Annotated in this window: 50 protein-coding genes (2 of these 50 only partly in view); 31 read left to right on the top strand and 19 right to left on the bottom strand. The window is 69.8% G+C overall.

Annotated elements, in window-relative coordinates:
- From AC3A6G_RS01505 to AC3A6G_RS01490, 4 genes are all read left to right on the top strand, one after another.
- Positions 1-388 carry the final stretch of a sugar kinase gene (locus tag AC3A6G_RS01505; protein WP_487872870.1) on the top strand. 566 nt of this gene lie to the left of the window's left edge, so 388 of the gene's 954 nt are visible here — the last part of the coding sequence; the start codon falls outside the window, past its left edge; its stop codon occupies positions 386-388.
- Between the two features lie 5 nt (positions 389-393).
- Positions 394-1,395 carry a 2-hydroxyacid dehydrogenase gene (locus AC3A6G_RS01500; RefSeq protein WP_487872869.1) on the top strand — a complete coding sequence of 334 codons (1,002 nt, stop codon included), beginning with the start codon at positions 394-396 and terminating at the stop codon, positions 1,393-1,395.
- A 73-nt stretch (positions 1,396-1,468) separates the two neighbouring features.
- Positions 1,469-2,497: a LacI family DNA-binding transcriptional regulator gene (locus AC3A6G_RS01495; protein WP_487857932.1), complete on the top strand. Its 1,029-nt coding sequence runs from the start codon at positions 1,469-1,471 to the stop codon at positions 2,495-2,497.
- Positions 2,498-2,546: 49 nt separating this feature from the next.
- Positions 2,547-3,431, top strand: a complete 885-nt coding sequence (locus AC3A6G_RS01490; protein WP_487858614.1) for an NAD(P)-dependent oxidoreductase — start codon at positions 2,547-2,549, stop codon at positions 3,429-3,431.
- Here the strand turns inward: AC3A6G_RS01490 and AC3A6G_RS01485 are convergent.
- The 3 genes from AC3A6G_RS01485 to AC3A6G_RS01475 all read right to left on the bottom strand — a co-directional run bounded on the left by AC3A6G_RS01485 (position 3,428) and on the right by AC3A6G_RS01475 (position 6,976).
- On the bottom strand, positions 3,428-4,420 hold the full coding sequence (locus AC3A6G_RS01485; RefSeq protein ID WP_487872868.1) for a Bug family tripartite tricarboxylate transporter substrate binding protein: 993 nt from the start codon (positions 4,418-4,420) through the stop codon (positions 3,428-3,430). The two genes, AC3A6G_RS01490 and AC3A6G_RS01485, sit on opposite strands and share 4 nt — an antisense overlap.
- Before the next feature lie 61 nt (positions 4,421-4,481).
- The gene (locus AC3A6G_RS01480) at positions 4,482-5,249 is read right to left on the bottom strand and encodes a 3-oxoacyl-ACP reductase (RefSeq protein ID WP_487872867.1); all 768 of its coding nucleotides are present in this window, start codon (positions 5,247-5,249) and stop codon (positions 4,482-4,484) included.
- Complete coding sequence (locus AC3A6G_RS01475) at positions 5,246-6,976, bottom strand: acetolactate synthase catalytic subunit (RefSeq protein ID WP_487872866.1); 1,731 nt, start codon at positions 6,974-6,976, stop codon at positions 5,246-5,248. Before AC3A6G_RS01475 ends, AC3A6G_RS01480 begins: the two co-directional genes overlap by 4 nt.
- Positions 6,977-7,095: 119 nt before the next feature.
- On the opposite strand from AC3A6G_RS01475, the gene AC3A6G_RS01470 reads away from it, so the two are divergent.
- Positions 7,096-7,884 carry a GntR family transcriptional regulator gene (locus tag AC3A6G_RS01470; protein ID WP_487857928.1) on the top strand — a complete coding sequence of 263 codons (789 nt, stop codon included), beginning with the start codon at positions 7,096-7,098 and terminating at the stop codon, positions 7,882-7,884.
- A gap of 30 nt (positions 7,885-7,914) precedes the next feature.
- Here the strand turns inward: AC3A6G_RS01470 and AC3A6G_RS01465 are convergent, their stop codons facing one another.
- Positions 7,915-9,096: a mandelate racemase/muconate lactonizing enzyme family protein gene (locus AC3A6G_RS01465; protein WP_487857927.1), complete on the bottom strand. Its 1,182-nt coding sequence runs from the start codon at positions 9,094-9,096 to the stop codon at positions 7,915-7,917.
- Positions 9,093-9,827 (bottom strand): GntR family transcriptional regulator, encoded by a 735-nt coding sequence (locus AC3A6G_RS01460; RefSeq protein WP_487857926.1) that lies wholly within the window; start codon positions 9,825-9,827, stop codon positions 9,093-9,095. Before AC3A6G_RS01460 ends, AC3A6G_RS01465 begins: the two co-directional genes overlap by 4 nt.
- A gap of 110 nt (positions 9,828-9,937) precedes the next feature.
- Between AC3A6G_RS01460 and AC3A6G_RS01455 the strand changes: the two genes are divergently transcribed.
- From AC3A6G_RS01455 to AC3A6G_RS01430, 6 genes are all read left to right on the top strand, one after another.
- Complete coding sequence (locus tag AC3A6G_RS01455) at positions 9,938-10,705, top strand: ABC transporter permease (protein WP_487857925.1); 768 nt, start codon at positions 9,938-9,940, stop codon at positions 10,703-10,705.
- A complete protein-coding gene (locus AC3A6G_RS01450; RefSeq protein WP_487857924.1) occupies positions 10,702-11,523 on the top strand; it encodes an ABC transporter ATP-binding protein in 822 nt (273 codons plus the stop codon). The genes AC3A6G_RS01455 and AC3A6G_RS01450 overlap by 4 nt, the downstream gene beginning before the upstream one ends.
- Before the next feature lie 35 nt (positions 11,524-11,558).
- Positions 11,559-12,560 carry an ABC transporter substrate-binding protein gene (locus AC3A6G_RS01445; protein ID WP_487857923.1) on the top strand — a complete coding sequence of 334 codons (1,002 nt, stop codon included), beginning with the start codon at positions 11,559-11,561 and terminating at the stop codon, positions 12,558-12,560.
- Positions 12,561-12,573: 13 nt separating this feature from the next.
- Positions 12,574-14,187 (top strand): GMC family oxidoreductase, encoded by a 1,614-nt coding sequence (locus AC3A6G_RS01440; RefSeq protein WP_487857922.1) that lies wholly within the window; start codon positions 12,574-12,576, stop codon positions 14,185-14,187.
- Between the two features lie 172 nt (positions 14,188-14,359).
- Positions 14,360-14,557 carry a hypothetical protein gene (locus AC3A6G_RS01435; RefSeq protein ID WP_487857921.1) on the top strand — a complete coding sequence of 66 codons (198 nt, stop codon included), beginning with the start codon at positions 14,360-14,362 and terminating at the stop codon, positions 14,555-14,557.
- A 29-nt stretch (positions 14,558-14,586) separates the two neighbouring features.
- Positions 14,587-16,956, top strand: a complete 2,370-nt coding sequence (locus AC3A6G_RS01430) for a phosphocholine-specific phospholipase C (protein WP_487872865.1) — start codon at positions 14,587-14,589, stop codon at positions 16,954-16,956.
- Between the two features lie 29 nt (positions 16,957-16,985).
- Here the strand turns inward: AC3A6G_RS01430 and AC3A6G_RS01425 are convergent, their stop codons facing one another.
- From AC3A6G_RS01425 to AC3A6G_RS01385, 9 genes are all read right to left on the bottom strand, one after another.
- On the bottom strand, positions 16,986-17,444 hold the full coding sequence (locus AC3A6G_RS01425) for a RidA family protein (protein ID WP_487857919.1): 459 nt from the start codon (positions 17,442-17,444) through the stop codon (positions 16,986-16,988).
- A complete protein-coding gene (locus AC3A6G_RS01420; protein WP_487872864.1) occupies positions 17,441-18,436 on the bottom strand; it encodes a transglutaminase family protein in 996 nt (331 codons plus the stop codon). Before AC3A6G_RS01420 ends, AC3A6G_RS01425 begins: the two co-directional genes overlap by 4 nt.
- 19 nt (positions 18,437-18,455) lie before the next feature.
- Entirely contained in the window at positions 18,456-21,050 is a 2,595-nt protein-coding gene (locus tag AC3A6G_RS01415; protein ID WP_487857917.1) for a circularly permuted type 2 ATP-grasp protein, read from the bottom strand.
- A gap of 52 nt (positions 21,051-21,102) precedes the next feature.
- Positions 21,103-24,600, bottom strand: a complete 3,498-nt coding sequence (locus AC3A6G_RS01410) for a transglutaminase family protein (protein ID WP_487872863.1) — start codon at positions 24,598-24,600, stop codon at positions 21,103-21,105.
- Positions 24,601-24,720: 120 nt separating this feature from the next.
- The gene (locus AC3A6G_RS01405; RefSeq protein WP_487857915.1) at positions 24,721-25,701 is read right to left on the bottom strand and encodes a Bug family tripartite tricarboxylate transporter substrate binding protein; all 981 of its coding nucleotides are present in this window, start codon (positions 25,699-25,701) and stop codon (positions 24,721-24,723) included.
- A 22-nt stretch (positions 25,702-25,723) separates the two neighbouring features.
- On the bottom strand, positions 25,724-26,923 hold the full coding sequence (gene metC, locus AC3A6G_RS01400; protein WP_487872862.1) for a cystathionine beta-lyase: 1,200 nt from the start codon (positions 26,921-26,923) through the stop codon (positions 25,724-25,726).
- The gene (gene fahA, locus AC3A6G_RS01395) at positions 26,920-28,257 is read right to left on the bottom strand and encodes a fumarylacetoacetase (RefSeq protein ID WP_487872861.1); all 1,338 of its coding nucleotides are present in this window, start codon (positions 28,255-28,257) and stop codon (positions 26,920-26,922) included. The genes metC and fahA overlap by 4 nt, the downstream gene beginning before the upstream one ends.
- Positions 28,254-29,870, bottom strand: coding sequence for a rhodanese-like domain-containing protein (locus tag AC3A6G_RS01390; protein ID WP_487872860.1), 1,617 nt, complete (start codon positions 29,868-29,870; stop codon positions 28,254-28,256). Before AC3A6G_RS01390 ends, fahA begins: the two co-directional genes overlap by 4 nt.
- Complete coding sequence (locus AC3A6G_RS01385) at positions 29,867-30,457, bottom strand: cysteine dioxygenase family protein (RefSeq protein WP_487872859.1); 591 nt, start codon at positions 30,455-30,457, stop codon at positions 29,867-29,869. The genes AC3A6G_RS01390 and AC3A6G_RS01385 overlap by 4 nt, the downstream gene beginning before the upstream one ends.
- Before the next feature lie 170 nt (positions 30,458-30,627).
- On the opposite strand from AC3A6G_RS01385, the gene AC3A6G_RS01380 reads away from it, so the two are divergent.
- From AC3A6G_RS01380 to AC3A6G_RS01325, 12 genes are all read left to right on the top strand, one after another.
- Entirely contained in the window at positions 30,628-31,506 is an 879-nt protein-coding gene (locus AC3A6G_RS01380; protein WP_487857910.1) for a LysR substrate-binding domain-containing protein, read from the top strand.
- 91 nt (positions 31,507-31,597) lie between these two features.
- A complete protein-coding gene (locus AC3A6G_RS01375) occupies positions 31,598-34,024 on the top strand; it encodes a DNA internalization-related competence protein ComEC/Rec2 (RefSeq protein WP_487872858.1) in 2,427 nt (808 codons plus the stop codon).
- Positions 34,025-34,182: 158 nt separating this feature from the next.
- Positions 34,183-35,034 (top strand): IclR family transcriptional regulator, encoded by an 852-nt coding sequence (locus tag AC3A6G_RS01370; RefSeq protein ID WP_487872857.1) that lies wholly within the window; start codon positions 34,183-34,185, stop codon positions 35,032-35,034.
- A gap of 5 nt (positions 35,035-35,039) precedes the next feature.
- Positions 35,040-36,194: a thiolase family protein gene (locus AC3A6G_RS01365; RefSeq protein ID WP_487857907.1), complete on the top strand. Its 1,155-nt coding sequence runs from the start codon at positions 35,040-35,042 to the stop codon at positions 36,192-36,194.
- The gene (locus tag AC3A6G_RS01360; RefSeq protein WP_487872856.1) at positions 36,191-36,559 is read left to right on the top strand and encodes a Zn-ribbon domain-containing OB-fold protein; all 369 of its coding nucleotides are present in this window, start codon (positions 36,191-36,193) and stop codon (positions 36,557-36,559) included. The genes AC3A6G_RS01365 and AC3A6G_RS01360 overlap by 4 nt, the downstream gene beginning before the upstream one ends.
- Before the next feature lie 50 nt (positions 36,560-36,609).
- Positions 36,610-37,605, top strand: a complete 996-nt coding sequence (locus tag AC3A6G_RS01355) for a tripartite tricarboxylate transporter substrate binding protein (protein ID WP_487872855.1) — start codon at positions 36,610-36,612, stop codon at positions 37,603-37,605.
- Between the two features lie 4 nt (positions 37,606-37,609).
- Positions 37,610-38,488: a MaoC/PaaZ C-terminal domain-containing protein gene (locus tag AC3A6G_RS01350; protein WP_487872854.1), complete on the top strand. Its 879-nt coding sequence runs from the start codon at positions 37,610-37,612 to the stop codon at positions 38,486-38,488.
- 25 nt (positions 38,489-38,513) lie between these two features.
- On the top strand, positions 38,514-39,515 hold the full coding sequence (locus AC3A6G_RS01345) for a tripartite tricarboxylate transporter substrate binding protein (protein ID WP_487857903.1): 1,002 nt from the start codon (positions 38,514-38,516) through the stop codon (positions 39,513-39,515).
- 2 nt (positions 39,516-39,517) lie between these two features.
- Positions 39,518-40,315 (top strand): oxepin-CoA hydrolase, alternative type, encoded by a 798-nt coding sequence (locus AC3A6G_RS01340; protein ID WP_487872853.1) that lies wholly within the window; start codon positions 39,518-39,520, stop codon positions 40,313-40,315.
- Between the two features lie 12 nt (positions 40,316-40,327).
- Positions 40,328-42,415: an acetate--CoA ligase family protein gene (locus tag AC3A6G_RS01335; protein WP_487872852.1), complete on the top strand. Its 2,088-nt coding sequence runs from the start codon at positions 40,328-40,330 to the stop codon at positions 42,413-42,415.
- A 108-nt stretch (positions 42,416-42,523) separates the two neighbouring features.
- Positions 42,524-44,026 (top strand): circularly permuted type 2 ATP-grasp protein, encoded by a 1,503-nt coding sequence (locus tag AC3A6G_RS01330; RefSeq protein ID WP_487857900.1) that lies wholly within the window; start codon positions 42,524-42,526, stop codon positions 44,024-44,026.
- Positions 44,027-44,059: 33 nt separating this feature from the next.
- The gene (locus AC3A6G_RS01325) at positions 44,060-45,016 is read left to right on the top strand and encodes an alpha-E domain-containing protein (RefSeq protein ID WP_487857899.1); all 957 of its coding nucleotides are present in this window, start codon (positions 44,060-44,062) and stop codon (positions 45,014-45,016) included.
- Positions 45,017-45,031: 15 nt separating this feature from the next.
- Here AC3A6G_RS01325 and AC3A6G_RS01320 read toward each other — a convergent pair whose 3' ends face one another.
- On the bottom strand, positions 45,032-45,970 hold the full coding sequence (locus AC3A6G_RS01320; RefSeq protein ID WP_487857898.1) for a LysR family transcriptional regulator: 939 nt from the start codon (positions 45,968-45,970) through the stop codon (positions 45,032-45,034).
- Between the two features lie 292 nt (positions 45,971-46,262).
- Between AC3A6G_RS01320 and AC3A6G_RS01315 the strand changes: the two genes are divergently transcribed.
- From AC3A6G_RS01315 to AC3A6G_RS01290, 6 genes are read left to right on the top strand one after another with little or no spacing between them, the layout of a single operon-like run.
- Complete coding sequence (locus AC3A6G_RS01315; protein ID WP_487872851.1) at positions 46,263-46,841, top strand: cupin domain-containing protein; 579 nt, start codon at positions 46,263-46,265, stop codon at positions 46,839-46,841.
- Between the two features lie 3 nt (positions 46,842-46,844).
- Positions 46,845-47,633: an alpha/beta fold hydrolase gene (locus AC3A6G_RS01310; protein WP_487872850.1), complete on the top strand. Its 789-nt coding sequence runs from the start codon at positions 46,845-46,847 to the stop codon at positions 47,631-47,633.
- 43 nt (positions 47,634-47,676) lie between these two features.
- Positions 47,677-48,732: a TRAP transporter substrate-binding protein DctP gene (gene dctP, locus AC3A6G_RS01305; RefSeq protein ID WP_487857895.1), complete on the top strand. Its 1,056-nt coding sequence runs from the start codon at positions 47,677-47,679 to the stop codon at positions 48,730-48,732.
- Positions 48,733-48,773: 41 nt separating this feature from the next.
- Positions 48,774-49,967, top strand: a complete 1,194-nt coding sequence (locus tag AC3A6G_RS01300) for an MFS transporter (protein ID WP_487872849.1) — start codon at positions 48,774-48,776, stop codon at positions 49,965-49,967.
- On the top strand, positions 49,964-50,467 hold the full coding sequence (locus tag AC3A6G_RS01295; RefSeq protein ID WP_487872848.1) for a TRAP transporter small permease: 504 nt from the start codon (positions 49,964-49,966) through the stop codon (positions 50,465-50,467). Before AC3A6G_RS01300 ends, AC3A6G_RS01295 begins: the two co-directional genes overlap by 4 nt.
- Positions 50,468-50,477: 10 nt before the next feature.
- Positions 50,478-51,776: a TRAP transporter large permease gene (locus AC3A6G_RS01290; protein WP_487857892.1), complete on the top strand. Its 1,299-nt coding sequence runs from the start codon at positions 50,478-50,480 to the stop codon at positions 51,774-51,776.
- A gap of 34 nt (positions 51,777-51,810) precedes the next feature.
- Here the strand turns inward: AC3A6G_RS01290 and AC3A6G_RS01285 are convergent, their stop codons facing one another.
- Positions 51,811-52,779 (bottom strand): Bug family tripartite tricarboxylate transporter substrate binding protein, encoded by a 969-nt coding sequence (locus AC3A6G_RS01285; protein WP_487872847.1) that lies wholly within the window; start codon positions 52,777-52,779, stop codon positions 51,811-51,813.
- Between the two features lie 23 nt (positions 52,780-52,802).
- Complete coding sequence (locus AC3A6G_RS01280; protein ID WP_487872846.1) at positions 52,803-53,591, bottom strand: 3-hydroxybutyrate dehydrogenase; 789 nt, start codon at positions 53,589-53,591, stop codon at positions 52,803-52,805.
- Between the two features lie 121 nt (positions 53,592-53,712).
- On the opposite strand from AC3A6G_RS01280, the gene AC3A6G_RS01275 reads away from it, so the two are divergent.
- Positions 53,713-54,585: a LysR substrate-binding domain-containing protein gene (locus tag AC3A6G_RS01275; RefSeq protein WP_487857889.1), complete on the top strand. Its 873-nt coding sequence runs from the start codon at positions 53,713-53,715 to the stop codon at positions 54,583-54,585.
- 33 nt (positions 54,586-54,618) lie between these two features.
- Here the strand turns inward: AC3A6G_RS01275 and AC3A6G_RS01270 are convergent, their stop codons facing one another.
- Positions 54,619-55,083, bottom strand: a complete 465-nt coding sequence (locus tag AC3A6G_RS01270) for a hypothetical protein (protein WP_487857888.1) — start codon at positions 55,081-55,083, stop codon at positions 54,619-54,621.
- Positions 55,084-55,281: 198 nt separating this feature from the next.
- Between AC3A6G_RS01270 and AC3A6G_RS01265 the strand changes: the two genes are divergently transcribed.
- Complete coding sequence (locus AC3A6G_RS01265) at positions 55,282-55,737, top strand: SH3 domain-containing protein (protein ID WP_487857887.1); 456 nt, start codon at positions 55,282-55,284, stop codon at positions 55,735-55,737.
- Positions 55,738-55,751: 14 nt separating this feature from the next.
- Here AC3A6G_RS01265 and glpK read toward each other — a convergent pair whose 3' ends face one another.
- Positions 55,752-55,985 carry the 3' end of a glycerol kinase GlpK gene (glpK, locus tag AC3A6G_RS01260; RefSeq protein WP_487872845.1) on the bottom strand. The gene runs 1,263 nt beyond the window's last position, so 234 of the gene's 1,497 nt are visible here — the last part of the coding sequence; its start codon lies beyond the right edge, outside the window; the stop codon is at positions 55,752-55,754.

Here is a 55,985-nt window from a genome sequence, read left to right as displayed (position 1 = left end):
CGAACTCGCCGCGCGCGCCGACTGGGTGCTGCCCGGCATCGAGGAAGGGCTGCTGCTCACGGGCCACAGCGAACCCGAGGCGGTGGCACGGTTCTACCGTGAACGCGGTGCGAAGCTCGTGGTGGTGAAGCTCGGTGCCGACGGCGCCTACTACGACAGCGACTTGGCCGGCACAGGCCGCGTCGAGGGCTTTCCGGTCGACGAAGTGGTCGACACCGTGGGTGCGGGCGATGGCTTTGCGGTCGGCGTGGTGAGCGCGCTGCTCGAAGGCCGCAGCCTGCCCGAGGCGGTGCGCCGCGGCGCCTGGATCGGCGCGCGCGCGGTGCAGGTGCTGGGCGACACCGAGGGCCTGCCGACGCGGGCCGAACTCGATCAGGCAGGGCTTTGAAGAACATGATGAAAACCACCGACAACAGCAACAAGAGGAACGTGCTGGTCTTCCGGGCACTCCCTGGTGACCAGCTTGCGCGCCTTTCGGCCGCGCACCACGTGACCGTGGCCGATCCGCGCAAGGAACCCGAGGCTTTCGCGGCTGCGCTCGGCAGCGCGCACGGGCTCATCGGGTCGAGCCATCCGGTCGATGCGGCGCTGCTCGATGCGGCACCACAGCTGCAGGTGATCTCGAGCGTGTCGGTCGGAGTCGACAACTATCCGCTCGCCGAGCTGCACCGCCGCGGCATCGTGCTGTGCCACACGCCCGACGTGCTGACCGAGACGGTGGCCGACACCGTCTTCGCGATCCTGATGGCGACGCAGCGCCGCGTGGTCGAGCTCTCGAACCTCGTGCGCGAAGGCCGCTGGACGAAGAACATCGGCGAAGACCTGTTCGGCACCGACGTGCATGGCAAGACGCTCGGCATCCTCGGCTTCGGCCGCATCGGCCAGGCGGTGGCGCGCCGCGCTGCGCTGGGCTTCGGCATGCCGGTGCTCTACCACTCGCGCCGTCCGGTGGACCTGGCCGCGCAGGCGCCCGAACTGCAGGGCCGCGCCACCCACACGCCGCTCGACGACCTGCTCGCGCGCTCGGACATCGTGCTCGCGATGCTGCCGCTGACCGAGGCCACGCGCGGCATGATCGATGCGGCGTTCTTCGCGCGCATGAAGCCGCAGGCGGCCTTCATCAACGGGGGGCGCGGCGCCACGGTCGACGAGGCGGCGCTGCTGCACGCGCTCGACAACGGCACCCTGCGCGCCGCCGGCCTCGACGTGTTCGCGAAGGAGCCACTGCCGGCCGATTCGCCGCTGCGCACGCACCCGCGCGTGACGCCGCTGCCGCACATCGGCTCGGCCACGCACGAGACGCGGCATGCGATGGCCGAACTGGCAACGACCAACCTGCTGCAGGTGCTGGCCGGCGAGAAGCCGACGGCGCGCTTCGACACGGCCGCCGCATGAGCGCGACCTCGTCTTTCTCCCTCCCCCTCTGGGGGAGGGCAGGGGTGGGGGCCAGCGGCGCAGGAGCAAGACCATGAAAGCCAGCGGCCGCGCCACCATCGCCGATGTCGCCGCCGCGGCGGGCGTCTCCAAGGCCACCGTCTCGCGCTTTCTCAACCACCGCGACCGCCTGCTGAGCCGCGACATCGCCGCGCGCGTGGAAGCGGCGATCGCCGAGCTGGCGTACACGCCGAGCCCGATGGCGCAGGCGCTGAGCCACGGGCGCTCGCGCCTCATCGGCCTGATCGTGGCCGACATCACCAACCCCTACTCGGTGGCGGTGCTGCGCGGCGCCGAGAAGGCCTGCCAGGACGCGGGCTACCTCGTGATGCTGTTCAACCTCGGCAACGAGAGCGAACGCGAGCGCGAGGCCATCCATGCGCTGTCGGGCTACCAGGTCGACGGCTACATCCTCAACACGCTGGGCCGCGGCAGCAACGTGGTCGACGCGGTCACGTTGCACGGCAAGCCCGCGGTGCTGGTCGACCGGCGCCATGCCGGCATGCACACCGACTTCGTCTCGCTCGACAACGCCGACGCGATGAAGAACACCTGCGGCCATCTCGTCGAGGGCGGCTACCGCGAGCTGCTCTACGTGACGGAGCCGCAGCAGGGCGTGAGTTCGCGGCGCGAGCGCACCGCGGCCTTCGGCGCTTGCGTGGCGGCGCACGAGCCGCGTGTGGCCGGCGAGGTGTTCGAGAGCGTCGAGGGCGACAACGAAGGGCTCGACGAGGCGCTGCGTGCGCTGCACCGGCGTGCGAAGCGCGGACGCCGTGCGGCGGTGGTCGCGGGCAACGCGGTGGTCACGCTGCGCGTGGCGCAGGCCATGGCGCGCCTGGGCTGGCAGTTCGGCGAAGAGCTCGGCTTCGTCGGCTTCGACGACACCGAATGGGCGCCGTTGATCGGGCCGGGGCTTTCTACCGTGGCCCAGCCGACCGATGCCATCGGCCGCGCGGCGGCCACCTGCCTGATCGAGCGACTGCGCGGCTTCGAAGGCCCGGCGCGGCAGATGCTGCTGCCGGGGCAACTGGTCGTGCGCGGCTCGTCGGCCGGGCCTGGCTGAATGACAATCGGCGGCTGCAGCACATCAGGAATCCTCAGCAATGAATGACATGAAGAAGAAAGCCGCCATCGGCATGGTCGGCATCGGCCTCATGGGCCACGGCATCGCCAGCAACCTCGTGAAGCACGGCCATCCGCTCACCGTGCTCGAGCATCCGGGCAACCAGCCGCTCGACGCACTCCAGGCCGCGGGCGCGAAGAGCGCCGCGAGCGGCGCCGAACTGGCACGCGGCGCCGAGGTGCTGATCGTCTGCGTCACCGGTTCGCCGCAGGTCGAGGCCGTAGTGCTCGGCGACGGCGGCCTGCTGCAGGGCCTGAAGCCCGGCACCATCGTGATCGACTGCTCCACCGCCATCCCGGGTTCGACCGAGCGCGTGGCCGAGGCGGTGCAGCGCGCGGGCGGGCGCTTTCTCGATGCGCCGATGACGCGCACCCCCAAGGAGGCTGCCGAGGGCCGGCTGAACCTGCTCGTCGGTGGCGACGCCGCGCTGCTCGACGAATGTCGTCCGATCCTCTCGTGCTTTGCCGAGAACATCGTGCACACCGGCGCCGTCGGCACCGGCCACGGCATGAAGCTGCTGCACAACTACGTGTCGCTCGGCGCCGTGGCGCTGATCGCCGAAGCCGCGGCCTGCGCCCAGCGCGCGGGTGTGGACCCGGGCGTGTTCGTCGACGTGCTCGCCAAGGGCGGCGGCGGCGGCGTGGCGCTCGAGCGGCTCAGGGGCTTCATCACGGCCGGCGACCCGAGCGGGCTCAAGTTCGCGATGAGCAATGCGCAGAAGGACCTGGGCTACTACACCGAGATGGCGGGCGGCGCCAACGCGGCGCGCGCCATTGCCGATGCGGTGCTCGGCACCTATGCGGGCGCGGTGGAGCAGGGCGGGGCACAGCGCTACGTGCCGGAGCTGGTGGCGCTGCTCGCGCAGCAAAGCTAGTTCGTGCGGGGCAGCTTGGCCGCCTTGAGCGCCGCGCCCATGACCTCGCGGCCTTCCACCAGCTTCTTGCGGTAGTCGGCACCCGAGAGCGCCACCGGGTCCACGCCGGCGCTCTCGAATGCGCGCACGACCTGGGCGCTCGACGTGGCCGCCATCGCCACGGCTTCCATCTTGCTGCGGATGGCCTTGGGCGTGCCCTTGGGGTACGCCAGGCCGATCCAGGAGTCGATCTCGACGTCGTAGCCTTGTTCCTTGAGCGTGGGCACTTCGGGCAGCTCCTTCCAGCGCATCGGGCTGGCGCTCGCGAGGAAGCGCATCTTGCCGGCCTTCACATGCGGAAGGATGTCCGACGGGTTCTGCACAATCACGTCGACCTGGCCGCCGAGCAGTGCGGCGACGGTCTCCGTGCCGGACTTGTAGTTCACCTCCTCGAACTTTCCGCCGGTCTTGCGGCCGAGTTCGTGCATGGCGACGTTGTTGGGCGCGGACGGCGCACCGAAGAAGATGCCCTTGCCCTGCCTGGCGACGGCCACGAGGTCGGCCATGGTCTGGTAGGGCGAATCGGCGCGCACCGCCACGCCGTAGCGATAGCGCGCGACACCCGCGATGAAGTCGAAATCGTCCACCGTGTAGTCGACCTTCAGCAGGTGCGGCGTGATCGCGATCGTCGAGAAGGTCACCACCCCGAGCGTGTAGCCGTCGGGCTTCTGCCGCGCGAGGTTCGAGACCCCGAGGGTGCCCTGCGCGCCGGCCCGGTTGTGGATGACGACGGTCTTCTTGAGGATGAGCTCCATCGTGTTGCCCAGTGCGCGGGCCGCCACGTCGGTGTTGCCGCCCGCGCCGTAGTTGACGATCAGCGCGAGGTCTTGCGCGGGGAAGGCTTCCGCACCCTGTGCGACGGCGGCGCAGGGCGCGCCCGCCACGAGGAGCGCGGCGGCGCAGCGCGAGAGGAAAGAGCGTTTGCCGAGATGGACAGTGTGGTGTTGCATGTGGGTTCCCTGGGTTTTTTCCGAAGTGTCGAAGTGGCCCCGCGGGGCCGCTGGATGGCGCTCAGCTCATGAAGAAGCCGCCGTTGACGTCGATCACCGCGCCGTTGGTGAAGCCCGCCGCCTCGCTGCAGAGGTAGCGGATCGCCGCACCCACTTCGGCCGGTTCGCCGATGCGCTGGACCGGGATCTGCTGCGCATAGCGGCGGTTGACTTCCTCGCCGGCCTGCAGGGCCATCTGGGTCAGGATGCGGCCCGGCGCCACGCAGTTGGTGGTGATGCCGTACTGCCCCATTTCCGAGGCGATCGCGCGGCTGAGCCCGAGCACGGCCGACTTGGTCAGCATGTAGGCCGGCCCGGCGACGATCGACTTGCCGCGGCCCGCGAGCGACGAGACGTTGACGATGCGGCCCCAGCGCCGCGCCTTCATGCCCGGCAGCACGAGCTGGCAGAGCCGGACGATCGACAGCACGTTGACGTCCAGCGTCTTCTGCACCTCCGCCATGTCGACCTCGAGGATGCCGTTGGAGCGGCCTTCGGCGTTCTTCAGGCTGATGCCGGCGTTGTTGACGAGGATGTCGATGCCGCCGTGCGTGCGCACGATGTCTTCGACCACCTGCCTGCGGCCCGCCTCGTCCGACACGTCGAGCTGCACGGCCGATGCGCGTTCGCGCAGCGCCGCCGGAATGGCGTCGAGCGCGGGCAGGTGCAGGTCGGCGAGCACCACCGTGCGTCCGTCCTGCAGCAGTTCCACCGCGCTGGCCAGGCCGATGCCCTGGGCCGCGCCGGTGACCAGCGCCACGCGCGCAGGATTGTTCGAGCCCGCGCTCATGCCTCGCTCCCCGGCGTGTAGAAGGTGATCGGCGGATAGGCGTTCTCGGCGCACATCACCTCGATCAGGGTGGCGTCCTCGGCCTCTTTCGCGGCCTGGAGCGCAGCGCCGATGTCCGCAGGATCGGTCACGCGCACGCCGCGGATGCCGCAGGCGCGGGCGATGGCGACGTGGTCCACGGGCGAGAAGTCGACGGCCGAGGTGTGGTCGCCGAACTTCAGGTTCTCGGCATGCTTCTGGTAGCCGAGGATGCCGTTGTTGATGAGGATCGTGATGATCTTGATGCCCATGCGCTTGCAGGTTTCCATCTCGGACCAGACGTGGCCAAAGCCACCGTCGCCGACCAGGCAGAACACATGGCCGCCCTGTTGCGCCAGCCGCGCGCCCATGGCCATCGGCATGCCCCAGCCGAGCCCGGCGAGGCCGCGCGGGGTGATGAATCGCTGCCCCGCGCGGCGCGCCGTCAGGTAGTTGGTGACCCACAGCGTCGAGTAGCTCGCGTCGGCCACCACCGTGTCGTCGGGGCCGAGCAGCGCATCGAGCTCCTGCATGATCCGCTCGGGCCGGATCGGGGTGTCGTTGCCGAGCCGCACGGCGGCGGATTCCTGCTGGTGCTTCTGCCGGCCCTCGGCGATGCGCGCCGCGAGCGCCGCGCGCTGGCCCGTGCGGGCCGACAGGTCCATCGTGCGCGCGATGCCGAGCATCGCCTCGAGCCCGAGCCGGGCGTCGCCGACGAGGCGCAGCGCATCGTAGTTGCGGCCGATCTCCTGGCCGTCGATGTCCAGGTGGATGAGCCGCGCGCCGGGCGGATACAGCGTCCAGCTGTCGGTGCCGTTCTGGTTGGTGCGGCTGCCGACCAGGAACACCACGTCGGCCTTGGCGATGAAGTCCTTCAGGTGGCGCCCCGACCCGTTGGGGCCCAGGCAGTTGGCCATGACGCCCAGCGACAGCTCGGCCGTCTCCGCCACCGCGCCCTTGCCCATGTTGGTGGTGGCGACGGGCAGCGCGAGCGCTTCGGCGAAGGCGCTCAGCGCCTCGCAGGCATCCGAGACATGGACCCCGCCGCCCGCCACGACGACCGGCGCCCGGGCACCGGCCAGCGCCGCCACGGCTTCGCGCAGCGCCGCCGCGTCGGGCGTGCTGCGGTCGAGCGGAAAGCGGCCCAGCGACGCCGGGCGCGCCACGCTCGAGCGCACGCCGGGTTCGTTCAGCAGGTCGGCCGGCAACAGCAGCACGACCGGGCCCGGGCGGCCGCTGCAGGCGGCGATGATGGCCTGCTCGACGTAGTCCTCCACGCGCGAGGCCACGTCCACGCGGCGCACCCACTTGGTCACGGGCTTGAACAGGCCGATGTGGTCCAGGTCCTGGAAGGCGTTCTTGTCGGCCTGGTCGCGCGCGATGTCCTGCACCAGCGCGATCACCGGGATCGACACCTTCAGCGCCTCGGCGAGCGGCGCGACGAGCAGCGCCGCGGCCGGGCCGTTCTGGGCCGTGATCACCGCGGGCCGGTGGCTCATGCGCGCATGCGCGTCGGCCATGTAGCCGCCGGCGTTCTCGGTGCGGTAGGCCACCTGCGTGAGGCCGACCTCCTCGGCCGCGAGCACGAACATGCTGGGCAGGCTCTGGCCGAAGAAGCGGTCGATGCCGTGCTTCTTGAGTGTTCTGGCCACAATGTGGCCCACGGTGTCGCGCCTGTTCAGGCCGGGGTTCTGGAGAGGTTTGGACATGCTGCGATCAAAAGTCGGTCAGGAGGATGCAGTGTTTTATAAAATACTGCAGAGTCCTGGCATTAAAACGCGTTCGAACGCCCGTCGCAAACGGGGGTTAACCCTTGGATCGAGTCCTCATGAGTGCCAAGAACCTGACCGAAGTGGTCAGAGAGAAGATCGTCAACCAGCTCATCCACGCCGAGTACCGGCCGGGACACGCCTTCAAGCTGCGGGAAATGACCGAAACGGGCGACTTCGCGGGCATCAGCCAGACGCCGATCCGCGAAGCGCTGCTCCAGCTGGTGGCGAAGGACATCCTGGTGGGCCAGCGCGGGTTTTCTATCCGCGTGCCGAGCCCGACGGTGCAGGGGCTGGCCGAGGTGCGCGCGATCCGCATCCGCCTCGAGGTCATGGCCGCCACGGCGGGCCTCGGGCGGTGGGACGACGAGGGCCTCGCGCGGCTCGCGCAGATCCACGAACGGGTGATGGCGGCCAAGAAGGCGCGCAACACCGACGACATCCTGCGCAGCAACGTCGAGTTCCACTTCGCGCTCTACGCGCCGGCCGACATGCCCTACCTCAGTTCATTGCTGCGCCAGCTCTGGGCCATCACGGGGCCGAGCATCCGGTACCTGTACGAAGGCGAGCAGCCCGCGCCCGTGGAAGGCCGCCACAAGCATGAAGACATCATGGACGCGCTGCGCCTGCGCGATGCGCAGAAGCTGGAGCGCGCCATCTCCGACGACGGCGTGCTGCACGGCGAGAAGATCCTCGCGGCCGTGCGGGAGCGGCTGAACCCCGAGGCGCTGGCGATCCAGGCCTTCAAGAACATCGAGGGCACTCGCAAGCGGCAGCACATCGGCCGCCTCATGAAGAAGAACGGCGCTGGTGGACCCGGGCAGCCGGAGACGCCGCCGGTTTCGTGAGCGCGATGCCGCCCGGTGTCTCGGCGTCGTTCAGTCGACCGACACGGGCCGTGCCACGGCCGCCGCCTGCTGCAGCACATCGTCGGGCATGCCAATGCCCGACGTCTCGTCGAGCGTGACCCAGCCGTCGTCGATCCGCGAGAGCCGTGGACTCAGCGCGCTGCGCAGCGGGTTGTCGTTCGAATCGATCTCGAGCAGGCCGTCGCCGCCCGCCGCGGCGAGCAGGTGCGCCGAGGCCAGCAGGCCGAGTCCGCCGCCGAGGTAGTGCGGGCAGTAGCGCAGCCCGGCGGCACGCGCTTTGGCGATCACTGGCCAGCAGCCAGAGATGCCGCCCCATTTGGCCGCATCGGGCTGCAGCACCGAGAACACCTGCGCGGCGATGGCGCTGTCGAATCCATCCAGGCCGGCGACATTCTCGCCGCCGGCCAGGGGCACCGGCGAGCCCGCCTTCAGCTGCTGCCACTCGGGCCAGGGGCGGTCGGCGCGCAGCGGTTCCTCGAGCCAGTCGAGGCGAAAGGGTGCGAGGCGCGGCGCCATGGCCAGCGCCTCGTCGAGCGACCAGGCCTGGTTGGCATCGACCATCATCGATGCCGCATCGCCGAGCGTCTGGCGCAGGGCCTCGAGGTTGCCCACGTCGCGCTCGGCGCCGAAGCCGACCTTGAGCTTGAAGGCGTTGTGGCCCGCGGCGCGCATGCGCTCGGCGGTCTCGAGCGCGCCCTCGGGGTTGATGCCGCTCGCATAGACGGGAATGCGCGGCTGGCCGCCGAGATAGCGCCAGAGCGGCTGGGCGGCGCGGCGCGCCGCCAGGTCCCAGAGCGCGAGGTCGATGCCCGCGATGGCCTGCGCCATCGGGCCGGGCTCGCCCGACTGGATCGCGAGCACCGCGGTCTGGCGCGTGAGCGCTTCCCATGCCTGCTGCGGGCCTTCGTCGAAGCTTTGGCCTTCTAGCAGCGGTGCCATCACGGAGTGCACCAGGCGCGCGCGGTGCTCGGCGCCGCAGCCCGGAAAGTTGCACCACACCTCGCCCCAGCCGCTCGCGCCGTCCTCGTCGGTCACCTCGACGAAGACGGCGGGGCGGTCGGTCATGGTGCCGAAGGAGGTGCGCACCGGCACCTGCACTGGATAGCGGAACACATGCGCGCGCACGCGGGCAATGGCGAGCGGCGAAACGGGCAGGGCGGGCGTGGGAATGGATGCGTTGTCTTGGTTCATGGCAACAGGTTCATTTCGAGGTGGATGGCGTCGCCGCGGTAGGTGACTTCGCCGAGGTAGACCACGCAGTCGTCCGCGTCGCGGAACACGCGACGTACCTCGGCCACCGGCGAATTGACCGGCACGCCGAGCAGGCGCGCGACCTCCATGTCGGCGGCGCCGATGGTCAGCACCTGGTGCGCCTTGGCGATGCGCAGGCTCTTCAGGCCCACGAGGATCGGGATCACGGGTTCGTCGCGAAAGCGCTTCGGCGTGCGGCGGAACACGGGCTCCGCCAGGTGGATGTTGATGACGCAGTACGGTGCGCCCTCGCGCGAGTGCACGCGGCGCATGAACACGTAGCGATCGGCCGGCCGGCCTTCGCCGGGGCGCAGCGCGGGCGCGACGGTCGATTCGTCGATGTTGACGAGCTGCGGCACGGTGTCGCGGTACATGCGTGCGAGCGCCTCGAGCGAGGTCTCGACGCTGAGCCAGCGCTCGCTGGCCTGGCCAGTGACGAAGGTGCCGCGGCCCTGCTGCGGCGACAGCAGGCCGTCCCGCGCGAGCAGCTCGACCGCCTGGCGCACGGTGACCCGCGCCACGCCGAACTCCTGGCCGAGTTCGTCGAGCGACGGCAAGCGGTGGCCCTGCGGCCAGAGGCCGCGCGAAATGCGCTGGCGCATCAGGTCGGCCAGCTGCAGGTAGCGGGGAATGGGGCTGTCGCCGAAGAGGGGTAAATCCGCACTTGCCATCGAGAGTGTTCTAAAGGTATGGTCTATAGAACCTTTAAACCAATATAGCAGAGCGAAGGGCCAGCGGCCACTTCTTTCATGCTGAGCCGATGGCAGGAGACAACAAGCCCATGCGACAAGGAACGGCCGCGCGCCGAACTGCATTGATCCTCGTCCCGTGGCTGCTGCTGCTGGCCATCTGGTATGGCCTGCGCTACAGCGGCCTCGTCAATCCGGCGCTGGTGCCGGCGCCGCACGAGGTGGCCGAGCGCTTCGTCTCGCTGATGGGCGACCGGCTGCCCATGGACATCTTCATGTCGACGCAGCGCGTGTTCATCGGCGTGACGCTGGGCACAGCAGCGGCGGTTCCGGTGGGCTTCTGCCTCGGGTGGTATCGCGGCGTGCGCAGCTTCATCGACCCGGTGATCAACTTCTTTCGTGCGCTGCCGCCGATTGCGCTGATCCCGCTCGTCATCGTCTACTTCGGCATCGGCGAGGTCGCGAAGACCGTGATCCTGTTCTATGCCTCGTTCTTCGCGGGCGTGATCGTGATGTACGAAGGCATCGCGCAGATCAGCCCGATCTACGTGCGCGTGGCGCGCACGCTGGGCGCGAACGACTTCGAGATCTTCGGCCGCGTGATCGTGCCGCTCACGGTGCCGCACATCCTGACGGCGGTGCGCGTATCGCTCGGCGTGGCGTGGGCCACGCTCGTGGCCTCGGAACTGATCGCGGCGCAGCAGGGGCTCGGTGCGCTGATCCAGAACGCATCGTCCTTCTTCCAGCTCGACATCATCTACGTCGGCATCATCTCCATCGGTTTCATCGCGCTCGCGATGGATCTGCTGCTGCGCGCCGCCACACGGCGCCTGGTGGCCTGGCAGGACAGACTGGCATGAACACGCTCGCGAACGGCACCCCGCGCATCCGCTTCGACAACGTGGCGGTCGAATTTCCCACCGCGCAAGGCCCTATGCGGGTGCTCGACGGCGTGAGCCTCGACATCCACCAGGGCGAGTTCGTCTCGATCATCGGGCCCTCGGGCTGCGGCAAGACGACGCTGATGAACATGCTCGCGGGCTTCGTGCAGCCCACCGAGGGCCGCGTGCTGCTCGACGGCGAGCCGGTGACGGCGCCGGGGCCCGACCGCGGCGTGATCTTCCAGGAGTACGGCGTCTTTCCGTGGCTCACGGTGCGGCAGAACATCGCGTTCGGCCTCGGCCTGAGGTCCAACCGCGTGCCCAGGTCGGAGCATGCCGGCATCGTCGAGCGTTACATGCAGCTCATGGGGCTGGGCGACTTTGCCAACCACCATCCCAAGCACCTGTCCGGTGGCATGCGCCAGCGCCTGGCCCTGGCGCGCGCCTATGCGGTAAAGCCCGAGTTCCTGCTCATGGACGAGCCCTTCGGCGCGCTCGACGCGCAGACCCGCAGTGCCATGCAGGACCTGCTGCTCGAGGTGCTGCAGGCCGAGGGCAAGACCGTGATGCTGATCACGCACTCGGTGGACGAGGCAATCTATCTCTCGTCGCGCATCGTCGTGGTGACCGCGCGGCCGGCGCGCATCCGCACCGTGATCGACGTGCCCTTCGGCTATCCGCGCGGCGAGGCGGTGCACGAGGACCCGCGCTTCGCGCAACTGCGCGCGCAGATCCGCGAACTGGTGATGCAGGAGTACGCGGCCCAATCGAAGCAGCAGGTCCGCCTGGCCGATTGATTTTCATTTTGGTAGAGCTTGAAAGGAAGAACGACATGTCCCTCCAACGCAGAACAATCCTCGCAGGCGGCGCCGCCGTCGCGGCCTCCAGCCTCGCGCTGCCGGCCTGGGCGCAATCGCGCATCAAGGTCAACGTGGGCTACCTGCACACGCCCGCCGTCGACGGCCAGATCTGGCTCGGCCAGGAGATGGGCACGTTCGCCAAGCAGGGGCTCGACCTGCAGCTGCGCCAGTTCACCACCGGCCTGGAGATCTTCCAGGCGATGGTGGGCGGCAGCCTCGACGTGCTGGCCACCGGCGCGGTGCTGTCGAACTTTCCCGCCCGCGGCCAGGGCAAGGTGTTCCTGATCAACAACATCGAGTACGCGACTGCGCAGCTCTGGGTGCGCGAGGACGCGGGCGTGAAGACGCTGGCCGACCTGAAGGGAAAGCAGATCTCCACCACCACCGGCACCACCGCGCACGTGTTCCTCGACCGCGCGCTGCGCTCGGCGCAGCTCGACCCGGCCAAGGACGTGCGCATCGTCAACCAGCGCATGTCCGAGGCCGTGACCTCGTTCATCTCGGGTGCGGTGCCGGCGGTGGCGCTGTGGTCGCCGTTCGACACCACGGTGCGCGAGAAGGCGCCCGGCGCAAAGAAGCTGATCGATGCCTCGGCCTTCTTCCCGCAGGCGGCCATCGTCGGCGGCTGGGCCGCGCGCAACGACTACTACGAGAAGAACAAGCCGGTGCTGCAGAAGCTCATCGCCGGCTGGCTGCCCGCCAACGAGCGCATGGTCAACGACCCCGACGGCGCGGCCGCCGCGCTGCAGAAGTCGCAGTACAAGGAAGTGCCGCTCGCGCAGTTCAAGGAGCAGTTCAAGGCCAGCAAATACTACTCGTCGGCCGAGTGGCGCGCCAAGTACGCCGACGGCACGGTCGCCAACTGGCTGCAGCAGGTGACGGATTTCTTCGTCTCGAACGCCAACATCCAGAATGCGCTGAGCGCAAAGCAGTACTTCGATCCGGCGCTGTTCGCCGCGCTGGTCAAGGCGTGAGGGCGCGGCGCGGATGAGCGGATCGACCCAGGGCTTCGACCACATCGTCGTGGGTGCCGGTTCCGCCGGCTGCGTGCTTGCCAACCGGCTCAGCGCCGATGCGCGCCGGCGCGTGCTGCTGCTCGAGGCGGGCACCGACAGCCGGCACTTCTGGCTGAGGTTGCCGGTGGGCTACTTCCGCTCGATCTACGACACGCGCTTCTCGTGGCAGTTCGAGACCGAGCCGCAGCACGAGACCGGCAACCGCCGCATCGTCTGGCCGCGCGGCAAGGTGGTGGGTGGATCGAGCGCAATCAACGGGCTGATCTACATCCGCGGCCAGCGCGCCGACTTCGATGACTGGGCCGCGGCCGGAGCCACCGGCTGGAGCTACCGCGAGCTGCTGCCGTTCTTCAAGAAATCCGAGCGCTACGACGGCGGCGAGACGACGTACCACGGCGGCGCGGGCGAGCTGCGCGTGTCGAACCTGCGCAACGACCATCCCTACTGCGCCGCTTGGCTTGCGGCTGGCGCGCAGGCCGGCTTTGCACAGAGCGACGACTTCAACGGCGAACGCGACGAGGGCCTGGGCACCTACCAGCTCACTCTCGGCGGGCGCTGGCGCTGCGATGCGGCCACGGCCTTTCTCGCGCCGGTGCGGCAGCGGCCCAACCTGCAGCTGCGCAGCGGCGTGCGCGTGACGCGCCTGCTCGTCGAGCAGGGCCGCGCCGTCGGCGTGGAGTGGCTCGACGCGCACGGCCAATTGCAGAGTGCGCGCGCCGACGCCGAGGTGATCCTTGCGGCCGGTGCGCTGCAGACGCCGCAGCTGCTGCAGCTCTCGGGCATCGGCCCGGCCGATGCGCTGCGCGCCCACGGTATCGCGGTCGAGGCCGATGCGCCCGAGGTCGGCGCCAACCTGCAAGACCACTACCAGGCGCGCGTCATCGTCAAGCTGCGCGAGCGCATGTCACTCAACGACCAGGTGCGAAGCCCCTTCGGCCTGGCAAAGATGGGCGCGCAGTGGCTGTTCTCGCAGAGCGGCCCGCTGACCGTGGGCGCGGGGCAGGTGGGCGGCATGGTGCGCACGCCGGTCGCCAAGGACGCGCGCGCCGACGTGCTGTTCAACGTGATGCCGCTGTCGGTCGACAAGCCCGGCGATCCGCTGCACGGCTTCTCGGGCTTCTCGGCTTCGGCCGCGCAGTGCCGGCCCGAGTCGCGCGGCCGCGTCGCGCTGCAGAGCGCCGATCCACTCGCGCCGCCGCGCATCACGACCAACTACCTGGTCGAGCCGCACGACGTGAAGGTGCTCGTCGAGGGCCTGAAGATGCTGCGCGACATTTATGCGCAGCCCGCGTTCCGCGATCTCGTGACCGGCGAGGAATACCTGCCCGGCAACGGCGTGCAGGACGATGCGCAGCTGGCGCGCTTCGCGCGCGAGAAGGGAGGCACGGTGTTCCATCCCGTCGGCACCTGCCGCATGGGCGGCGACGCACGCTCGGTGGTCGATGCGCAACTGCGCGTGCGCGGCATCGAGCGCCTGCGCGTGATCGATGCCTCGGTGATGCCGACGATGACCTCGGCCAACACCAACGCGGCAGCGATCGTGATCGGCGAGAAGGGCGCCGACCTCGTGCTCGCGCAGCCTTGAATTCCTAAGTTCGCACGCCGCGTTGCAACTCGCAACGCTTCGTGTGCTGCACGCATCAACCGCGCACGAACTGCTGCGCGTTCGTTGACCTGTCACCTCGAAATCCTAGTCTTGCGGCTGCCTTGCCGAGGCGGCAGGGATTTCTTCGGTTCGGACAACGGAGTCGTCATCCATGAGCAAGTTCACTTCCTGGCGCGCGTGCATCGCGCTTTCGTTCATCGCCAGCCTTGGCGCCTGTGGCGGTGGCGATGGTGGCGGCGGCGCGGCGGGCTTCGCCGCCCCCCTGTCGAGCAAGACCGAGGCCCCGGCCGTGGCCGATGCGCAAGCCCAGCAGGAACAGGCGCAGCCCAACGTCAGCTTCGCGCCCTGAGCCCCATCAAACGACAAGCACAACACCCCATGACCTCACGCCGCAATTTCCTTCAGAGCGCCGCGGGAACCGGCATTGCCGCCGCCACGCTGGCCACTTTTCCGCCGAGCATCCGCCGCGCGCTCGCGATTCCCGCACACCGCGAGACCGGCACCATCAAGGACGTCAAGCACGTCGTGCTGCTGATGCAGGAGAACCGTTCGTTCGACAGCTACTTCGGCACCTTCAAGGGCGTGCGCGGTTTCGGCGACCGCTTTGCCGTGCCCACGCCGAACGGCAAGAACGTCTTCCACCAGACCTATACCAAGACCTCGCCGCCCACCACCTACGTGCCCTACCACCTCGACGAAAGCAAGGGCAACGCGCAGCGCGCCGGCAGCACGCCGCACAGCTGGGCCGACTCGCAGGCTGCGTGGGACCACGGCCGCATGTACAAGTGGCCCGATGCGAAGAACCCGCTGTCGATGGGCTACTACGAAGCGGCCGAGGTCGCATTCCAGCGCTCGCTCGCCGATGCCTTCACGCTCTGCGACCACTACCACTGCGGCATGCACACCGGCACCATCGCCAACCGCCTGTTCTACTGGAGCGGCACCAACGGCCCGAACGGCATCAGCCCGGTCGACGGCGGCAAGGTCCGCATCGCAGCGCTGAACAACCAGTTCAACGGCGGCAACGACATCGGTGCCTCGACCGAAGGCTGGACCTGGACCACCTACGCCGACCGCCTCGAGCAGGCCGGCGTGAAGTGGAAGGTCTACCAGAGCCTGGTCGACAACTTCGGCTGCAACGAGATGATGGGTTTTCGCCACTGGCGCGCGGCCATCGAGCAGATGCCGCCCGCGCGCCGGCCGGTGTACGTGCCCGCAACCGACATCACGCAGCCGGTGACCGCGGCCGGCCCGTTCTACGACCCCGTGGTCGACGACACCCTGAGCCCGCTCGCCAAGGGTTTCCACAACACCATGCCGCACGGCTTCCTAGAGACCTTCCGCGAGGACATCCAGAACGGCCGGCTGCCCGCGGTGTCGTGGATCATCGCGCCCTCGGTCTACAGCGAGCATCCCGGCCCGTCGAGCCCGGCCAAGGGCGGCTGGTATGTGCAAGAAGTGCTGGACGCGCTGACCGCCAACCCCGAGGTCTGGAGCAAGACGGTGCTGCTCGTGAACTACGACGAGAACGACGGTTTCTTCGACCATGTGCCCACGCCGTCGGCACCCTCGCGCAACCCCGACGGGACGCTGGCCGGCGGCACCACCATGGCGGCCGACGACGTGGCGGTGGAGTACCACGACTGGACGCCGGCAACGCCCAAGCAGCCCGCGCAGGACGGCCGCCCCTACGGCCCCGGTCCGCGCGTGCCGCTGTGGGTGGTGTCGCCGTGGAGCCGCGGCGGCTGGGTCAACTCGCAGGTCTGCGACCACACCTCCACGCTGATGTTCCTCGAGAAGGTCACGGGCGTGGCCGAGCCGCAGATCAGCCCGTTCCGCCGCGCGGTCTGCGGCGACCTCACGAGCGCGTTCAACTTCGACCGTCCCAACGACGAGCCGCTGCCGACCCTGTCCGGGCGCAGCACCAAGGCCGAGGTCGATGCGCGCACCGCCGCGCAGCAGGCCATGCCGAAGATCGAACCGCCCCTGGATGCCGCGCTTCCGCAGCAGGCCACCGGCGTGCGGCCCTCGCGCGCCCTGCCGTACGAACTGCACACCAGCGCGCGCAGCGACGCGACCAACGGCCGCATCCAGCTGCTCTTCGCCAACAGCGGGCGCGCCGCGGCGGTGTTCCATGTCTATGACAAGCTGCACCTCGCCGACCAGCTGCCGCGCCGCTACATGGTGGAGCCCGGCAAGCGGCTCGACGGCCATTGGAACGCGATGACCGACAACGCCGGGCGCTACGACCTTTGGGTGCTGGGCCCGAACGGCTACCACCGGCAGTTCAAGGGCGACCTCAACGCACTGCGCGCGGGCGGCGCGGCATCGCCCGAGATCCGCGTGGGCTACGACGCACGCCGCGGCGACCTGTACCTGCAGCTGCGCAACGACGGGCGCCGCGACTGCGTCTTCACCGTGCAGTCGAACAAGGCCTATGCGCGGCCACGGGTGCTCGGCGGCGGACGCTGGGTGCACGGCGACCGCGACCGTGACGGCGGGCCGGGCAAGGGCCACGGCCACGGGCATGGCCATGGTGGCGGTCGGCCGGACGACGACTGGACGGTGCGTGTGGAAGGTGGCGGCGAGACCCTGCTGAGCTGGAGCCTCGAGGCATCGGGCCAGTGGTACGACCTGGCCGTGCGCTGCGATGCCGACAAGGCGTTCTACCGCCGCCTTGCGGGCCGGATCGAGACCGGCCGCCATGCAGTGAGCGATCCGGCGATGGGCATGGCCGACCGCTTCTGAGCGAGCGGTGCGGCCTTGGCCGAAGTTGTTTATTCCACTTCGGCGATCAGCTCGATCTCGACGCAGGCGCCCATCGGCACCTGCGCCACGCCGAACGCGCTGCGCGCATGCGCGCCCTTCTCGGGACCGAAGACCTCAGCGAAGAATTCGCTCGCGCCGTTGGTCACGAGGTGCTGCTCGGTGAAGGTGCCGACCGAGTTGACGAGGCTCATCAGCTTGACGATGCGCTTGACCTTGTTCAGGTCGCCGACGGCCGCATGCAGCGTGCCGAGCAGGTCGATGGCAATGGCACGCGCGGCCTTCCTGCCTTCGTCGGTGTTGACATCGGCGCCGAGCTGGCCAACCCAGGGCTTGCCGTCCTTGCGTGCGATGTGGCCCGAGAGAAACACGAGGTTGCCGGTGCGCACGAAAGGCACGTAGGCCGCGGCGGGCGTGGCCACCGGGGGCAGGGTGATGCCGAGGCTGGAAAGCTTGTCGTAAACGCTCATGATGGGTCCTTGTCCTGGGGTTGCGAAAACTGAGTCTGTGATTGTGACGGCGCTGCCTGCGCGGCCGCGTCGCCCTGCAGTTCGTCGAGCGGGCGCACCGTCACGCCCACGTCGAGCGTGTGGCGCGCGCCGCCGTGCAGCACGCCGCGCATCGGCGACACGTCGGCATAGTCGCGGCCGATGGCGAGTGCCACGTAGTCCTCGCCGGGCTGGCGGCCGTTGGTGGGATCGAATTCGGCCCAGCCGCCGGCGTCTTCGCTGTTGCCGTCGCCCCTGCTGCCGCCCGGCAGGTAGAGCGCGACCCACGCGTGCGACGCATCGGCGCCCACGAGCCGCGGCTGGCCGGGCGGCGGCTGGGTCAGCAGGTAGCCGCTCACGTAGCGCGCGGGCAGCCCCAATGCGCGCAGGCACGCGATCATGATGTGGGCGAAATCCTGGCACACGCCCCTGCGCTGCGCGAGCGCCTCGACCGCGGGCGTGTTGATCTCGGTGCTGTCGGCGTCGTACTCGAAGTCGCGGTACATGCGCTCGGTCAGGTCCATCGCGGCCTCGAAGGCGGGGCGCTCGGGCGTGAAGCTGGCGCGCGCATAGGCCGCGAAATCGTCGTGGCGCGGCACGTAGGGCGAGGGAAAGACGAACTCCGAGGCCGCATCGAACACCGCGCCCTTGCGGTAGCGGAAGCGCTCGCGCACGGCCTCCCAGGGCAGCGCGCGCGCCACGCCGGGCGCGAGTTGCGGCACCGAGGTCTCGACCACGCTCTCGGCCGTGACCACCAGGCTCTCGTGCGTGGCATCGAGTGCGAAGAAGGCGCGCGTGTTGCCGTAGACGTCGGGCACCTCGTTGCGCTGCGCGGGTGCCGGGTCGATCGTGAGCCGGTGGCTCACGAGGCGCTGCGACGCGGTGTCGAGCGGCTTCAGGTGGGCCAGGTGCTGCGCGGTTTCGACCGGGGGCGAATAGGCGTAGCGGGTTTCGTGCGTGACGTGGAGAAGCATGGGTGTCGCGGCCTCGACGTCAGGCGCCCACCGAGCGCAGCGACTCCGAGGTGAGCGTGAAATAGCGGATGCCGATCGCGTCGGACACATGATAGGCCGCGCTCTCGCAGCCGGCGAGCAGCTCCATCAGCGCAGCATGGCTCGCGTCGGCGCCGGGGGCGCACAGCGCCTCGAGCGACCACGTAGCGGGGTCGGGCAGCTCGTGCGACAGCGCGGTGAGCTTGCCTGGCGCGCTGCCCGCGAGCCGCGCGATGCGCCCGCGCAGCGTCTGCGTCACCCAGGCGAGCGAGCGCGGGTTCTCGGTATCGAGCACGAGCAGGTCGACCAACGTGGCGACGTCGCGCCGCTGCTGGTAGCGCGCATGAAAGGTGATGGTGCTGTCGAACAGCGCCACCATCGCCTCGAAGCCACTCGCCTCGTGCACCGCGCCGCCCTCGAAGCCGGCTGCGAGCGCGCTCGAGAGAAAGCCCAGGCGCTCGATGTGGCGGCCGATGGACAAGAGCCGCCAGGCGTCGTCGCGCGTCATGCGGTCGGTCTGCGCACCCGTCATCGCGGCCAGCGCGGTGCTGGCCGATTCAAGCGTGCGCAGTGCGACGGGGGTCGCGAAGCTACCTTCGCCAGCCTGCTCGGCCGCGCGGCGCAGGAACTCGGCCTCGGTGCGCACGATCTGGTTCCAGTTGTCCTGCGAGAGCCGTTCGCGCACGGCCGCCGCCGACTGGCGGATGCAGCGCAGGCTGTACCCGACGCTGCCGCCGCGCGCCACGTCGCCGAGTTCGGCCACCAGCGCGCGCTCGAACACGCGGCGCGACTGCGGCGCGCTCGGCACGCCCGCCGGCACCAGCGAATTGCGCAGCGCCATGCGATGCAGCCATTCGAGCAGCGGGCGCGACGACTGGTCCTCGCCGCCCAGCAGGTCGAGCACGAGCCGCGCGAGCCGTACCGCGTTCTCGGCGCGCTCGGTGTAGCGGCCGAGCCAGAACATGTTCTCGGCCGCGCGGCTGGTGACGGGTGCGCGGTGCCGCGCGAGCGAGGCGGTGGTGGCATGCGGCTGCAGCAGCGTGGTGCGGTCGACCTCGTCATGGGTCTGGACCCACACGTCGGCACTGCTGCCGCCGCGCTGCATCGAGGCGATCTGCGCGTCGCGTCCCGCGAGTCGCGCGAGCCCGCCGGGCAGCACGCGCCACGACTGTGCGCCGTCGCTGACCGCGAACACGCGCAGCAGCACCGCGCGCGGCGCGATGTGGCCCGGCCCCATGTCACCGGCCCAGGTGGGCATCTGCGACAGCGGCATGTAGCTCTGCACCGTGTGGGCGTCGCCGTCGCGCAGGATGCGCCCGGCCCATTCGTCGAGCTGGCGCCGCCGGAGCTGGCTGCCGAGCACCGCATCGAAGCTGGTCTGCCCGTCGATGCCGGGATAGGTCGGCTTGATGGCAGAGGCGCCGAGCTGCGGCAGCACCGCGTCGAGCGCGGCACGCTCGCCGCACCACCAGGTCGGCAGCGCGGGCAGGCTGAGTTTTTCGCCGATCAGGCGCCGCGCAAGCCCGGGCAGAAAGCCCAGCAGCGCCGGCGATTCGAGGAATGCCGAGCCCGGCATGTTGGCCACCAGCACGTTGCCGGCGCGGATCGCCTGCAACAGGCCCGGCACGCCCAGCGTGGAGTCGGGGCGCAGCTCGAGCGGATCGAGGAACTGGTCGTCGAGCCGCTTGATGAGGCCGTGCACCGGCCGCAGACCCTGCAGCGTCTTGAGGTAGAGCCGCTGGTCGCGCACCGTGAGGTCGTTGCCCTCGACCAGCGTCAGGCCCAGGTAGCGCGCCAGGTAGGCGTGCTCGAAGTAGGTCTCGTTGTAGGGGCCGGGCGTCAGCAGCGCGATATGCGGCGGCGCGCCGGCCGGGCACATGCGCTGCAGGCCGTCCATCATCGCGCTGTAGGTGGCGGCCAGGCGCTGCACGTGCAGGGCCTCGAAGGCCTGCGGAAACTGTCGCGTGATCGCGAGCCGGTTCTCGAGCAGGTAGCCCAGCCCCGACGGCGCCTGCGTGCGCTGCGACACCACCCACCAGTTGCCGTCGGGCCCGCGCGCGAGATCGAAGGCCGCGATGTGCAGCCAGGTGTCGCCCGGCGGCTTCACGCCGTGCATCGCGCGCAGGTAGCCCGGATGGCCGCGCACCAGCGCATCGGGCAGCAGGCCCTCGGCCAGCAGCTGCTGCGGGCCGTAGACGTCGGCCATCACGCGGTCGAGCACGCGCATGCGCTGCAGCACGCCGGCCTCGATCTGGCGCCAGCTCTCGGGCGAGACGATCAGCGGGAACAGGTCGAGCGACCAGGGCCGCTGCGGTCCGTCGGCGTCGGCATAGACGTTGTAGGTGACGCCGTTGTCCCGGATCTGCCGCGCCAGGCTCACCGCGCGCCGCGGCAGGTCGGCGAAGCCGCCCGGGCCGAGCTGCTCGAAGAAGGCGCTCCAGCCGGTCGTGAGCGGTGGCTTGTCGCCCGCGCCGGCGGCCCGGCCGCGCAGCTCGTCGAAGTGGCCGGGCAGGGCCGCGGGCGCGAGCGCCGACGCCAGCGCAGCTGGATGGTCCAGCGCGGCGGCGTCGAACAGGGATTCGTTCAGGGGTTCCACAGTGCGTGGATTGTCACACCGTCGTCATCAGGGCCTTGCGACCCCGCCTTCTTCAACGCCGCAGATCCAGCGTGAAAGGAAACTCCCGGCTCCCCGCGATCTCGATCGTGGCCGGCGGCGTCTGCAGTGGCCCCGGCGTGTGGCCCGTGCGCGTGAAGCGCGACAGGCGGCGGCTTTCGGCCTCGTAGGCGTTGACCGGGAAGGTCTCGTAGTTGCGCCCGCCCGGATGGGCGACGAAATACTGGCAGCCGCCGAGCGAGCGCTTCATCCAGGTGTCGACGATGTCGAAGGTCAGCGGCGCATGGGCGCCGATGGTCGGATGCAGCGCCGAGGGCGGGTTCCAGGCCTTGTAGCGCACGCCCGCAACGAACTCGCCGGCCGTGCCGGTGGGCTGCAGCGGCAGCACCTGGCCGTTGACGGTGACCGTGTGGCGGCTTTCGTTGAGCCCGGTGACGCGCACCTCGATGCGCTCGAGCGACGAATCGACATACCGCACCGTGCCGCCGGGCGCGCCTTCCTCGCCCATCACATGCCAGGGTTCGAGCGCGTTGCGCAGCGACAGCTCAACGCCCATCGCCTGCACCTGGCCCACCAGCGGAAAGCGGAACTCGAAGTGCGGCGCGAACCATTCGGCCTCGAAGGCGAAGCCGGCCTGCCGCATCTCGGCGATCACGTCGTCGAAGTCCATCTTCACGAATGTCGGCAGCAGGAAGCGGTCGTGCAGCTCGGTGCCCCAGCGCGTGACCGGCGCCCGATATGGCGCGTTCCAGAAGCGCGCGACCAGCGCGCGGATCAGCAGCTGCTGCACGATGCTCATGCGCGCATGCGGCGGCATCTCGAAGGCGCGCAGCTCGAGCAGCCCGAGCCGGCCGGTGCTCGAATCCGGCGAGTAGAGCTTGTCGATGCAGAACTCGCTGCGGTGCGTGTTGCCGCTGACGTCGATCAGGATGTTGCGCAGCGTGCGGTCGACCAGCCATGCCGGCATGCCCTCGCCATGCAGCTCGCGGCTCCTGGCGATCTGCGCGAGCGCGATCTCGAGTTCGTAGACCTGGTCGTTGCGGGCCTCGTCCACGCGCGGCGCCTGGCTGGTCGGGCCGATGAACATGCCCGAGAAAAGATAGCTCAGCGAGGGATGGTTGTGCCAGTAGAGCAACAGGCTTGCGAGCAGCTCGGGCCGGCGCAGGAAGGGGCTGTCGGCGGGCGTGGCCCCGCCCAGCACGAAATGGTTGCCGCCGCCGGTGCCGGTGTGGCGACCGTCGGTCATGAACTTCTCGGCCGACAGGCGCGTTTCGAAGGCCGCGTCGTACAGAAACTCGGTGTGCGCGACCAGTTCCTTCCAGTTGTGCGCGGGATGGATGTTGACCTCGATCACGCCAGGGTCGGGCGTGACCTGCAGCATCTTCAGGCGCGGATCGCGCGGCGGCGGATAGCCTTCCATCACGATGCGCACGCCGAGTTCGCGCGCGGTGGCTTCCACTGCCGCGACGAGGTCGAGGTAGTCCTCGAGCCGCGCGAGCGGCGGCATGAAGACGTACAGCACGCCAGAGGCGCTGCCCTGCTTCTCGGCGGCGGGGCCGTTGGCACGCCGCGGATCGCGCACCTCGACGCACAGCGCCGTGCGCGTGACCCAGTGCGCCGATTCGCCGCGGCGCGGCTGGCGGGTGGTCTGCTGCCGCGCGAAGTGGCTGGCCGCGTCGCCGGCGGCGGCCGGATCGCCGGGCGACTGCATGCGCAGCGCGGCGGGCACCGCGGGCGGCGCGCCGAAGGCGTACGGCACCGCATCGCGATCGGCGCCGGCGCCGTCAACGACGTCATAGCGCGCACGGTAGTCGGTGGCGCTCGGCAGCGCAGCGCGCGGTGCCGTCGGATCGCGCTCGACCAGGTAAGGGTAGTCGCCCTTGCTGGCCCAGGGCTGCGAATCGAGCGGCAGGCGGTAGCCCATCGGCGAATCGCCAGGAATCAGGTAGAGCCGGTCGTCGCGCAGGAACCACGGGCCGGTCTGCCAGCCCGGGCCTTCGAGCGCGGGCGCATCGCGGTCGGCATTGGCGGGCGCGAGCGGCAGCATGTAGCCGATGGCCGCATCGAGCTTCTGCGTGAACACGCGGCGCAGGCGCACGCGTTCGAGTTCGTCCTCGAGCTTCGAGTCGAAGGGATCGACGTTGACGGGCAGGCGGCGCTCGCGCCAGAGGTAGTAGTAGACGTCCTCGTAACCCGGCAGGACGTAGCGCTCGGTGATGCCGAGCTTGCGTGCGAGCAGCGTGGTGAAGCGCTGCGCATCGTCGCTCGTGTAGTGCGTGGGCACGCGCTCGTCGGCAAAGAGCGCGGGATCGTGCCAGAGCGTCTGGCCGTCGCCACGCCAGAAAATCGACAGCGCCCAGCGTGGCAGCTGCTCGCCGGGGTACCACTTGCCCTGGCCGAAATGCAGGAAGCCGCCGTGCCCGTATTCGGCCCGCAGCCGGTGCACGAGCTCGGTGGCGTAGCCGCGCTTGGTGGGGCCGAGCGCATCGGTGTTCCACTCAGGCGCATCGCGGTCGCTCGTGGCCACATAGGTCGGCTCGCCGCCCATCGTGAGGCGCACGTCGCCGGCCTGCAGTTGCGCGTCGACCGCCTCGCCGAGCGCGAGCACCTCGCTCCACTGGTCGTCGCTGTAGGGCTTGGTGACGCGCGGCGATTCGTAGATGCGCGTGACCTTCATCTCGTGGCCGAACTCGACCTCGGATTCATCCACGCCGCCCTCGATCGGCGCGGCGCTCGACGGCGTGGGCGTGCAGGCGAGCGGAATGTGGCCTTCACCGGCCAGGAGGCCGGAGGTGGCGTCCAGGCCGATCCACCCTGCGCCGGGCAGGAATACCTCGCACCAGGCATGCAGGTCGGTGAAGTCGACGGTGGTGCCGCTCGGGCCGTCGAGCGCCTTCACGTCGGGCGTGAGTTGGATCAGGTAGCCCGAAACGAAGCGCGCCGCGAGGCCGCAGTGGCGCAGCAGCTGAACCAGCAGCCAGCCCGAGTCGCGGCACGAGCCGCTGCCGCTGGCGAGCGTCTCTTCGGGCGTCTGCACGCCCGGCTCCATGCGGATCAGGTAGTTGACGTCCTGCTGGACCTGCTGGTTGATGCCGACCAGGAAGTCGATGGTGCGCTGCACCTTGCGGTCGACCTTGTCGAGGTAGGCCGCCAGCAGCGGCGTGGGGGTTTCGGTGACGAGGTAGGGCGCGAGCTCCTCGGCCTGCGACGGCGTGTACTTGAACGGGAAATTCTCGGCTTGCGGCTCGAGGAAGAAGTCGAAGGGGTTGTAGACCGCCATCTCGACCACCAGGTCGACCGTGACCTTGAACTCGCGCGTCTTCTCGGGAAACACGAGCCGCGCCTGGTAGTTGGCGAACGGGTCCTGCATCCAGTTGACGAAATGGTCCGCGGGCTCGACGCGCAGCGAATACGAGACCACGGTGCTGCGGCAATGCGGCGCCGGGCGCAGGCGCACCACCTGTGGTCCCAGTTGCACCGGCCGGTCGTACTTGTAGTGCGTGACGTGGTGGAGCGCGGCGTGGATGGACATGTTTCTCCCGTCAGGACGATATTGCGCGCCGACAGCTGCTGCCGGGCTTCGACGCATGATAGGGCCTGCGGACAGGCCTTCGCCCTGGCGGACGCAAGGAATGCGCCAGCCGCGTCCCGGTCAGCCGACCGGCTTGATCTTCGCGTCCTTGGCGAGCTGCCGCCACTTGCGGGCATCGCCTTCGACGCGGTCGCCGAAGGTCTTCGCATCGGCCTCGAAGGGGTCCAGCGTCAGCGCCTTGAGGCGCTCCTTCATCGCCGGCTGGGCCAGCGCGAAGCTGATCGAGCGGCTGATGCGCTCGGACACCGGCGCGGGCAGTCCGGCCGGGCCCATCAGGCCGAACCACTGCTCGTACACCACGCCCGGCAGGCCGCCTTCAGCGAAGGTCGGCACGTCGGGATAGTCGGGGTGGCGCTCGGGGGCGGTGGTCGCGAGCATGCGCACCTGGCCGTTCTTCACGAAGCTCGCGCCCGAGGCGATGGAGATCACCATCAAATCGATCTGGCCGGCCACGAGGTCGATCATGGCAGGCGCGGTGCCCTTGTACGGCACCACGGTCACCCTGGCCTTGCTCAGGTGGCGGATCATCTCGAACACGATGCTGCCGTTGCCGGGGATGCCGATGTTCAGCTTGCCGGGGTGCTTGTGCGCGTAGGCAACCATCTCGGCCACCGATTTGGCAGGAAAGTCGGGCCGGCACACCAGGAACAGCGGCGTTTTGGCGATGCCGCCGATGGCGGTGAAATCCTTCGTGGGGTCGAACGGGATGTTGCGCGTGAACACCGGGTTCACGGTGTGAAGCGCGTCCACGAGCAGCAGCGTGTAGCCGTCGGGTTCGGCCTTGGCGACGTAATGGCTGCCGATGGCGCCGGCCGCGCCCGTCTTGTTCTCGATCAGCACGGTCTGGTCGAGATCCTTCGCCATCCAGTCGCCGATGGTGCGGCCGACGACGTCGGAGCTGCCCCCCGCGGAGAACGGCACGATCAGCCGCACGGGCTTGCGCGACGGATATTCGTCGCCCGCGGCGCCGGCGAGCGGGTGCAGACCCAGTGCGGCAGCGGACAGCAGCAGGTTGCGGCGGTTGAGTGGAAATGGGTTCATGGTTTGCCTCCTTGGTAGTTGGTTAGTTGTTGGTGCGTTGGACGAGCTCGAACGCGTTGGCCAGGTCGGCCAGCAGGTCTTGCACGTCTTCGAGCCCGATGTGCAGGCGATTCACGAGGCCGCAGCCGGCCCAGTTCGATTCGCCGCGCGTGCGGGCCATGTCGTACAGGCCCACCATGCTTTCGTAGCCGCCCCACGAGGCGCCGATGCCGAACAGCGCCAGTGCATCCACCCAGCGCCGCGCGGTGGCGGCGTCCCAGGCGGGGTCGAGCTCGAACGACAGCAGCCCGTTGCTGCCGCGGCAGTCGCGCTGCCACAGCGCATGGCCAGGGTCCTCGGGCAGGGCGGGATGGAACACGCGCACCACTTCGCGGCGGCGCTGCAGCCAGCGCGCGACCTCGAAGGCCTGGCGCTCGTGGCGGGCGAGCCGCACGCCCATCGTGCGCACGCCGCGCAGCACGAGGTAGGCGTCGTCGGGGCTCACCGTCATGCCGAAGGTGTCGCAGGTGGCGTTCAGCGGCGCCCAGGCCGCCTCGGTGGCGCAGGCGGTGCCCATCACCACGTCGGAATGGCCGCCCAGGTACTTGGTCGCGGCCATCACCGAAACGTCGGCGCCCAGTGCCAGCGGGCGGTACTGCATGCCCGAGCCCCAGGTGTTGTCGGCCACCAGCAGCGCGCCGGCTTCGTGCGCCAGCGCGGCCATCGCGGGCAGGTCGCACATCTCGTAGAGCAGTGAACCGGGGCATTCGGCGTAGACCATGCGCGTGTTGGGCCGCAGGCGCTCCGCGAGGTCGCGGCCGTCGGCCGGAAAGAAGTCGCAGGCGATGCCGTGCGGCATGAGGTGGCTGCGCACCAGGTGTTGCGCGGGCTCGTAGACGCCCTCGCTCATCAGCAGGTGATCGCCCGGCTTCAGGTAGGCGAGCAGCACCATGCCGATCGCGGCGAGGCCGGTGGGGAGCAGGCGCGTGCGATGGCCGCCCTCGAGTTCGGTGACCAGGTCCTCGAGTGCGAAGTTGGTGGGATTGCCGCGCGCGCCGTAGATGAAATTGCGCTCGTGGTCGCGCCGCGCGCGCAGGTCGAGCTGCTGGGCGGTGCTGTCGAACAGCACGGTGCTCGCGCGCACCACCGGCGGGTTGACCGGCTGGCCACCCTCGAAGTGCGGATGCTTGCCGCCATGCACCAGCCGGGTGGCGCCCGGCGCGGAAGGGGATGTGTTCTTCATGCGGTCCTCGCCGGCCGCACGACGGCCCGGTTGCAGCCAAAGCCGATGCGCCGCGCGCCGGGCTGCTCGCACCAGCCGTGCAGTTCGACCGCGTCGCCGTCGGCCAGAAAGGCGCGCTCCTGGGGCGCTTCGCCCGCCACCGGCAGAAGCAGCGGCTCGCGCCCGCTGCGCGTCATTTCGAGCAGGCAGCCGGCCTCTTCGGGCGTGGGGCCGGAGATGGTGCCGGTGCCGATCAGGTCGCCCGGTGCGAGGTTGCAGCCGCCGCTCGTGTGGTGCGCCACCATCTGGGCCAGCGTCCAGTACTGGTGGACGAAACTGGTGCGCGATACCTGCACCGCGCGTGCGCCGACGCGGCGATGCGCCTCGGTCTCGATGCCCACGCTGAGCTGGATGTCGAGCGCACCGGCCGCGGCCACGCGCGGATGCGCGAGGTGCGGCAGCGGCTGCGGTTCGTCCGCTGCGCGCTGCCAGGGCCGGCGAAACGGCCGCAGCGCCTCCATCGTCACGATCCACGGTGACACCGTGGTGCAGAAGTTCTTGCCGAGAAAGGGACCGAGCGGTGCCATTTCCCAGAACTGGATGTCCCGCGCAGACCAGTCGTTGAGCAGGCACAGCCCGAAGAGTTGCTCCTCCGCGTCGCCCACGGCGATGGGTTCGCCGAGCGCGTTGCCCGGGCCGATGTAGGCGCCGAGCTCAAGTTCGTAGTCGAGGCGCGTGCTCGGCCCGAATTCGGGCGCCGTGGCACCGGGCGCCATGCGCTGCCCATGCGGCCGGCGCACGCCTTCGCCGAGCACGCCGACGCACACGCTCGAGGCGCGGCCGTGATAGGCCACCGGCAGCCAGCGGAAGTTCGGCGCGAGCGGATCGTTCGGGCGCACCAGCAGGCCCGCGTTGTAGGCGTGGTGCACCGAGGTGTAGAAGTCGGTGTAGTCGCCGATGCGCGCCGGCAGGCGGTAGTAGGCCTGCGCCTGCGGCAGCAGGCAGGCGCTGACCCCGATGCGTTCGGTTTCGCTGGCGTCGGTCGAGAGCAGCGCGAACACCGCGCGGCGCAGCGCACGCCATGCGGGCGCGCCGAGCGCCATGAAGTCGTTCAGCACCGGGGCGCAGCAGGCCGCGGCCGCGTCCTGCGCACCGCCTTCGAGCAGGCCGCTCGCATGCAGCGCCACCAGGTCGACGATCTGGTCGCCGACCGCGATGCCGCCGCGCGCGGGGGCGCCGGCATCGGGCGCGAAGCAGGCGAACGGCAGGTTCTGAATGGGGAAGTCGCAACTCGGCGCATTGGCCGATCCGATCCACGACGTCGCGTCGGGATCATGGGTCGTATCGAGGGTCATGAGGCGAGATGGCCGCCGTCGCCAGGCAGGCGGAACATGGCGCGTTCCTCGTCGTCGAGCTGCGCGACCAGCCCGATTTCCCAGGCCAGGTAGCGGCGCGCGGCTTCCTTGTTGCCGTCGTGGCGGTCATGCACGAAGAACACGAAGTCGATGTGTTCCTCCTGCGAGGCCGCGATCGGCGTGGTGTCCACGGGCAGGCCCGCCGCGGCCCAGGCTTCGAAGCCGCCGCGGAGCAGTGAAACGCGCTGGGCGGTGGGCTCGAGTTCGGAGGCGGCGAGCGCGGCGATCGACGGATGCTCGGCCACGAGCACGATCGGGCGGTCGTCGGACGCGTCGGCGAGTGCCCGCATGTGCGGCCGGATCGACCAGGCGGCACCGGGGATGCGCGACTGGCGGAAGAGTGCGCTGGAACGCAGGTCGACCACGCGCACCTTGCCTTCGCGCAGTGCCTCGGCCACTTCCGATGGTTCGACCTCGGGCGGCGCGGGCGGCAGGACAGCCGCCCGCGCGGTCTCGAGCGCCAGTCCGCTGCGCAGCCCGCCGTCGAGCACATGCGCATCGTGGCCCAGCTGGCGCAGCCAGCTCGCGACGGTGGGTGCGCGCACGCCGTCGTCGTCGAACAGCACCAGCCGCGCATTGCGCACGCCGATGTACTCGTCGGTCGACTGGATCAGCTGCCCGCCGGGCGTGTGCTGCGCCCCCGGCAAGCTGGCCGCCGCGAATTCTTCGGGCGAGCGCACGTCGCACAGGTACAGCGTGCGCGCACCGTCGCGCGCCCACTCACGCACCGTGTCGGGCGCCACCATGCGCACGCCGTGCGCGGTGGCCAGCCGGACCGCGGCGTCGCGCAGTGCGGTGCTGCCCGAGCCGGGCGGATAGCCGTTGTCGCGCCCGTGGTCGAGCGCGAGGTCGTTCAGCGCCCAGCCCTGGGTGCCGTTCTCGAGCGCCAGCACGGGGTTCGGCAGGCCGAGATTGATCAGCGTCTGCGCGCCGATGATGCTGCGCGTGCGCCCGGCGCAGTTGATGACCACCGTGGTGCGCGGATTGGGCACCAGGCTGGTCACGCGGTAGGGTAGTTCGCCGTTCGGGCAGCAGGTTCCGCCCGGGATGCTCATCTTGCGGAACTCGGTCATCGGGCGGCCGTCGAGGACCGTCAGCGGCTCGCCCGCAGCGACGCGGCGCGCCAGCTCGGTGGCGCTGATGTGCGGCGTGCCGTAGGCCAGCTCCGCGAGCTCTCCGAATGTCTTGGAGGGCACGTTCACGCCGGCGAACAGGCCGTAGCCCGCCGCGGCCCATGCCGCGGTGCCGCCTTCGAGCAGGTAGACGTCGCGGTAGCCGAGCGCCTCGAGGCGGCGCGCCGCATGCACCGCGGCGCCCTTGCCGTCCGCGTCGCAGACGACCGTGCGGACCACGCGCCGCGGCGCGAGGCGCGGCGCATCGAGTTCGAGGCGGCTGTAGGGCAGCGGTATTGCGAACAGCGGATGCGATTCGGCGAACGGGCCGCGCTCGCGCACGTCGAACAGCGCCAGTTCCTGGCCGTCGTGCAGCCAGCGCTTGAGGGTCTGCGCGCCGATCGACGGTGGCGGCGTCTTCTGGAGCACGGCTGCGGTCATGCGTTCACCGTGGTCTTCACGCCCATCGTCATGCGCGCGCAGGTGCCGCGCTCCATGTCGTAGGCCAGCCGTTCGGACAGCGATTCGAGCGGGCGCCCGTACATGTGCAGGTGGCGGATTTCCTGGCCGGGCGGGATCTCGACCGAATGGATGTCGTCGGGCATCAGTGCGATGCCGTTGCCTGGCGCGACGATGACTTCGCCCGCCGGGTGCAGCGTCGCCGGGCCGGCCTCGCGGCCGCCGTCGGTGCGCTCGTAGAGGCGGTTGACCTCCGAGCCCTCGACAGCGGCGATGCAGGCCCAGGTGGTGTGGTTGTGCGGCAGGATGCGCTTGCCCGGGCGCATGACGTTCAGGTAGAGCGAATGGCCCAGCGCCTTGTCTTCGCCCACCAGGTAGCGCGCCTGCAGCTCGCCGTCGGCAGGCGCCGGGAAATGCTCGGCCGACCACAGCGAAACCTGCGCGGCCAGCGCCATCAGGTCCTGCTTGACCCGCTCCAGCGCGTCACGCGTGAGCCCGAGTTCCAGGCGGCCCTGAACCTTGGCCAGGGTGTGCGCCACCGCGCGGGAAGTGTGGTCGTAAATGCTCATCGCCAATCCTTTTCAATTGTCAGCAAAGCTGATGTGTTGCTGGCAAAGTGGAGGCGGCGACGTTCGCGGTCGTCTGCCATCCTTGCCCTGCCAGCAATGGCGATATTGCCCGGTGTAGGTCGAAAGAATCAATCGAGTCGAGGTGCAAGAATCATTAGAATCCGTGAACTATGAGAGCTTTGGACCTGGATCAGTTGAGGACCCTCGTGGCCATCGAGGAATGCGGCTCCTTCGCAGCGGCTGCGGCGAGGCTCGACCTCACCCAGTCGGCGGTGACGCAGCAGATGCAGCGGCTGGAGCTGCGCATCGGCTTTCCGCTGTTCGAGAAGGCGGGCCGCAACAAGCGCATGAGCAGCCATGCGCTGCGGCTCCTGGTGTATGCGCGGCAATTGCTCGCGGTGCACGACGAGGCGCTGCGCGGGCTGGCGGATTCGGGCGAGCAGGGGCGCGTGCGCATCGGCGCGCCGCACGACATGGCCGACCTGCTGCTGCCGCGCGTGCTGGCGCAGATCGCGCAGACCATGCCGCGCATGCAGATCGATATCGAGATCTCCCGCAGTCCGTACCTGATGGAGTCTCTGGCGCAGGGGCGGCTCGACATCATCATTGCCAACCGGGCCGAGCCCGAGGCCGAAGGGGTGCTGCTGCGGATGCATCCGACCGTGTGGCTTTGCGCCGCGGGCTACAAGCACGATGCCTCCAAGCCGGTGCCGCTGATCGTGATCGACGGGCCCAGCCTGTTCCATCGCATGGCGGCAGAAGCGCTGCAGGGCGTGGGCCTGACCTGGACCGCGAGCTACACCACCTCGAACGTGCTGGGCGTGAAGGCCGCGCTGCGCGCCGGCCTCGGCGTGGCGGCGCGCGGCATCGAGTTCGTGGATTCGTACACCCGCGTGCTCGGTGCGCGCGAGGGGCTGCCGCCGCTGCCCGACGTGCCCTATTTCCTGTACATGCGCAAGAACGCCGTGAGCCCGGTGACGCGGCGCGTGTTCGAGATGATCGGCGGCAATCTCGGGCTCGTCGAGCCGGGGCGCAGGCGGCCGAAGTAGCACCGCGTTCGCGCATACTCCCGCGCAGAACGACAGCAACAAGACAACGCAATGCGCCCGCTCGAGGCGCTGCAAGGGAAGGCAGGGAGGCATGGCACACACGCAGGCCGCGCGCGCGGCATGGCCCTTCGCGGCAATGGGCGGAGTGGTGCTGGGCAGTGCGCTGCAGTTGCAGCAGGCCGCGCTCTGGCCTTGGCCGGCGTACTTGGCACTTTGCATCGCGGGGGGCGCGGTTGTTGCTGCCCTGACCGCGCGCACCCTCCGCGCCAGGCGCCCTGCGATGCTCGCGGCAGCGCTGCTCGCGGGCGCCTGCTGCGGCGCGGGGCTCGCGGGCGTGCGCGCCTGCGCTTTCCTGGCCGGCGCGCTGGAACCTGCACTCGAAGGGCGCGACCTGGAGGTGGTCGGCGTCGTCGCGCAGATGCCGCGCCGCGACGAGGGGGGCACGCGGTTTCGGCTCGATGTGGAATCGGCGCAGTGGCGCGATGCGGACGCCACGCGCCTGCAGGTGCCGCCGCGCGTACCGGCGCGCATTGCGCTGGGCTGGTACCGCGACCGCGACGGCGACGGCGACGCCGGGGGCCACGCGGTGGCGCTGCATGCGGGCGAGCGTTGGCGCTTCACGGTGCGGCTGAAGGCACCGCACGGCCATCTCAACCCACATGGCTTCGATCATGAGCTGAGGCTCTGGGAGCAGGGCGTCCAGGCCACCGGCTACGTGCGCACGGGCGGGCGCGACACCGCGCCGCAACGGCTGGCGTCCACCTGGCGCCACCCCATCGAGCGGGCCCGCGAGGCGGTGCGCGACGCGGTCTTCGAACGCGTGGCCGATGCGCGGCCGGCCGGCGTCATCGCGGCGCTCGTGACGGGCGACCAGGCGGCCATCGATCGTGCCGGCTGGGACATCTTTCGCGCCACCGGCGTGGCGCACCTGATGTCGATCTCGGGGCTGCACATCACCATGTTCGCCTGGCTCGCCGCGCACGCGGTCGGTGCGCTGTGGCGCCGCAGCCTGCGGCTGATGCTGCGTCATCCTGCGCCGCAGGCTGCGCTGGTCGGCGGCGTGCTGCTGGCCGGGCTCTATGCACTCTTCAGCGGCTGGGGCGTGCCCTCGCAGCGCACGGTCTGGATGCTGGCGGCCGCGGCGCTGCTGCGCCTGTCGGGGCGGCGCTGGCCGTGGCCCCATGTCTGGCTGCTGATCGCCGCGGTGGTGGTGCTGCTCGACCCGTGGGCGCTGATGCAGGCCGGCTTCTGGCTCAGCTTCGCGGCGGTCGGCATTCTCTTCACGACCGGCTTCATGCAGCCGGCCGGCGAAGCGATCGGCCCGGCGGCGCGGCTCGCGGGCTTTCTTCGCGAGCAATGGGTGGTCACGCTCGCGCTGGCGCCGCTCGGCCTGCTGTTCTTCCAGCAGGTCTCGTTGGTCAGCCTGGTCGCGAATGCGGTGGCGATCCCGTGGGTCACGCTCGTGGTCACGCCGCTCGCGATGCTCGGCACGGTGGTGCCGCCGCTGTGGAGCGTTGCCGCCGCGGCCGTGCAGGTGCTCGGCGCGCTGCTCGCCTGGCTGGCCGGCTTGCCGTGGGCCACGTTCTCGGTGGCCGCGGCGCCGGCCTGGATGGCCGCCGGCGGCGTGGTGGGCGGGGTACTGCTTGCGATGCGGCTTCCCTGGGCGCTGCGCGTGGCCGGCGTGCCGCTGCTGCTGCCGGTGCTGCTCTGGCAGGCGCCGCGACCGGCGCACGGCGAGTTCGAGTTGCTCGCGGCGGACATCGGCCAGGGCAATGCCGTGTTGGTGCGCACCGCCACGCACAGCCTGCTGTTCGACGCGGGGCCGCGCTACGGCCTGGGGAGCGACGCGGGGCAGCGCGTGCTGGTGCCGCTGCTGCGCGCCTTCGACGAGCGGCTCGACATGCTGGTGTTGAGCCACCGCGACAGCGACCACACCGGGGGCGCCGCCGCGGTGCTCGCGATGCAGCCCCAGGCCGCGCTGCTGAGTTCGATCGAGGCCGGGCACCCGCTGCAGTCGCTGCGGCCGGTGCGGCGCTGCGAGGCGGGCCAGCGCTGGACCTGGGACGGTGTGGATTTCGAGGTGCTGCACCCGGTGCCGGCCGACTACCTCTCGTTCACCAAGCCGAATGCGGTGTCGTGCGTGCTGCACCTCACCAACGCGCGGGCGGCGGCGCTGCTGGCGGGCGACATCGAACGCCTGCAGGAAGCGGCGCTGGTGGCACGCACGCCGCAGCAACTGCGCGCCGACGTGCTGTTGGTGCCCCACCATGGCAGCAAGACTTCGTCGAGCGCAGCACTGCTCGAGGCCGTTCGCCCGCGCATCGCGCTGGTGCAGGCGGGCTACCGCAACCGCTTCGGGCATCCCGCCGCCGAGGTGGTCGCGCGCTATGCCGGCGCGGGTGTGCCGCTCTTCGAGAGCGCGCGCTGCGGCGCGGCGCTGTGGCGCAGCACGACGCCCGCCCAGGTGGACTGCGAACGCGAGCGCCACGCGCGCTACTGGCACCACCGCGTGCCCTGACGCGTTCCGCGTGCGCGTGCATCCCGTGGGCACGCGGGTTTTCCCTTGAAAAGTTTCGCTGGCAGCAACTATTTCGGGTTTTCTTGACCGGCCCCCGCACGCGACCTCCAATGGCGCTGCAATCGCGGTTCCGCTAAGCGAAACAAAGAGAAAAGCCGATGGCCGTCCGACCCCGTTCCGTTGCATCCGTCCTGGCGAACAGCGCCACCGAACCTACCTCGTCGGTCGAGCGGGCCTGCCGCATCCTGCGGGCGCTCTCCGACCCCGGCGTCGCCCGCCTGACCGACATTGCCCTGGCCACCGGCCTCGACAAGACCACCGTGCTGCGCCTCGTCGAAGTGCTGATGCGCGACGGCTTCGTGGTGCGCGATGCGAAGACCAAGCGCTACAGCCTGGGCGCCGAACTGTTGGTGCTCGGCGCCGCGGCCCTCGCGCGCTTCGACCCGCGCCCGCTGGTGCGCCCGAGCCTCCTTCGCCTCACCGGCACCTTCGAGGACAGCGTGATCCTGTCGATCCCGAGCGGCATCGAGTCGCTGTGTGTCGACGTGGAAGAAGGGCGCTTCCCGATCCGCGCCAACTACCTTTCGGTGGGCAGTCGCCGGCCGCTCGGCGTGGGCGCGGGCAGCCTCGCGCTGCTGGCATGGATGCCCGAAGCCGAGCGGAAGGCCGCGCTCGCGGTGATCGCGCCGCAGCTCAAGCGCTATCCGCGCATCACGCCCAAGCTGCTCGAAGCCCGCGCCCTCGAAGCGCGCGAGCGCGGCCATGCGGTGCTGCTCGACGTGGTGGTCGAGCGCATGGGCGGCATCGCCGCGCCGATCCTCGGGGCCGATGGCCGGCCCGTCGCGGCCATCAGCATCGCGGCGCTGAACGACCGCATCACCTCGCGCGAGGCCGAACTGGCCAAGGCGCTCAAGCGCGAATGCGCCACCTGCGAAGTGCTGTGGAGCGGCGCAGCGCAGCAGAGCGCGCTCGCCACGCGCGGCGTCGGGCATCGGGTGCGGGTGCATTGACCGACATGACTTCTCCCAACGCTTTTCTCGTCGGTGCCGGCGGCACCGCCTTCGGCCGCCACGAAGGCCAGGGCGCCATCGACCTCATGGCCCAGGCCGCGCAGCAGGCGCTCGACGCGGCCGGGCTGCGGCGCGCCGACATCGACGGCGTGCTCTGCGGCTACGCGACCACGCTCCCGCACCTGATGATGTCGACGCTCTTTTGCGAGCGCTTCGCACTGCGGCCCGCCTATGCGCACAGCCTGCAGCTTGGCGGCGCCAGTGGCTCGGCGATGCTGATGCTGGCGCGCGAGCTGGTGCGCGCCGGCCGCTGCCGCAACGTGCTGGTGGTGGGCGGCGAGAACCGGCTCAGCGGCCAGTCGCGCGACAGCGCCATCCAGACCCTGGCGCAGGTGGGCGATGCCGATTTCGAAGTGCCCAACGGCGCCTCGGTGCCGGCCTACTACGGCCTGCTCGCATCGCGCTACATGCACGAGACCGGCACGCGCGAAGCCGATCTGGCCGAACTCGCGGTGCTCATGCGCACGCACGCCATGGGTCACCCCGGCGCGCACCTGCGCTCGCCCATGTCGGTGCCCGACGTGCTGGCATCGAAGCCCATCGCCGCGCCGCTCAAGCTGATGGACTGCTGCCCCATTTCGGATGGCGCGATGGCGCTGGTGGTGTCGTCGGCCGCGCGCGGCGACGAGGGCGTGGCGATTGCGGGCGCGGGCCAGGCGCACCGGCACCAGCACCTGAGCGCGATGGCCGACGTCATGCAGTGCGGCGCGGCCGAAGCGGCCGGGCGCGCGTTCGGCGAAGCGGGCCTGGGCGTGGACGACATCGACTGCCTCGGCATCTACGACTCCTTCACCATCACGCTGGCGATGCTGCTCGAGGAGATCGGGTTCGCGCCGCGCGGCGGTGCGGCCGAGCGCGTGCGCAACGGCGATTTCCGCGCCAGCGGACCGCTGCCGCTCAATACCCACGGCGGCCTGCTGTCGTTCGGCCACTGTGGGGTCGCGGGCGGCATGGCCCACACCGTTGAAGTGTTCCGCCAGATGACGGGGCAAGCCGGCGAGCGGCAATTGCGGCGCCCCCGCCACGCGTTCGTGCATGCGGACGGCGGCGTGATGTCGTCGCATGTGAGCCTGGTGCTTTCTCGCGGGGGTGGGTCATGAGCAGTCTTGCCGCTCCATTCACCGAAGGCCTCGCGCGGCACCAACTGCGCTACCAGTCGTGCGCCGCCTGCGGCCACGCGCAGACGTTGGCGCGCTACGCCTGCGCGGCCTGCGGCGGCACGCAGCTCGAATGGAAGACTGCGAGCGGCCGCGCGACCGTGCACGCCGTCACCGTCGTCTCGCGCGCGCCCTCCGACGCCTTCCGCGCGCTGGCGCCCTACACGCTGGTGCTCGCCACGCTCGACGAGGGGCCGCGCCTCATGGCGCATGCCGCGCCCGGCGTGCGCATCGGCGACGCGGTGCGGGCCGGCTTCTTCACGCACGCGGGCCAGGTGCTCGTGCGCTTCGCGCCCGCGCCCGACTGAGCCGCAGCGCGCACCCGTCGTCCCAACAACCACAAGCAGGAGACAACCGCATGCATTCGATCCGATCCTTCGCCCGCCGCCAATGGCTGGCGGGTGCGCTGGCAGCCACCGCCTGCGTCGCGGCGATGCCGCTGGCCGCCCAGGCGCAGGGCTATCCGAGCAAACCGGTCAAGCTGGTCGTGCCGTACCCGCCGGGCGGGCCGACCGACATCGTGGCGCGCGTGGTCGCGCAAAAGCTCTCGGAGCAGACCGGCCAGCAATTCATCATCGACAACCGCCCCGGTGCAGGCGGCAACACCGGCGCCGAGCTGGTGGCGCGCAGCACACCCGATGGCTACACGCTGGTGGTGGCCACCACCGCGCATGCGATCAACCCCTCGCTCTTCAAGAACCTCGGCTACAAGCTCACGAAGGACCTGATGCCGGTGTCGCAGCTCACCAGCGGTCCGCTCGTGATCGTGGCCAACCCCGAGCTGCCCGCGAAGAACGTGGCGGAGCTCATCGCGCTCGCCAAGGCCCGGCCCGGCGGGCTCAACTTCGCGTCGTCGGGCAACGGGCAATCGACGCACCTCGCGGCCGAGCTGTTCGCCGCGACGGCCGGCGTGAAGATGACGCACGTACCGTACAAGGGCAGTGCGCCGGCGCTCACCGACGTGATGGGCAACCAGGCGCAGCTGATGTTCGACACCATGCTCTCGGCCATGCCGCAGGTGAAGGGCGGCAAGCTCAAGGCGCTGGCCGTGACGAGCGCAAAGCGTTCGCCCGCGGCGCCCGAGCTGCCGACGGTGGCCGAGTCGGGCCTGCCGGGCTACGAGGCGATCGCATGGAATGGCCTGCTCGCCCCCGCGGGAACGCCGGGCGAGGTGATCGCGCGACTCAACGCCGAGTTGAAGAAAGCGCTGTCGCAGCCCGACGTGAAAGACAGGTTCGAGGCCCAGGGCTTTGCCGCGACATGGAACACGCCCGAGGACTTCGGCGTCTTCATGAACGCCGAGGTCGGCAAGTGGGCGCAGGTGGTGAAGGTCTCGGGCGCCACGCTGGACTGAGGTCATGATCGATCCCGTTCGACTGAAGGCCTGGCGCTTCGACGACATCGTCCACCGCTACACGGCGGACGACACGATGCGCTACGCGCTCGCACTGGGCCTGGGCCGTGACCCGATGGATGCAGCGCAGCTGCAGTTCGTCAACGACACCGCGCCCGGCATGCCGCTCGCGCTGCCGACGATGGCGGTGGTGCTCGGCTTTCCGGGCTCGTGGATGCAGGACCCGGCCACCGGCATCGACTTCGCGCAGATCGTGCACGGCGAAGAACGCGTGGTGTGGCACCGGCCGCTGCCGGCGGCCGGCACCGTGGTGGCGCGCCACCGCGTGACGCGCGTGGTCGACAAGGGGCCGGGGCGCGGCGCCTTGGTCACCTACGACAAGACGCTGTCCGATGCCGCGAGCGACGAACTGCTCGCCACCGTCACGCACACGACCTTCGCGCGCGGCAACGGCGGCTTCGCGACCGCGGCGCAACCGGGCGATGCCGCGCCCGAAGTGCCCGCGCCCGTGCCGCAGCGCGCGCCCGACACCGTGGTCGACATTCCGACGCTGCCGCAGCAGGCGCTGCTCTACCGCCTCTGCGCCGACCGCAACCCGCTGCATTCCGATCCGGATGCCGCGCGGGCCGCGGGCTTCGACCGGCCGATCCTGCACGGGCTGTGCACCTGGGGCATCGCGGGCCACACGGTGCTCGCGCATGCCTGCGGCAATGCGCCGGCGCGGCTGCAGAGCCTGTTCGCGCGCTTCTCGGCACCGGCGGTCCCGGGCGACACGCTGCGCATCGAGATGTACCGCGAGGGCGCGGACCTGTACTTCCGGGCCCGCGTGCCCGCGCGCGACCGCACCGTGCTCGACCACGGGCATGCGCGCATCAGCGACTGAAGACCGAATCCAACCGGAGGCATCCATGACCAAGCAAGTGTCCGAACTGCGGCGGGTCACGCGCCGCGCATGCATCACCGGCGGCGCTGTCGCGGCGGCCGCGCTGGCCTTTCCTGCGCTCGCGCAGCAGCCGTACCCAGGCCGGCCGGTGCGCTTCATCGTGCCGTTTCCCGCGGGCGGTCCGGTCGACACCACGGCGCGCGCCGTGGCGCAGAAACTCTCCGAACTCTGGGGCCAGCAGGCCATCATCGACAACCGCGCGGGCGCGGGCGGCATCGTGGGCGCGGACATCGCGTCCAAGTCGCTCGCCGATGGCTACAACCTTTTCGTGTGCAGCATCCACCATGCGGTGCTGCCGAGCCTGAAGCCCAAGCTGCCGTACGACATCGAACGCGACTTCGTGCCGCTGAGCTTCGGCGCGACCTTTCCGGTGGTGCTGGTGGCGCACCCGTCGGTGCCGGCGCGCACCGTGGCGGAACTCATCGCGCTCGACCGCAAGTCGCCCGGCAAGCTGAGCTTCGGCTCGGCCGGCAACGGCGGCGGCACGCACCTCGCGGGCGAGCTGTTCAACATCCAGGCCGGCACCAAGCTGCTGCATGTGCCGTACAAGGGCAGCGCGCCCGCCATGGCCGACTTGCTGGGCGGGCAGGTGCAGCTGATGTTCGCCGACGCGCCCACTGCGCTGCCGCAGGTCAGGGGCGGCAAGGTGCGCGCCATCGCAGTGGCGAGCGCGCGCCGCTCGGCGCTGCTGCCCGATGTGCCGACGGTGGCCGAGTCGGGCCTGCCCGGCTACGAAGCCTATTCGTGGGCCGCCTTCATGGCACCCGCGGGCACGCCGAAGGACATCGCGCAGCGCCTGGCCGCCGACATCGCCCGTGCGCTGAACGATCCAGTCGTCAACCGGCGGCTGCACGAGGCCGGTGCCGAGGCCGCGCCGAGCACACCCGAGGCCTTCGCGAAGACGCTGCGCACTGAGATCGTGAAGTGGACGCAGGTGGTGCGCACCGCCAACATCCAGGTGGATTGAGCATGGGCATCGAAACATCCGTGGGCGCACGCCTGCTGTCGCACCGCGAGGGGCCGGTGCTGGTGCTGACCCTGAGCCATCCCGCTGCGCGCAACGCGATGCATCCGTCGCTCTACCGCACCGCCACCGCGCTGCTGCGCGAGACGGCCACCGACCGCACGGTGCGCGCCATCGTGCTGACGGGCGAGGGCGGGCACTTCTGCGGCGGCGGCGACGTCAAGCGGCTGGCCGACCAGCGCCATCGCCCCCGCGAAGAACAGCTTGGCCACCTCGATGCGCTGCACGACTGGGTGATGGCCATGCACGACGCGCCGCAGCCGGTGATCGCCGCGGTGGAGGGCGCGGCGGCCGGCGGCGGCTTCTCGTTGTGCCTGGGCTGCGACCTCATCGTGGCGGCCGAGGACGCGAAGTTCGTGATGTCCTATGTGAAGCTGGCGCTCTCGCCCGACGGCGGCGGCTCCGATTCGCTGGCGCGCGCCTTGCCGGCGCAGGCCGCACTCGAACTGCTGCTCGACGGCGGCGTCTGCAGCGCCCAGCGCCTGCATGCCTGGGGCGTGGTGAACCGGGTGGTTCCGCACGGCGAAGCCTTCGCCACGGCGCTCGATTGGGCCGGGCGGCTGTCCGCCGGGCCCTTCGATGCGCAGGCGCGCATCAAGCAACTGGTGCATGCCGCACGCGGGCGCACCCGGCGCGCGCAACTCGACGCCGAGCGCGATGCCTTCGCCGACAACCTCTACGGCGACGAGGCCGGCAGCGCCATCGAAGCCTTCCTGTCGGCCCGCCGGCCGTCGAAAACCTGAATGAAAGCGTCCATGTCAGACCTGCTCGAATCCGCGCTCAACCCCAAGTCCGTCGCCGTCATCGGCGCCTCGGAAAACATCCACAAGATCGGCGGGCGGCCGATCTACTACATGCAGAAATACGGCTTCGCCGGCACGATCTATCCGATCAATCCGGCGCGCGAGGAGGTGCAGGGGCGGAAGAGCTACGCCTCGCTCGCCGCGCTGCCCGAGGCGCCCGAGCTGGCGCTGGTGATCGTGGGCGGCGAGAAGGCCGTGGCCGCGGTGGACGAATGCGCCGCGCGCGGGGTGAAGTCGGCGGTGGTCATCGCATCGGGCTTCGGCGAAGCGGGCGAGGAGGGCCGAGCGGTGCAGAAGGCCATGGCCGACCGTGCGCGCGCTGCCGGCATGCGGCTCTACGGGCCCAACACGCAAGGCCTCGCGAACTTCGGCAACGGCGCCATCGCGGGGTTCTCGACCATGTTCATCGAGGTGCCGCCGGCCGACGGGCCCATCGGCGTGGTGAGCCAGAGCGGCGGCATGAGCGCCATGGCCTACGGCCTGCTGCGCGGGCGCGGCCTGGGCGTGCGCCATGTGCATGCCACGGGCAACGAGGCCGACGTGACGGTGTCCGACCTGGCCTGGGCCGTGGCGCACGATCCCGAGGTGAAGCTGCTGCTGCTGTACCTCGAGAACATCGCGAACCCCGAGATGCTGGCGCGCACGGCCGCCTACGCACGCGCGCGCGACCTGCCGATCATCGCGGTGAAGGCGGGGCGTTCCGAGAGCGGGCAGAAGGCCGCGTCATCGCACACGGGTTCGCTGGCCAACGAAGACCGCGCGGTCGATGCCTTCTTTCGGCACCACGGCATCTGGCGGGTGCGCGATCCGCATGCGCAGGCACTGGCGGCCGAGGCTTACCTGAAGGGCTGGCGGCCCGAGGGGCGGCGGCTGGTGGTCATCAGCAACTCGGGGGCGAGCTGCGTGATGGGCGCCGATGCGTCCGAAGAATTCGGCCTGCCGCTGGCCGCGCTGTCGGAAGGCACGCGAAAGGACGTGGCCGCGCGGCTGCCAGGTTTCGCTACCGCGACGAACCCGATCGACATCACGGCGGCGCTGCTGTCGAACAGCGGCCTCTTCGGCGATGTGCTGCCCGCGGTGGCCCAGGACCCGGCCGCCGATCTCTTCTTCATCAACATCCCGGTGGCGGGCGCGGGCTACGACGTCGAGGCCTTCGCCGCCGACACCGCGAAGTTCGAGGCCGCGACCGGCAAGCCGGTGGTGGTCGCGGCCTGGCAGGCTTCGGTGGCCGCCCCGTTCCAGGCCCGCGGCATTCCGACCTATGCCAACGAAACCGAGGCGCTCGGCGTGCTCGCGCAGTTGGCGTCGCATACAGCCCTGATGCGCGAGACGCATGCGCCGTGGCCCCCGGCGCCGGCGCCCTCGCTGCCCGCGGGCACGGGCCGCTTCCTCAACGAGGCGCAGAGCCTGGCCTTGCTGGCGGCGCATGGCGTTCCGGTGGTGGCACATCGGCTCTGCCGCAGCGCCGCCGAGGCGCGCGACGCCTGGGGCGCCGTGGGTGGCTCGGCGGTGGTCAAGGCCTGTTCGGCCGACCTGCCGCACAAGTCCGAGCACGGGCTGGTCGCGCTGCACGTCGACAGTGCCGCGCAGGCCGAGGCGCTGTTCGATGCCCAGTGGGCGAAGCTCGCGGCGCTGGGCGCGGCGCAGGAGGGCGTGCTCGTCGCGGCGATGCACAAGGCACGGCACGAATTCATGGTGGGCGCGCGGCACGACCCGGTCTTCGGGCCGGTCGTGGTGGTGGGCGACGGCGGCAAGTACGTCGAGGCGCTGCAGGACGTGGCGGTGCTGATTCCCCCGTTTGACGCGGCCGCCGTGCAGGTGGCCTTGAAGGGCCTGCGCATCGCGCCGCTGCTCGACGGTGTGCGCGGCGAGCCGCCGCTCGACGTGGCGGCGCTCTGCGCGGTGGCTCTGGCGGTCGGACGGCTGATCGTCTCCGCACCGGGGCGTATTGCCTCGATCGACGCGAATCCCGTCATGGTCGGCGCTGTGGGCGAGGGCGCGATGGTGGTCGATGCGCTGGTCGAGCGCGCCGCCGGGTGACTGCGATGTGATCTGTAAATCGCCGAACGGCCCGTCTCCGGCTGGCAGATAAGGGGTTCTACTGGCCTCGAACTTGCTAAGCTATGGCGCAAGGAGATCGGTCGTTCAATGAAAAAATTCGACGAAATGTACGAGCAGCTGCCCTATGCGGGCGCTGCGATCCGGCAGCACTACAAACGGTACGACCAATGGCTCGCCAAGCAACCTCCCGAGGTGATGCTGTCGCGGCGCGAAGAGGCGGAGATGATCTTCCGCCGGGTCGGCATCACCTTTGCGGTGTATGGCGCGAAGGACGAGGACGGCTCGGGCACCGAGCGGCTCATTCCGTTCGATCTGCTGCCGCGCATCATCCCGACCCATGAGTGGGAGCATATGGAGAAGGGCCTGGTGCAGCGCGTGACGGCGCTCAACCGCTTCCTGCATGACGTCTACCACGACCAGGAGATCATCAAGGCCGGCATCATCCCGGCCGAGCAGATCCTCCACAACGCGCAGTTCCGCCCCGAGATGATGGGCGTCACGGTGCCGCACGAGGTGTACTCCAACATCTCGGGCGTCGACATCGTGCGAGCGGCCGATGTCGACGGCAACGGCGAGTACTACGTGCTCGAGGACAACCTGCGCGTGCCGAGCGGCGTGAGCTACATGCTCGAGAACCGCAAGATGATGATGCGGCTCTTCCCCGACCTGTTCAATCAGAACCGCATCGCGCCCGTGGCGCACTACCCCGACCTGCTGCTCGAGACGCTGCGCGCCAGCGCGCCGCCCGCCACGGCCGATCCTTCCGTGGTGGTGCTCACGCCCGGCATGTACAACAGCGCCTACTTCGAGCATGCCTTCCTCGCGCAGCAGATGGGCATCGACCTCGTCGAGGGGCAGGATCTCTTCGTCAAGGACGACTTCGTCTACAAGCGCACCACGCGCGGGCCGAAGCGCGTCGACGTCATCTACCGCCGCGTGGACGACGACTTCCTCGATCCCGAGGTGTTCCGCCCCGACTCCACGCTCGGATGCGCGGGCCTGATGCGCGCCTACCGCGCGGGCAACGTCGTTATCTGCAATGCCGTGGGCACCGGCGTGGCCGACGACAAGTCGATCTACCCCTATGTGCCGAAGATGATCGAGTTCTACCTTGGCGAGCAGCCGATCCTGAAGAACGTGCCGACCTACATGTGCCGCAACAAGGACGAACTGCAGTACACGCTCGACAACATGAAGGATCTCGTGGTCAAGGAAGTGCACGGCGCGGGGGGCTACGGCATGCTGATCGGCCCGGCCTCGACGCAGGCCGAGATCGAGGACTTCAAGCGCGCCGTGATCGCCAAGCCCGACGGCTACATCGCGCAGCCGACGCTGAGCCTGTCGACCTCGCCGACCTTCGTCGATGCGGGCATCGCGCCGCGCCACATCGACCTGCGGCCCTTCGTGCTGTCGGGCAGCGAAGTGCAGATGGTGCCCGGCGGGCTCACGCGCGTGGCGCTCAAGGAAGGCTCGCTGGTCGTCAACTCGTCGCAGGGCGGCGGCACCAAGGACACCTGGGTGCTCGAAGCCGAGCGCGCGCCCCGCGTCAAGCCCGGGTCGCAGTCGCAGAGCCAGTCGTCGTCGGCCTGAGTGCAGGCAAGCAAAAATTAGGAGAAACAACCGATGCTGTCACGCACCGCCGACCACCTCTACTGGATGTCGCGCTACACCGAGCGCGCCGAGAACACCGCGCGCATGCTCGACGTCAACTACCAGACCTCGCTGCTGCCCCAGTCGGCCGAAGTGGCCAAGTACGGTTGGCAGGGCGTGCTCTCGATCAGCGAGCTGCTGCCCTCGTACAACGACAAGTACGAGCAGATCGCGCCCAACGAGGTGATGGAGTTCATGGTCAAGGACGAGAGCAATCCGTCGTCGATCGTCTCGTGCCTCAAGGCCGCACGCGAGAACGCCCGCGCGGTGCGGGGCGCGCTCACCACCGAGGCTTGGGAAACCCAGAACACCACCTGGCTCGAAGTCAACCGCATGCTGCGCGCCGGCGGCTTCGAGCGCGATCCGGCGCAATTCTTCGAGTGGGTCAAGTTCCGCTCGCATCTGTCGCGCGGCGTCACGCTTGGCACCATGCTGCAGGACGAGGCCTTCTATTTCTCGCGCCTGGGCACCTTCCTCGAACGCGCCGACAACACGGCGCGGCTGGTCGACGTCAAATTTCATGCGCTCAACAGCGAGTTCTTCGGCACCGCCACCGAGGAAGACCAGGAATACGACTTCTATCACTGGAGTGCGATCCTGCGCAGCGTGTCGGCCTTCGAGGTGTACCGCAAGGTGTACCGCGACGTGATCAAGCCCGAGCGCGTGGCCGAACTGCTGATCCTGCGCGCCGACATGCCGCGCTCGCTGCACGCGAGCCTTGCCGAGGTGGTTTCCAATCTCGCGAAGGTGCAGAACGACCAGAGCGCCGAAACCCAGCGCCGCGCCGGCAAGCTGCTGGCCGACCTGCAGTACGGTCGCGTCGACGAGATCCTGGCGACCGGGCTGCATGCCTACCTCACGCAGTTTCTCGACCGGGTGAACGAGCTCGGCATGCGCATCAGCCAGGACTTCCTGGTTCCGGCGCACTGACGCACGCAGCGGCCTTCAGGGGGCCGCGGGCGGCGCCGGCACCTCGTCGCCCGAACACAGCTCGATCACGAGTTCGCGAAACCAGCGGTGCAGCGGATTCGTGTGCGTTCGGTCGTGCCACAGCAGCACGACGTTGAACGGCTCGAGCGCGAGCGGCGGGTCGAACATCACGACGTCGGTGAACCTGGCGAAGCCGCGTGCCACGCGCTCGGGCAAGGTGGCCAGCAGGTCTGAATCCTCGACGATGAAGGGCACGCCGAGGAAGGTGGGCTTGGTCAGCTGCGCATGGCGCTGGCGCCCGTGCAGCGTGAGCTGCTGGTCGACCTGGGTGTTGTACCAGGTGGCCGTGCCGGGCTCGACGGTGACGTGCCCGTGGCTGCAGTAAGCGTCGAGGTTGCCCGTGTCCTGCAAGAACGGATGGCCGCGGCGCGCGATGCCCACGAGCCGGTCGGTGAAGAGCGGGCGCACGCGCAGGCTTGCCGGCGGATTGGGAAAGTACGACACCGACACATCGACCTCGCCGCTGCTGAAAATCTCGCCGAGCCGCTCGGGGTTGGGGCCGACCACGCGCAGCATCACGCCGGGCGCGCGGCGCGCCATCGCCTTGACGATCGCGGGCACCAGCAGGAAGTCGATGTAGTCGGTGACGATCAGCGTGATCGTGTCGCGCGCCTGCGCGGGATCGAAGCCCTGCTGCACGTGCAGCAGTCCCTCGATGTGATGGAGCGCGTCGCTGACGCGCGGCGCGAGGTCGACGGCCTTCGCGGTCAGCACCAGCCCGCCGCCGCCCTTCACGAGCAGCGGGTCGTTGAACAGCGTGCGCAGCTTCGAGAGCGCGAGGCTCATCGACGACTGGCTCATCTCGAGCCGGGCGGCCGCGCGCGAGACATGGGCTTCCCGGAGCAGGGCATCCAGGGCTACGAGCAGGTTGAGGTCGAGATCGCGAAGACGCACGTGACGTGAAATTTAGATAGCGGACATCGGCGCAGCGAATTGCGTGCGCACGGCGTTGTGAATGTAATGGATGCACTCAAAAAAATACGCGAGACAAACCATGACCCACGACCCCCTGCCTGCTCACCGCCGCCGCCAGCGCCGCGCTTGAGCGGCTGCCCCGTCCGGGCGGCACCACCTTTTCTAGAACCGCTTCCACGGCCTTGCCGTGGCGGAACCGGCACGCCCGTGCGCGCCGGGCCTCGCATCACGCAAGCACTTCAGCACGCAATCCATCGAAGGAGAAACAACCATGCAACCGAAGATCCCCACCATCCGCGTCACCCGTGAGGAGATGCGCAAGCGCGTGGCCCTGTTCAAGGAAGTCAAGGGCTTCGACGGCGGACTGCCCGACAGCCGCCACCCGAGCGCGCAGCGCAAGCTCTACAACATCATCGGCTTCCAGCCGCCGGCGCGCAGCGATGGCGGCGCCGCGCCGATCGTCTCGCCCGTGGGCGACGATGCGGCAGAGCACGCCCACATCAAGATCAGCGAAGGCTTCAACCTCGGCTTCTGCGAAACGACGCCGGGCAAGGGGCCGATGATGCACAACCACGACACCAACGAGACCTTCATGCCGATGACCGGCAAGTGGCGCTGCTCGTGGGAGGTCGACGGCAAGGTCGAGGCCTTCGACCTCGAGCCCTTCGACGTGATCGCGTTCCCCGCGGGCGTACAGCGCCGCTTCGAGAACATCACCTTCGACGAACCCGACAAGACGCACTGGCTCATGTTCGTGATCGGCGGCGACACGCCCGAGGCCGAGTTCTCTCCCGAGGCGCATGCGCAGCTGATCGCCGAAGGCTTCATGACGCCCGACGGAAAGTACTGAGCGATGCGCGAGCTGATCCACAGGCTAGAGAGCCGCTACGCCTGGTCGTCGCTGGCGGACGCCAACGGCCACACCTGGCGCTGGCTCGACACGGCGGGGCACGGCCCGGCCGTCGTCTTGCTGCCGGGCTCGGTCGGCGACGCTGCGATGTTCGTGCGCACCCTGCTGTCGCTCGGCGAGCGGCTGCGGCTGCTCGCCGTGACTTACCCGGCGGTAGCGAGCGCCGAGGAGCTCAGCGACGGGCTCAAGGCCGTCTGCGAACACCTGGGCCTGCCGCCGGCGGTGGTGGTGGGTTCCTCGTTCGCCGCCTGGTGGGCGCAGTACTTTGCGCTGCGCCATCCCGAGCATGTGCGCAAGCTCGTTATCGGCAACGGCTTCACCGATTCGAGCGACCTGGCGGCCAACCCGATGTTCGCGCCCGCCTGGGTGCGCGACGTCGCGCCGCAGGACCTGCATGCCACTTGGGTGGAGCGCGTGCGTGCCATGCCGGTGTCGCCGCTGCAGCAGTTGCAGCTGCAGATGCTGACCGAGCGCCAGTCGCCGGAGAACCTGCATGCGCGCTTTCTCGGCGTGACGCAGGCACGCGCCTGCCCGCCGCTGCCGTTGGCCGAGTCGGAGGTGACGATCCTCGACTGCGAGGACGACCCGCTGATCCCGGCCGCCGCGCGCGACCGGCTGCGCGCGCGCTACCCGAAGGCCCACCATGTGCGCCTGCCCACCGGCGGCCACTATCCCCACGTGCTGAACCCCGAACGCTACGAGAGCCTGCTGCTCGACCTGGCGTTCGAATGAGCGGGCGCGCGGACGATTCCAGCAAAAATACAGGAGACGACAAATGAAAATGACGACATCACTTCTTGCCGCTGCGGCTTTCGCAGCCATCGCCGGCACGGCCAGCGCCGACAACTACACGCTGCGCATGGGCGGCGGCCACACCACCGGCACCACCTACGTCAAGGTGTTCGACACCTTCTTCGCCGACGAGGTCGCCAAGCGCGTGAAGGAGAAGACCGGCCACCGCATCCGCTTCATCAAGGCCTGGGGCGGCAGCGTCGCCAAGGTCGACGGCGGCATCGAGGCGGTGCAGAAGGGCTCGCTCGACATTGCGCTGTCGCCGATCGGCTTCGAGCAGTCGCGCGCGGGCCTCATGAACTACAGCGCCTACATGCCGTTCACCTCCGACGATCCGGTGCTGCAGCAGAAGGTCGCGAGCCGCATGCTGAAGGAAGTGCCCGCGCTGCAGGCCAGCATGAAGCCCTACAACGCGCACATCCTCGCGCAGATGGTGACCGAGGCCTACAGCGTCGCCACCACCTTCGAGGTCCAGCGCCACGAAGACCTGCGCGGCAAGCGCATCGCGATGTCGGGAACCAATGCGCCGCTGTTCATTCCGACCGGCGCGGTGCCGGTGACGCTGGGCATCGGCGACCACTACCAGGCGATCCAGAACGGCCTGGCCGAGGGCAGCCTTTTCTGGATCTCGGGCATGGAGGCGTTCAAGCTGCGCGAGGTGGCCAAGGTCTGGACCAAGACCGGCTTCGGCTCGTACAGCACGCTCGCCGCGTTCATGAACCTGGACACGCGGACCAAGCTGCCGAAGGAGGTGGTGGCGATCATCGACCAGGTGGCGGACGAAGCGACGGTGCGCGTTGCCGAGCAGAGCAAGCAGCGCGACCTCGACACGGAGGCACGCATCGTGAAGGAGGGCGTGAAGGTCAACACGCTCAGCGTGGCGGAGCGCGCGCGCTGGGCCCAGCTCGTGAAGGACATGCCCGCCAGCGCCGCGAAGGAACTCGACGCCAAGGGGCAGCCCGCCACCGAGGTGATGAAGACCTACGTGCGCTTCCTCGGTGAGGCCGGCTACACGCTGCCGTTCGCGTATCCGCTCTGACGCTTCGACACCTCGAACCCACGCGCGCCGTTGCCCTTCGCATGACCACCCCGGCCCGTCTTGCCGCTGACAGCGCACTCCCGGTGCCGCCAGCGCTCGCCTACCTGGTGGGTATCGCGAGCCTGTCGCCTTTCGGGCTCAACGTCGCGGTGGGGCTACAGCCGGCTTTCGCGTCCGCGGGGCCGATGGACGACGGCGGCCGGGCGGCGGTCGTGGCGCTCTATACGCTGGGGCTGGGCCTCGGGCAGCCAGCGGCGGGCTATGCCGCGGATCGCTGGGGCCGCCGTGCCGCCATGCTGGCCGGCCTTGCGCTGGCCGGCGCCGGGGCGCTTCTGGCTGCGGCGGCGGGCGATGGCGGCATGCTGCTGGTGGGCCGTTTCATCACGGGGCTGGGGCTCGCCGCCTGCCTCGTGGTGCCGCGCACCTGCCTGCGCGACCTGTACCAGGGCGCCGAACTGCAGCGCAGCATGGCGGTGCTGGCAATGGTGTTCGCCATGGCGCCCGCCGTGACGCCGCCGCTGGCCTGGCTGCTGGCCGATGCCTGGTCGTGGCGCGCCCCGATGGTGCTGCTGGCGCTGCTGGTGCTGTGCGCGCTGGCTGTGGCCTGGCGGCTGCACCGGGAGACGCGGCCCGCCATCACGGGCGCGCCCGACTTCGCGGCCTGGAGTGGGCTTGTGCGGCAGCCCATCGTGCGGCGCACCAGCCTTGCGCTGGCCGGTGCCGCGGCGCCGTTCTTCATCGTCGCGGCCGCGGGCCCGGCGGCGCTGCACGCCGCAACCGGTGCCGGGCCGGGGCTGATCGCGGTCGTGCTGGGCGGAACCTACCTCGGCTTCGCGCTCGGCAACCAGTGGGTGCGCCGCCGCGCTGCGGTGCCGGGCGACGTGCACATGGCGCACGGGCTCGGCATCGTGGCCGCGGGCATCGCGCTGCTGGTTGCCACGCTGTGGTGGCCGGCGCTGTGGCTCTGGGCCGCGGCGCTCACGCTGTGCGCCATCGGCCATGGCGTGGTGTTTCCCGCGGCCTTCGCACTGGTGCTGCAGAAGATGCCGCAACAGGCAGGGCTCGCCACGGCGGGGATCGGCACGGTGCACATGTGCACCGGTGCCCTCAGCGCATGGATCGCCGGCGCGCTGCCGCTGTCGGCGCACCCCTCGGTGGTCCTCATGGCCGCGGTGCTGGTGGCGGCAGGATGCGCGGCCTGGTTTCTCCTTCCCTCCGAAAAGGATCACACATGAAGACTTGGTTCGACCGGGCCCTGCTCGGCTTTCACGCCCTGGGCGCGGCGCTGCTCGTGGCCATGGTCGCGGTCATCTGCTACGACGTGCTCGGGCGCTTGCTGTTCAACCGGCCCTTTGCCGGCACCGCCGAACTCACCGGCGCGGGGTTGGTGTTGCTGACCTTCCTGCAGGCGCCGCACGCCATGCGCGAAGGCAAGCTGCTGCGCGTGACCTTCTTCCTGGACCGGGTGCCGCCGGCCGTGCGCAGCGCGATGTCGGCGCTGGCCTGGGCCGTGGGCGCCGCGGTGTTCGCGGTGTTCGTGCTGGCGGGCTGGGAGCCTGCGGTCGAGGGTTGGCACAGCGCCGAGTTCTACGGCAACGACGCATTCCGCCTGCCGGCATCGCCGCTTCGCTTTGCCACGCTGGTGCTGTGGATCGTCGGCGCCGCGGTGTGCATCGGGTTCGTGGTGGAGGCATTGCGTGGACGCGATGACCGCCCGAGCGCCTCCAACCACTAGGAATCTCCACATGTTTCTCGAAACCTGGGCGGCCGTGCTGGTGCTCGCCGTGCTCGTGCTGGCCGGCGTGCCGGTGGTGTTTGCCTTCGCGGGCAGCGCGCTCTTCGGCCTGTGCATTGCGCTGGGCGGCCTGTGGCCCGCCATGGACCTGGTCGGACAGACCGCCATCGGCGGCATCAAGGACTACAACTTCGTGGTCATTCCCTGCTTCACCGTGATGGGCATGCTGATCGCGCATTCGGGCGCGGCGCACGACCTGTTCAACGTGGTCAACCGGCGCCTTCGTGGCGTGCCCGGCCGGTTGGCCGTGGCCACGGTCGGCGGCAACGCGGTGTTCGCGGCGGTCACCGGCGTGGGCGTGGCTGCCGCTGCGGCGTTCAGCCATGTGGCCTATCCGGTCATGCGCGCCAACCGCTACAGCCGCAGCTTCGCTACCGGCTGTATCGCGGGTAGCTCGGTGCTGGGCCTGCTGATTCCGCCGTCGGTGTTCATGATCGTCTGGGCCATCCTGACCGAGCAGTCGGTCGGCAAGCTGTTCGCCGCGGGCGTGCTGCCGGGGCTGGTGCTCGCAAGCATGTACGCGCTGTACTGCGCCGTGTTCGCATGGCTCAGGCCTGCGTCGGCGCCCGAAGCCGAGGGCGCCGCCGAGGCGCCGCTGCGCAGCGAATCGCTCGGCGCGCTCTACGTCGGCCTGCTGATCCTGCTGACGCTGGGCGGCATCTGGTTCGGTTTCTTCACACCCACCGAGGGCAGCGCCGTCGGCATGGTGGGCGCGCTCGTCGTGGCCTGGGCCAAGGGCATGCGTTGGCAGGGCATACGCGATGCGTTCATGGAGGCGGGCCGCACGGTGACGCCGATCATGCTGCTGCTGCTCACCGCCATGATGTTCAGCAAGCTGGTGGCGCTCAACGGCCTGCCGCAGGAGGTCGAGGCGTTGCTGCAGTCGTGGGGCCTCGGGCCGGTCGGCACGATGCTCTTCATCGTGGCCGTGTGGTTCATCCTCGGCAGCTTCATCGACAGCATCTCGATCATGCTGCTGACGGTACCGATCTTCTGGCCGATCGGCATGGCACTGGGCTTCGATCCGATCGTGTTCGCGCTGATCGGCATCCTCGTGATCGAGGCCGGCGTGCTGACCCCGCCGTTCGGCATGAGTGTGTTCGTGGTGAAGGCCGCGGTGCCCGACAAGGAGGTCACGGTGCGCGAGATATTCATGGGCGTCGCGCCCTACTGGGTGATGATCCTCGTGCTGGCCTGGGTGATCTACATGTGGCCGGCGCTCGCGACCTGGCTGCCGTCGAAGCTGTAGTGGCCGCGCAGCTGCGCGGGCCGCGGCGGGCGGGTTACTTGACCTTCGTCACCATCGCCTTCAGCGCGTCCTTGTCGCCCACGAAGGTTTCGCGCGCATAGCGCGTGTAGGCCTTGTGGTCCATGTAGATCGGCGACATGCCGAGGCGCGCGAGCGTCGCCTGGAATGAAGGGTCGTCGTAGACGGCCTTGAAGACCGCGTCGAGCTTGGCCACCACTGCCGGGTCCATGCCCTTGGGGCCGGCGATGCCCACGGGCGAGGCATGCACGATGGGGTAGCCCAGCTCCTTCAGCGTGGGTGCGTCGGGCAGGTCCTTGGAGCGCGTTTCGCCGAGCGTGGCCAGCACGCGGATGCGCCCGGACTGCACGTAGGGCAGCAGCGTGCTCGAGCTCACGATGACCTGCACATGGCCGCCCAAGAGCGCCGAGATGGTGCCCGCGTCGCCCTTGTACGGCACGTGCACCCAGCGTGCGCCGCTCTTGTCGCCGAGCTGCGCCATGCCGATGTGCTGGCTGCTGTAGTTGCCCGGCGAACCATAGGAAACCTTGGAATCGGGCCGCTTGGCCTGCGCCACCATGTCGGCCACCGACTTCCACGGCGAGTCGGCCGCGACCGCGATGTAGTAGTTGAACCCGCCGAGCACCGCGAGGTAGGTCAGGTCCTTGAGCGGGTCGTAGGGCGCACCGGTGATGTGCGGCATCCGGAACACGCCCACGGGCACCGCCGTGAGCGTGTAGCCCGCGGGATCGATGGAGAGCATCTGCACCGCGCCCAGCGTGCCGTTGGCGCCCGGGCGGTTCTCGATCACCATCGGCTGGCCGAGCCGCGGGCCCGCGAGCTCGGCCAGCGCGCGGCCCATCTGGTCGGTCACGCCGCCGGCCGAGTAGGGCACGATGAGCTTCACCGGCTGCTTCGGATAGTCGGCCTGCGCATGGGCCGTGAGGGTGAAGGCTGCCGCACAGGCGGCGATGAGCGTTGAAATGCGTGTCGCGATGGTCGTCATGGTTGTGTCCCTTGTTTTTCGGTTCAGGCGGCCGTGGTGCCGCCGTCGATGGTCCAGGCTGCGCCGCGCACTTCCTGTGCATCGTCCGAGCACAAGTAGGCCGCGAGCGAGGCGATCTGGTCGATGGTCACGAAACGACCCGAGGGCTGGCGCAGCCCGAGCAGCTTGCGTGCGGCGGTCTCGTCGTCGAGGTGCTCGCGCTCGGCCAGTGCATCGACCTGGCGCTGCACCAGCGCGGTGAGCGCCCAGCCCGGGCAGATCGCGTTGCAGGTGATCGGCGTGTCGGCGGTCTCCAATGCCACTGCCTTGCTCAGCCCGATGAGGCCGTGCTTGGTGGCGTTGTAGGCCGACTTGCCGGCCCGGCCGCGCAGACCGCTGATCGACGCGATGTTCACGATGCGGCCCCAGCCGCGCTCGCGCATGCCGGGCAGCGCCAGCCGGATGGTGTGGAAACTGGCCGACAGGTTGATGGCCAGCATGTCGTTCCAGGCCGAGACCGGAAACTGCTCGATCGGCGACACATGCTGCATGCCGGCGTTGTTGACCAGGATGTCGATCGCGCCGCCGCCGAGCTCGCTGGCGGCCGCCATCAGCCGTTCGATCTGCGCCGCGTCGCGCAGGTCGGCATGCAGGTAGTCGGCGCGCACGCCGAATTCCGCCGCGAGCGCCTTGCAGATGTCCTGCCCTTCGGCCTCGGGCGCGATGCCGTTCACGACCAGGTGCGCACCGCCGCGCGCCAGGCGCCGTGCGATGCCGAGGCCGATGCCGCTGTTGCCGCCGGTCACCAGTGCGGTGCGTTGTTCGAGTTCCACGTGCTGATCCTTTTGCTCGTCTGTAGTACTTTCATGCTAGGAATTCGCCATTCAGATGTCCAATACCGAATACACCGGCTATTGATATCGTGTGGGTCTGAATACGGAGAAGGGCTTCTCGATGGAACTTCGGCATCTGCGCGGCTTCATGGCCGTGGCACAGGAACAGAGCTTCACGCGCGCGGCCGAGCGACTGCACATGGCGCAGCCGCCACTGAGCCAGCGCATCCTCGAACTCGAGCGCGAACTGGGCGTGCGGCTGTTCGACCGCCACACGCGGCAGGTGTCGCTGAGCGCCGCCGGCCGCGCATTCCTCGAAGGCATCGAGCCCGTGTTCGCGCAGCTCGAGCAGGCCGCCGAGGCGAGCCGCCGGGCGCACCGCGGCGAAACCGGGCGCCTGCGCCTGGGTTTCACCGGCCGCGCCAGCCACCATCTGCTGCCCCGGCTGGTGCAGGCCTTCCATGCACGCCATCCCGGCGTGGCGCTCGATATCGAGGGCCCGCTCGCCACCGGCCCACTCAAGGCGGCGCTGCTGAACGGATCACTGGATGCGGCGCTGTGCTTCCTGCCGCTCGGCGGCGACGGGATCGCGACGCGCGCCTTCGCGCGCAGCGAACTCGCCCTGTTCCTGCCCGCAGCGCATCCGCTGGCCGGGCGCCGCAGTGTCTCGCTCGCGGCATTGGCCGGCGAGCCCTTCGTGGGCTATCCGGCCAACCGCGGCTTCCACCTGCGCGAAGCCATGGACGCGGAATGCCTGCGTGCCGGCTTCACACCGCGCGTGGTGCGCGAATCCGAGGCGTCGCAGGTGCTGCTGTGCCTGATCGCGGCGGGCGCGGGCGTGTCGGTGCTTCCGCGCGAACTGGAAGCGCTGGAGGAGTTCGGCGGCGTGGTGCTCAGGCCGCTGCGGCCGAAGGTGCGTGCCTTGCAGCACGGGCTGGCGTGGATGGCGGGCAACCGGAATCCGGCGTTGGCGAACCTGCTGGCGATCGCTTGAGGTCCGCGGTCCGATGCGGCGCGGCGGCCGATGTCAGTGGGACTCCGCATTCCCCAGCACGTCCCGGCAATGCAACTGCAACTGCTGGAAATGCGAACGCCAAGCGACTGCATCGACCCAGTGCTCCAGGTCCAGCCGCAACCACACCTGGCGCTGGCCTTCGGCCTGCTGCGTGAGCTTGACGCGCAGCCCCTGGCCGCTCGGGCGGGTGGCGAGCTCGACGCTGGTCTCGAGCAGCGGGATGACGATGCGCTGCATTGCCGCGGCGCTGTCGAGCGTCTTCTTGAGTACGAGGTGGCATTCGTCGCGGCTCGCGAGCCGGCGTGGCCTGCCGCCGTGTGCGAGATAGCCGTTGAGCACGTTCAGGTGCTCGGCCATTGTCATCTGGCGCACGCTGGGCGCGTCCTGGTTCGGATAACGACTGCAGCCGGCCGCGAAGGCCACGGCCAGCACCAGCGCGGAGGCGGCCGGCAGCGATGGCGTGCGGATACGGTTCATGGGCGAGACAATCGTCGAATGCGGGGTAGCTGCCGAAGGCCGCGCCATGATAGCGGCACCCCGCGCATCCCTGATGAAGTCCGGCGGCGTGGCCACTCAGGGATATCCCCGCGGAACTTATTCGGCTTGGCGCGCCCAGACGGGCTCGCCCGGCATCCGCCGGACATTTCAACCCCATAGAAAAGGAACCCGTTCTCCATGAGATTCACCCGACTTCCCGCCTTGCTGCTGGCCTTCGCACTGTCGTGCATGTTGCTGCCGGCCGCGTTCGCCGCCCCGCAGATGGTCAGCGTCGCGGTCAAGACGCTGAACATGCGCACCGGCCCCGGCCAGCGCCACGAGGCCCACTGGACCGTCGGCAAAGGCTATCCGTTCCGGGTGATCGGCAGGAAGGGGTCGTGGCTCCATGTGCGCGACTTCGAGGGCGACAAAGCCTGGGTATTCCGCTCGATGACCAACAAGACGCCGCACCACGTGGTGAAGGTCGCGATCGCGAACCTGCGCCGCTCGCCCAGCACCACGAGCGCGATCAAGATGAAGGCCGCCTACGGCGACGTGCTGCGCACGCTGGCGCGGCGCGGCAACTGGATCAAGGTGAAGCACGAAAGCGGCGCCACCGGGTGGATCTCGCGCAAGCTGCTCTGGGGCTGGTAGCCGCCGCGCAGCGGCTACGCCTGCGTGGCCTGCCGCACGGCGCGCTCCCAGCGCGCCATCGATTCCTCGGCCTGGGCACGGCCCATGGTCGGCATGAAGCGCCGTTCGATCTTCCAGAGCTTCGACAGCGCGCGCACGTCGCTGTAGAAGCCGGTCGACAGGCCGGCCAGGTACGCCGCGCCGAGCGCGGTGGTTTCGATCACTTCGGGCCGCACCACCGGAATGCCCAGCAGGTCGGCCTGGAACTG

The sequence above is a fragment of the Variovorax sp. Soil_C_26 genome (assembly GCF_057657075.1).
This window is presented reverse-complemented; position numbering and strand designations above follow the sequence as displayed.

What these genes read in the sequence shown, in the direction of transcription:
- AC3A6G_RS01285 (WP_487872847.1), bottom strand. Translation starts at nt 52,779, where the DNA reads ATGACGACCATCGCGACACGCATTTCAACGCTCATCGCCGCCTGTGCG.
- AC3A6G_RS01375 (WP_487872858.1), top strand. Translation starts at nt 31,598, where the DNA reads ATGGCACACACGCAGGCCGCGCGCGCGGCATGGCCCTTCGCGGCAATG.
- fahA (WP_487872861.1), bottom strand. Translation starts at nt 28,257, where the DNA reads ATGACCCTCGATACGACCCATGATCCCGACGCGACGTCGTGGATCGGA.
- AC3A6G_RS01335 (WP_487872852.1), top strand. Translation starts at nt 40,328, where the DNA reads ATGTCAGACCTGCTCGAATCCGCGCTCAACCCCAAGTCCGTCGCCGTC.
- AC3A6G_RS01475 (WP_487872866.1), bottom strand. Translation starts at nt 6,976, where the DNA reads ATGTCCAAACCTCTCCAGAACCCCGGCCTGAACAGGCGCGACACCGTG.
- AC3A6G_RS01440 (WP_487857922.1), top strand. Translation starts at nt 12,574, where the DNA reads ATGAGCGGATCGACCCAGGGCTTCGACCACATCGTCGTGGGTGCCGGT.
- AC3A6G_RS01385 (WP_487872859.1), bottom strand. Translation starts at nt 30,457, where the DNA reads ATGAGCATTTACGACCACACTTCCCGCGCGGTGGCGCACACCCTGGCC.
- AC3A6G_RS01460 (WP_487857926.1), bottom strand. Translation starts at nt 9,827, where the DNA reads ATGGCAAGTGCGGATTTACCCCTCTTCGGCGACAGCCCCATTCCCCGC.
- AC3A6G_RS01500 (WP_487872869.1), top strand. Translation starts at nt 394, where the DNA reads ATGATGAAAACCACCGACAACAGCAACAAGAGGAACGTGCTGGTCTTC.
- AC3A6G_RS01300 (WP_487872849.1), top strand. Translation starts at nt 48,774, where the DNA reads ATGACCACCCCGGCCCGTCTTGCCGCTGACAGCGCACTCCCGGTGCCG.
- AC3A6G_RS01455 (WP_487857925.1), top strand. Translation starts at nt 9,938, where the DNA reads ATGCGACAAGGAACGGCCGCGCGCCGAACTGCATTGATCCTCGTCCCG.
- AC3A6G_RS01345 (WP_487857903.1), top strand. Translation starts at nt 38,514, where the DNA reads ATGACCAAGCAAGTGTCCGAACTGCGGCGGGTCACGCGCCGCGCATGC.
- AC3A6G_RS01450 (WP_487857924.1), top strand. Translation starts at nt 10,702, where the DNA reads ATGAACACGCTCGCGAACGGCACCCCGCGCATCCGCTTCGACAACGTG.
- AC3A6G_RS01330 (WP_487857900.1), top strand. Translation starts at nt 42,524, where the DNA reads ATGAAAAAATTCGACGAAATGTACGAGCAGCTGCCCTATGCGGGCGCT.
- AC3A6G_RS01380 (WP_487857910.1), top strand. Translation starts at nt 30,628, where the DNA reads ATGAGAGCTTTGGACCTGGATCAGTTGAGGACCCTCGTGGCCATCGAG.
- AC3A6G_RS01480 (WP_487872867.1), bottom strand. Translation starts at nt 5,249, where the DNA reads ATGAGCGCGGGCTCGAACAATCCTGCGCGCGTGGCGCTGGTCACCGGC.
- AC3A6G_RS01310 (WP_487872850.1), top strand. Translation starts at nt 46,845, where the DNA reads ATGCGCGAGCTGATCCACAGGCTAGAGAGCCGCTACGCCTGGTCGTCG.
- AC3A6G_RS01270 (WP_487857888.1), bottom strand. Translation starts at nt 55,083, where the DNA reads ATGAACCGTATCCGCACGCCATCGCTGCCGGCCGCCTCCGCGCTGGTG.
- AC3A6G_RS01340 (WP_487872853.1), top strand. Translation starts at nt 39,518, where the DNA reads ATGGGCATCGAAACATCCGTGGGCGCACGCCTGCTGTCGCACCGCGAG.
- AC3A6G_RS01425 (WP_487857919.1), bottom strand. Translation starts at nt 17,444, where the DNA reads ATGAGCGTTTACGACAAGCTTTCCAGCCTCGGCATCACCCTGCCCCCG.
- metC (WP_487872862.1), bottom strand. Translation starts at nt 26,923, where the DNA reads ATGAAGAACACATCCCCTTCCGCGCCGGGCGCCACCCGGCTGGTGCAT.
- AC3A6G_RS01350 (WP_487872854.1), top strand. Translation starts at nt 37,610, where the DNA reads ATGATCGATCCCGTTCGACTGAAGGCCTGGCGCTTCGACGACATCGTC.
- AC3A6G_RS01295 (WP_487872848.1), top strand. Translation starts at nt 49,964, where the DNA reads ATGAAGACTTGGTTCGACCGGGCCCTGCTCGGCTTTCACGCCCTGGGC.
- AC3A6G_RS01485 (WP_487872868.1), bottom strand. Translation starts at nt 4,420, where the DNA reads ATGCAACACCACACTGTCCATCTCGGCAAACGCTCTTTCCTCTCGCGC.
- AC3A6G_RS01290 (WP_487857892.1), top strand. Translation starts at nt 50,478, where the DNA reads ATGTTTCTCGAAACCTGGGCGGCCGTGCTGGTGCTCGCCGTGCTCGTG.
- AC3A6G_RS01265 (WP_487857887.1), top strand. Translation starts at nt 55,282, where the DNA reads ATGAGATTCACCCGACTTCCCGCCTTGCTGCTGGCCTTCGCACTGTCG.
- AC3A6G_RS01325 (WP_487857899.1), top strand. Translation starts at nt 44,060, where the DNA reads ATGCTGTCACGCACCGCCGACCACCTCTACTGGATGTCGCGCTACACC.
- AC3A6G_RS01315 (WP_487872851.1), top strand. Translation starts at nt 46,263, where the DNA reads ATGCAACCGAAGATCCCCACCATCCGCGTCACCCGTGAGGAGATGCGC.
- AC3A6G_RS01360 (WP_487872856.1), top strand. Translation starts at nt 36,191, where the DNA reads ATGAGCAGTCTTGCCGCTCCATTCACCGAAGGCCTCGCGCGGCACCAA.
- AC3A6G_RS01420 (WP_487872864.1), bottom strand. Translation starts at nt 18,436, where the DNA reads ATGCTTCTCCACGTCACGCACGAAACCCGCTACGCCTATTCGCCCCCG.
- AC3A6G_RS01445 (WP_487857923.1), top strand. Translation starts at nt 11,559, where the DNA reads ATGTCCCTCCAACGCAGAACAATCCTCGCAGGCGGCGCCGCCGTCGCG.
- AC3A6G_RS01495 (WP_487857932.1), top strand. Translation starts at nt 1,469, where the DNA reads ATGAAAGCCAGCGGCCGCGCCACCATCGCCGATGTCGCCGCCGCGGCG.
- AC3A6G_RS01405 (WP_487857915.1), bottom strand. Translation starts at nt 25,701, where the DNA reads ATGAACCCATTTCCACTCAACCGCCGCAACCTGCTGCTGTCCGCTGCC.
- dctP (WP_487857895.1), top strand. Translation starts at nt 47,677, where the DNA reads ATGAAAATGACGACATCACTTCTTGCCGCTGCGGCTTTCGCAGCCATC.
- AC3A6G_RS01370 (WP_487872857.1), top strand. Translation starts at nt 34,183, where the DNA reads ATGGCCGTCCGACCCCGTTCCGTTGCATCCGTCCTGGCGAACAGCGCC.
- AC3A6G_RS01410 (WP_487872863.1), bottom strand. Translation starts at nt 24,600, where the DNA reads ATGTCCATCCACGCCGCGCTCCACCACGTCACGCACTACAAGTACGAC.
- AC3A6G_RS01275 (WP_487857889.1), top strand. Translation starts at nt 53,713, where the DNA reads ATGGAACTTCGGCATCTGCGCGGCTTCATGGCCGTGGCACAGGAACAG.
- AC3A6G_RS01355 (WP_487872855.1), top strand. Translation starts at nt 36,610, where the DNA reads ATGCATTCGATCCGATCCTTCGCCCGCCGCCAATGGCTGGCGGGTGCG.
- AC3A6G_RS01470 (WP_487857928.1), top strand. Translation starts at nt 7,096, where the DNA reads ATGAGTGCCAAGAACCTGACCGAAGTGGTCAGAGAGAAGATCGTCAAC.
- AC3A6G_RS01430 (WP_487872865.1), top strand. Translation starts at nt 14,587, where the DNA reads ATGACCTCACGCCGCAATTTCCTTCAGAGCGCCGCGGGAACCGGCATT.
- AC3A6G_RS01490 (WP_487858614.1), top strand. Translation starts at nt 2,547, where the DNA reads ATGAAGAAGAAAGCCGCCATCGGCATGGTCGGCATCGGCCTCATGGGC.
- AC3A6G_RS01435 (WP_487857921.1), top strand. Translation starts at nt 14,360, where the DNA reads ATGAGCAAGTTCACTTCCTGGCGCGCGTGCATCGCGCTTTCGTTCATC.
- AC3A6G_RS01465 (WP_487857927.1), bottom strand. Translation starts at nt 9,096, where the DNA reads ATGAACCAAGACAACGCATCCATTCCCACGCCCGCCCTGCCCGTTTCG.
- AC3A6G_RS01365 (WP_487857907.1), top strand. Translation starts at nt 35,040, where the DNA reads ATGACTTCTCCCAACGCTTTTCTCGTCGGTGCCGGCGGCACCGCCTTC.
- AC3A6G_RS01390 (WP_487872860.1), bottom strand. Translation starts at nt 29,870, where the DNA reads ATGACCGCAGCCGTGCTCCAGAAGACGCCGCCACCGTCGATCGGCGCG.